This window comes from Bacillus sp. 95MFCvi2.1 (assembly GCF_000374965.1).
GTDB classification, from domain to species: Bacteria; Bacillota; Bacilli; order Bacillales; family Bacillaceae_G; genus Bacillus_A; species Bacillus_A pseudomycoides.
Genome location: NZ_KB895690.1, coordinates 519,043 through 560,141, shown reverse-complemented (window position 1 = coordinate 560,141; position 41,099 = coordinate 519,043). Strand labels below are relative to the sequence as shown.

Below are 41,099 nucleotides of genomic sequence, written 5' to 3'. Positions count from 1 at the left end.
TCCTATTGGAGTGCCCCCTGAGAAAGAGACAATAAAAAACACCTCTCTAAATCGTAAGTATCAGTTATGATTTTAATGGAGGTGTTTTTCGTATTATGGATACAATTTCGCTTTAGCTTGATTGGCATGGGGTACCGCCACACATCCATCAACTTAAGAATTTTATAACACACCCAAAACGAAAAAATGTACATTTTTTTGTTTTGGGACACTTGCTTTTCTTATCTTGATAGTGATGTGGTGAAACCCTTTAATTGTAATCATCATTTTGATAATCGTTATCTAAGCTGAGCGCTCTTCCATTTGGACGATATTCTATGTGAAAGGTATTATGTTATTACTTGTACTGAGGCTCTTCTTGTTCAATTTGCTGAAGACGAGGATTTAAAGATTCAATAATTTCTTGCGTTTGTTGTGCTGCACCTTTATATAATTGTTTTGCTTCCTGGTTATCAGTATCAAGAACAAATCCTTCTAGGCATGCTTGAGCACTCTTTAATCCAGCGATAGTTTGTTTAAGTTTAGTGCTTACTGTCATGTAGTATTTCTTCCTTGTAAATGTACTTCAAAATATAGAATGCCTATTTTGTTATCATAGTACGATTTCCAATTTTTGGTGTATAACGAATTACAGGAATTATTAATGGTTGCATAACCATTTAACGATACAACCCTAGATTCTCTATGTTTTGGGTAACTTTGCAACAGAACCGTTTATATGCTCCCATCCCAAGTGGTGAAATATGTTCTAGCAATTCCTCATTGAAATCATACTTACTCTTTAATACTTCTATAGTCTTACTCAAATAAACGATATTCCATAAAGTATTGATGGCGATGGGCGGGACCCCAATTAAAGTTTTTTAAATCTAATTGGACTTACCATTAAGAGAGCGAGGATTAATGTAATCCATGCATTGCTATATAAAAACAATCCCATACCAGCCAATGGTAATCCAGCAGCTGGAATAGGTAATCCCTTAAAATATCCAATGGTTGGTTTAACACTAAATTTAGCTAATCTTAAAGCACCCATCGTTGGGAAAAGGATAAATGCCAAAGAAGTTAAAATAGATGGTGTTGCTATCGAATGAAATAAAAGTGCAGGAGCAACTCCGAAACTAACAATATCAGCTAAGGAATCCAATTCTACGCCAAACTCACTGTTCACTTTTAATTTTCTCGCAATCCTTCCATCAAGAAGATCTAAAACAGCTGAAAAGAAAATGAAAATGGAGGCTACTTCCAAATAGTCACTCATATTCATGGTAATTGAAAAAACACCGCACAATAAATTTCCGATCGTAAATAAATTGGGTACAGCTTTTACTATCTGATTGAACAAGGTGGTCCCCCCTAAGTTGATCAAACTTCACATTTATGTAGCATTTTCTATATATTCTTCCGTTATTCTTAAAAATATATGACCACTGTACGCTAAGTAAATTCCGACAAGAGAAAGGCCGATTTCCTGTACGTTATGTTGGTTTATAAAAATGTTTGATCATGGGTAAGTCTATTACTGTTGATTTACCTAATATAAAAAGCCTGTTTTTGAAAAAAGATTGATCAAAACAGGCTCTAAAATAGAAAAGGGGAAAGGGGAGAGAGGTGAAAACTTGAAAAGTGTAATTTGATGTAAGGTTCTCAGTTTATGAATATAGAATGCAGTAATCCCCTTATTAAAAGTAATTTTGATTATATTGTAATTATGATGCATGAAATTATTTTAGTGTAAACAAAGAAAAGGTACCTCCTGCTGCAAGGTACCTTTTCCAATGGATATAACTCATTATCTAAACGATCGATGGTCATTTTATTGAGAAATAAATCAATTACTTAACAATAAAAGGAAAATGATTGTAACAAGCGAATGAGATTTAAGAAGAATTTACCGATATATGAACTTTCTTCTATTACATTAGTTTAAGGAGGACTATAAAAATGTCTGATCTCTATTCTCGTCTTTCCAAAAATGATGCCGCTGTTCTTCTAGTGGATCATCAAACTGGTCTTATTTCCAGCCTAGTGCGTGATTATGGTGTTGATGAATTTAAGAACAATGTTTTGGCTCTTGCTAATACCGCTAAGTTTTTTGATTTACCAGTTATTTTAACAACAAGCTTTGAAAGCGGACCGAACGGCCCACTAATGCATGAATTGGTTGAGCTCTTTCCTGATGCGCCAAAAATAGCTCGGCCTGGACAAATTAATGCATGGGACAATGAAGAATTTGTTAAAGCCATCGAAGCAACAGGTAAAAAGCAACTAATTATTGCAGGGGTTGTTACTGATGTTTGTGTTGCGTTCCCAGCACTATCTGCTGTAAACGCAGGATATGAGGTATTCGTTGTAACTGATGCATCAGGGACTTTTAGTAAACAAGTTGCAGATGCTGCCCTTATGCGTATGGCTCATGGAGGAATCCAATTAATGAACTGGTTTAGCGTTGCAGCAGAATTACATCGTGACTGGCGAAATGACGTTGAAGGTTTTGGAGCTTTACTTGCTAAACATCTTCCTAGTTATCAAAATATCATGGAAAGCTATATGAGAGCTCAAAGAGAGCTTAGCAAGTAAAATGACTTAATTAATAGTTGTACTGTTTCATTTTTTTCGTTTTGGGGAGCAACCAATTTCTTAACTTGATGGTGATGTATGGTGACCCCTATTAGGCTTGATAAAAATAAAGAATGCCCTTGCTTCAGTCAAGAAACAAGGGCATTCTTCATTTTTTAACTGATAATCCATATACAAGTGTTTCGCTAGGAGTCGTAATACTAAAACCTGTCATTTTATAATCAAGCTTTAATGTATTTCCTATATAGTCTTTTGTAAAATCATCCATTTGAATAATAAGTTGCTCATCTTCATAAGCGATTTCATTTGGATTATACTCATCGAAAATTAAATCAACATCAACAAATATACTACAAGAATTTGTCATTGTACCTCTAATACGTACGATGTTTTTGTTATTTGCGTTTAATTTATGTAATACGGCTTTTGCCTCATCAGTTACGCGAATGTTCATGGAATCCCAACCTTTGTTTATAGTTCTTATTCTATTATTGCAAAAACATTAGAAATAGGGAAGTAAAGGGTTTCAATGAATGATAAACGTATAGGGATTACGATTTGAAAAGTAAGGATGGAACCGTAAATGTTTGTGTTAAGCATAACTCGTCATCACTTATTTTCTCAACTTCTTGATACTTTATCTCATTCTTTTGGTAGAACTTTTTCCAAAAGTTCACCGCTGTTTTATTGTTTTTTAATTGCATTACATAATAGGCTCCTTTGTGCTGTTTTAAAAGTTCTAAAATTGCTTGATCTGCTATCCTTTTTCCGCGGTACGCTTTTAATATGAAAAGATCGTTAATGCAGCAGTCTGTTTCAGGTGCTGTGAATGGTGGTTTCGCGAATAGAAGAAACCCGATATATTTTTCTTCATATGTAATGAAATAAGGAGAAAGCTCATCTCGGTTACAAATAAGTTCAAAAGCATCAAATTCAAAAAATCCATTTTCATTTGGATGAAGGGTAGGGGAGAATTCGGATAAATCATGTAAATATAGAGCATAAAAATTCTTTAATATTTTAAGTTGTTCTGTGGAGACAATTTCTAACGCGACGTTCATTTTAATTCCACCCTTTTTTTAATAATTCCTCTATAGCAGTAAACCATTCGACATAAAGAAAACATATCCTTTGAATGTGAAGGATTCATTCCAATAAAAAAGGTCAGCAAACATGATTGATGTTTGCTGGCCTTTTATCACTTAAAGTTCACATTTATCAAGAGGAATTACTTTTGTTTTCTTTGTAAATTTATATCCTAACCACATCGCAAGGAAGAGAGGTAAGCCGATATAGGAAACAAGTACACCATTCCAATCGATAGACTCACCTATAAATGCTCCGTAATTTTGTCCTAAAATGACAATGACACAAAGTGCAAATGCGAAGATTGGACCAAATGGGAACCATTTGGCTTTATACGGTAAATCATTTAAATCTTTTCCTTGTGCAATATATGCTTTACGGAAACGATAATGACTAATAGCAATTCCGACCCATGCAATAAATCCGGACATTCCAGATGCATTTAATAACCAAATATATACAACACCGTCGCCAAATAAGGAAGCTAGGAAAGCGGCACAGCCAACTACTGAAGTTGCGATTAACGCGTTAACAGGTACGCCGCGGCTATTTAATTTACCTAAAAATTTTGGTGCTTTTCCTTGTCTTGCTAAATCCCAAAGCATACGAGCTGATGCGTACATACCTGAGTTACCAGCAGATAAAACTGCAGTTAAAATAACTGCGTTCATAACAGAAGCGGCAAATGCAACTCCTGCTTTTTCAAATACAAGTGTAAATGGACTTACTGTTACATCGCTAGCTGCAAGACTTTCAGTTGTATACGGAATTAATAAACCGATAACAAGTATTGCAAAGATGTAGAATAATAGAATACGCCAAAAGATTGAGCGAATTGCTTTTGGAATGCTACGCTCTGGATCGGCAGTTTCACCAGCAGCTACACCTAATAATTCAGTTCCTTGGAATGAAAAACCAGCAGCCATAAATACACCGATAATTGCCATAATACCACCGTTAAATGGTGCATCTGCAACAGTAAAGTTTTTAAATCCAACAGGTTCGCCACCCATAATACCAAAAATCATCATAAATCCAACGATTAAAAAGATAATAACAGTAGCTACTTTAATAAGTGCGAACCAATATTCCGCTTCACCAAACCCTTTAACAGATAAGTAATTTAAAAGAAACATAATGACTAAACAAAGGCCACTCCAAATAAGGGAAGGTGTATTTGGGAACCAAAACTTCATAATTAATGTTACGGCTGCAAGTTCAGCGGCAATGGTAATTGCCCAGTTATACCAATAATTCCAGCCGAGTGCAAATCCAAGTGATGGATCGACAAATTTTGTCGCGTATGTGCTAAAAGATCCAGTGACAGGCATGTAAGCTGCTAATTCAGCTAAACTTGTCATTAAGAAGTAAACCATAATTCCGATTGCCGCATATGCGATGAGAGCTCCGCCAGGCCCTGCTGTGTGAATGACACCACCACTTGCAAGAAATAGTCCGGTACCGATTGTACCGCCGAGAGAAATCATCGTAAGGTGACGAGATTTTAACCCGCGTCTTAATTCACCTTGTCCTTGTGTAGATTGTTTTGTAGAGGTAGCTTGATTCGTTGCGCTATTCATGTTCAACACTCCTTTTCTTGTAAGATTAGGAAGGAACGGGGAGAAAAATACAAAAAACCGCCAAAGGAATTTGGCGGAACGTTTCACAAATAACCACCCCATCATACCCTTCCGTTAAGATAGCACCCCACGTTTACACGGTACTTTGTAAACGTGACAGTTCTGTTCCTGTTTGGAGACAGCCCCAGCTCGTACTTCCAGAGAAGAAATACAAACTTCGGCAGCATTTCCTTTCAAACGGAGTCATTGACATTCTCTGTGTCTAATCCGTTCTACTAATAAAAGCCGCAACCTCTACCTCATCGGATTGATGAGGATTTATTTATTGCTGTGATTTTTAATATATGGCAATTGTAATTAGTTTCTGAAAATATTGCAAGGAATTTTTGTAGGAAAATATCAAAAAAAATCGGTTATTGTATAGGAAACGTTTCAAAATTCCACCCGAACCTACTTGATATGTAAAAAAATGAAGAAAAAATTGTTATACAAATGTTTCGCAAAAAGATATGGAAAATCCTCTAAAATTAAAAGAAAATTCAGAAAAAATAAATTCGACATTGATTATAAGCAAAATAAAGAGTGCTAAAGAGATTAAAAAAGGTAAGCAAACTTATCATTTGCTTACCATAGTATTTCACACCACTTTATAATTAGTTCTGTTTTAAGGCAAAACTCGTTTTTGTCCAGTCGTATATCCAACGTTTTGTTTTGTAAGCTGGGAGTGATTTCTAACCGAAATGAAAAGTGCAATGATAACGACAAGACCCACTGCAATATAGGAAAGGTTAATAATTGTTGGATCCACTTTAAATGATGTAAGCAGTGTCCGGATATTTGTAAAAATAATCAGTCCACCAACGAGTACACCAAGTAAATGTGAAGGTACAATTCGTACTAACCATGCAGCGATTGGTGCGGCGATAATGCCGCCGAGCATAAGAGCAAATACCCAAAACCAGCTTACTTGTTCCCAGCCTAATGAAATGAAAAATCCAATAGTTGCAGCTAATGAGACAGGAAACTCACTCGTATCAACGGAACCAATGACTTTTCTTGCTTCATTTCCACGTGCGAGAAGTACTGGTGTAGTGATAGGTCCCCAGCCACCTCCACCAGTTGAATCAACAAATCCCGCAAACAACCCGAGTGGTATAAGTTGCTTACCAGACATACGTTTATTTGATTGGACAATTTGTTTTTGAATAATAAATCGTAATAAAATATAGACACCTAAAGTAAATAAAAAGATAGAAATGTACGGTTTAATTAAATCACCCGGTAAATTGCTTAAAAAACAAGCACCAATAAAAGCACCAATTGCACCTGGTAATGTTAGTCTGGAAACAGTGTATTTATCAACGTTTCCAAATCGAATATGAGATAAGCCAGAAGCTGCAGTGGTAACAACTTCAGCTAAATGAACAGATGCGGAAGCGACAGCAGGTGCAATGCCAAACATTAATAATAATGAGGAAGACGTTACTCCGTAAGCCATTCCAAGTGCCCCATCAATCAGTTGAGCAAAAAAACCAATAATAGCAAAGACAATTAATTTTTGCATATAAAATCCCCCTGTAATAATAAATAAAAAGGCTCTTTTCTCGAGTGAGAAAAGAGCCTTTGGTTTTTCCAATCAGCTTAACGTTAATTTTTTATTATTATAATGCATATTAATCTCATAAAGCAACTAGGTTTTAAAAGTTTTTTGAATTGATTGAAATAACAGAACAGTTATATAATAAAAGGATGTAAATAAAGGGAGGGGAAAATTATGTTAGCATTTGATCATCTCGTTCATACCGTTAGGTGCACACCAAAGGAAGCAAAAAAGCGAATGGAGGAGCTTGGATTTCATACGGTACAGGGCGGAGAACATACAAACTGGGGGACATGGAATAGTTTATGTTATTTTGACTTATCTTATATTGAATTTTTAGCAGTGCAACATGAAGATACAGCGAAACAAGCGGATAATCCACTTGTTCAGGAAACTGTAGAGAAATTACGAGATAGAGAAGGAATGCTGCAAATTGCTCTTCGTACAGATCATATTGAAGAACTTGCGGTAAGGTTCATGGAAAAAGGGTTACAAGTTAAAGGGCCGTTTGAAGGAAAACGAATGAGAAATGACGGTCATCTTATCGAATGGAAAATGTTATTTGTGGAACAGGAAGATAGTGGACCGAAATTACCTTTCTTTATACAGTGGGAAGAATCTGATGAGAGTAGGAGATTCGATTTACAAGAAGTGGGCGTCATTGTCCCGCATAGCAACGAGGTAAAAGAAATTCAGACAATATATTATGCTGTGAAAAATGCACGTGCAACAGTAGAAAGATGGAAAGAGATACTCAAAGTACAAGTGACTTTACCTGAAATTCATCAAGAATGGAATGCGCTTTGTCAAAGTGTATTGCTTGAAAATGTAAATGTGCAGTTTTGTGAACCTATTGGTGAAGGGTTCGTGCAAGAATGTTTGTTAAAATATGGAGAACTTCCTTTTGCGGCTGAATTTCAAGGAGCAAATACACAGAAGAAAAAACAACAAATTTTAGGGAATGTATACATATATTAATTGGAGTGGTCTATGTGGAAGAGGTGCTAAGGGAGTTAGAACAACAATTGGATTGGCCTCGTATAGTAAAATGTACTTTGATTCCAAAAGGTTTTTCATTTGATAAAAAATATAAAATTGAATTAGAAAATGATGAACGCTATTTTATTAAAGTGTGTGATATGTCAACTAGTGAACGTAAGCGCGAAGAATATGAATATACGCGTCATTTTGAATCATTAGGTATACCGATACCAAAACCAGTTCATTTTATAAGGCTTGTTAGATTAAATCAATGTGTACAAGTATTTGAATGGGTTAACGGAGAAGATGGTGAAGATATACTTGGAAAGTTGACTGAGAAAGAGCAATATTTGGCTGGAAAAAGGGCGGGAGAAGTCTTAAAGACAATTCATACAGTGAAGAAAAAGTATGTAGAAGAATCTTGGGAAACAGCTCGATGGAATAAATACGAGAGATATTTGCAATTATTAGTGGAATACGAGGTGGATTTTATTGACTTGCAATCGGTGTTAACCTTTGTAGAAAATCATAAGAATTTATTGCGAAATCGTCCTACTGTGTTTCTGCATGATGATTTTCACCCAGCAAATATTATGATTCATCATAATGAATTTCGTTCAGTAATCGATTTTGCGAGGTTTGATTTTGGGGATCCCATTCATGATTTTTATAAAACGGCCTTGTTTACAATTGATATAAGTGAACCATTTGCTGTTGGACAAGTCCATGGGTATTGTGATGGGGAGCCGTCACTTCATTTTTGGAAACTATATTCACTGTATGCAGCGATGATTTTTCCAGCAGATATTGTTTGGGCACATAAAGTAACACCAAATTTATTAGATGGAATGAAGGGGAGGTTGAAGCGGATTGTAGACGATCAGAATGATTTTACTTCTTATATGCCAAATTGGTATAAATCTTTTAATAAAGATATAATAAATATAGAATAGTTGGGGGTGTTGATTTGGATAAAATAGCGGTTATTTCAGATATTCATGGTAATATTCCTGCTTTAGAAGCAGTTCTTAAAGACATCAAATTAAAAGGGATAGAACGTATTGTGTGCTTAGGTGATCTAGTAGGGAAAGGACCACATTCTAGTGAAGCAATTGAGATTATTCGGAAAGAATGTGAGCATGTTGTAATGGGAAATTGGGATGATTTTATTACAAAGCCTAGTGATTTCGAAACATTACAATGGCATCAAAAACAATTATCAGAACAGCAGCGGAATTATTTAAGGGAATTACCATTTTCAATTGAATTTATAATGAGTGGGAAACTAATTAGAATGTTCCATGCATCACCTAGAAGCCTATATGAAAGAGTTCAGCCCGGAGCTCCAATGGAACAACGTGTTAGTTTATTTGAAAATAGTAATCTTACAGAAAACATTGAAGGTGAAAGGAAACCGGATGTCGTTTGCTACGGAGATATTCATCAAGCTTATGTGCAAAATTTTCGTGGGAAAACTTTGTGTAATGCAGGAAGTGTGGGTAACCCACTTGAGATTACGCAAGCCTCTTATTTGATTTTTGAAGGTGTATATGGCCAAAAAGAGGCAGCAAGTTTCTCAATTCAACTTGTAAGAGTTCCTTATGATATAGAGCTTGCGATCCGATTGGCTAGAGAAGAAGAAATGCCTGAGATTGATGCGTACATACAAGAATTGACGACAGCTAAGTATCGGGGATTAAAGTAGAATTAGACAAAATATATTCGATAAATCAACATACAGTTCTGTATAAATACTTAAAAATATTAACTATAGGGGAGGGAATATTCTAAAATAATTATTTCGAATATTTAAAATAAAAAGTTAGATAAATGATTGGGAAAGTAATTATAACTTCTAAATAGAGAGAATTAGAAATAGCGAAATCATTAGATACAATGATTTTTCTCCAAATAGGCATGGTTAAAAATCCTTAGGTTGGCAGCTCATGTCTGTATTCAAAAGGTGTATAGTAACCTTAATAAATGATGAAATATGCTAAAAGTTAAAAACTAACGAGGGAATAGAGATGAAAATACAATTAAAGGCGGATTTAATGTTACTATTGGTTACATTTTTTTGGGGGGCATCCATCTTACTTACAAAAGTTGGCCTCAATTACATGCAAGAATATAATTTAATCTCATTACGTTTTATTATTGCTTTTCTTTTGTCAGGTATAGTGTTTTATAAGCATTTAATCAAAATTGATTTTAGAACTATTAAATATGCTTTTATATTAGCTGTTATCTTGTTTATAGTTTATATTTTTGCGACTTTTGGTACAAAGTATACATCGGTTTCTAATGCTGGTTTTTTAATGAGTCTTACAGTGATATTTATTCCAGTATTATCATCTATCTTTTTAAAACAAAGACCTGAAAAAAAAGTTATATTGGGAGTTGTTTTAACAATAGTAGGGATAGGGTTATTAACGTTAAATAGCCAATTAAAAATAGGTTATGGCGATATATTATGTATTTTATGTGCTCTATTTTATGCAGTCCATATCATTATTACTGGAACAATAACGAAGCAGGTTAATTCAATTAGCCTTGGAGTTTTACAACTTGGTTTTGTCGGTCTATTTAGTAGTATTTTCTCAATGTTTATGGAAAATCCTAAACTTCCTAGTACTGTTGAATCATGGTTTTCAATCTTAGTATTAAGCATATTTTGTACAGCAATGGCTTTCATTGTTCAAATCATTGCACAGCAATATACGAGTCCTACACATACAGGTCTTATTTTTTCATTAGAACCTGTTTTTTCAGCGGGTTTTGCTTTCGTTTTCACAGGTGAAACTCTCACAGCTAAAGGTTATTTAGGTGCAACTCTTATATTATTAAGTGTAGTAATCGCCGAACTAGATTTTAAAAGTTTATTAAAAACAAATTATAAAAAAATATAGGATAGATGTTTTTTATAATACGTTCAAGTTGAGAATATTCATTTATATCATTTTAGCTCATATAAATCAGATTTACTTTTGATAAGTAGTTTTATGCTAATAGTTAGTGTTTGTAGCAAATATGGTATAATTTTTATAGTAATAAAAATCAACGATAAAATTTCTTAATGTTTTGTAAATATCTAATTGAGGTGGACTATTTTTGAAAAAAATGTGCTTATGAATTTCTAAAAATAAAAACTTTAAGTAAATCACATTTGATTATAGTAACAAAAAGGTGTTTTCACGTCTAGAAAGCACCTTTTCAGTCCACAGTTATTTGTTATAGTTTCATACTTGTTTCCGTAGTCTAAAGCATTTTTCATGGAGCGTTAATGCTCCATGAAAAATGTTTTTTTATTTTTGACAAAATTCAATGGCGGTATGTAAACGAGAAATTCCGTCCTCTATTTGATTGATATGTACTTTCCCATACGATAACCGAATATAGCCATCTTTTGCTCCAAAAATACTGCCAGGCATAAAGGCTACTTGCTGTTTTAAACTTTGCATTATAAGCTGTTTTTCGTTAATAGGCTCCTTTAATTTTCCCCATATGTAAATCCCGCCATTAGGATTTGAAAAAGAAATCTTATCTTGAAGATAATAATTTAGGGCATCGACAATGACATCTCTTTTTTGTGCTAACTGATTGCGTAATTGCGTTATATGCGTATCAAATGGAACAGTTTCAAAAAATTGCTGCATGAGCCATTGAGGAAATATACTCAGTCCTAATTCCATTTGATGCCGTGCATCTGATAACCGTTCTACTACTGACTGTGGAGCAACAAGCCAACCAATGCGAAGGCCAGGTGCAATCATTTTGGATAGTGAATGCACATAGATGACGGTTCCATTTTCATCAATGGATTTTAAAGTAGGGCAAGGCTGTTTATTTTCTAATGTTAATAAACTAGATGGATCATCCTCAACGATTGGAATACGTAGGTCTGCGCATAACGATAAAAGTTTTTTTCTTCGATTTGGATGAAGCATCGTACCTGTTGGGTTTTGGAAATTTGGATTTAAAAAAATCATTTTAATTCGGTGCTTTCGATATAGTTCATGCACATCTTCAGGATTCACTCCATGTTCATCAACAGGTAACGGGAAAATACGAATCCCCGCTGATTGGAAGAGGGGTAATGAATAGCAATGTGAGGGGCTTTCAAAAGCAACTGCATCACCTGGGTTTAATAAGCATTGAACGATAAGATGAAGCGCTTGTTGTGCCCCAGAAGTAATCATAATCGATTGTTCTGTTGCTTCAATTTTTAGATAATCTCTCATATATTTCGCTGCCGCTTGTCTTAATGGTAGATAGCCTAGTGGATGATCATAGCTAAGTGATTGCGTTAAAGGTTGCTCACGTAAAATGCTTTGTAACTGTTCATGGGGAAACAGGTTACAACCAAGTTCTCCATTTGCGAAATCAATTATATTTTCATTTTGCTGGACTTGCTCTCGAATATGTCGAAGTAGTGGTAAATTCGGTAAAAAAGTACCACCTTCTACGAATCCTCTCCAGTTCGGTGTTAATGTTGGAGAAACGCCCCACATATGTGTACTTACACGTGTACCTCTTCCAGTTGTGCTGTCCACAATTCCCATAGCACGCAGTTCATTATAAGCAGTTGTAACGGTACTTCTGTTTACATTCAGTTGGATTGCTAATTTTCGTTCCGAAGGGAGAAAACTACCAGGAGGAAGCTCTCCGTACATAATACGTCTTTCAATAAAATCAACAACTTGTTGATAAATCGGAATCTTGCTGTCATTATCTAACTTCCATTCCATTTATAACGTCCCCTTATTCTTTATCTAGTTTCATTATAACAAATTGGCTGGGTAAAAAAACAGCCAATTGGACGGTGTGGTATCCAGCCAATTTTACTATGCTAAGGTAGTGGAAGGGGAGATTCGGATGAAACGATGGCAAATGGAATGGCTCCTAATATCAGTTGCTTTAGTATGGGGAGCGAATTATACAATTGGAAAATATGGAGTGGCGTATATGTCATCCATTCAATTTAATAGTTTACGATTTTTAGTTGCATCTCCGGTATTATTATTGATTACATTTTTTATGGAACGATCGCTACGAATTGAGAGAAAAGATTGGTTAAGATTATTAGTAGTTGGGATAGTTGGAACAACATTGTATCAAACATTATTTATGTTATCTGTAAAATATACATCAGCAACAAATGCGTCACTATTAATTGCGATGTCACCTATTTTTACAGGGATTTTAGCAGTGTTACACAAACAAGAACGTTTTTCGATGAAGATTCAAATCGGTTCTTTATTATCCTTTAGCGGCGCAGCACTTGTTTTATTAACAGGGCATACGAATCAATCTACATATGAGTATGCTTGGCTTGGAAATCTAATTGGATTAGTTGCTGCGATTGCTTGGGGTTGGTATCCAATTCTTGCACAGCCACTTATTACAAAATATTCGGCAATGCGAGTAACATCTTGGTCTACATTAATTGGCATTGTGCCACTTGTCGTATATTGTATATTCAACGTAAATACACTAACATGGCCGACAGATACGTTAAGCTGGGGTTCATTAGGTTATTCAATCCTCTTTGCAACAGTCTTTGGACTTGCGATGTGGTATGTTGGTATTAGCAAAATTGGCTCTACAAAAGTAATGGTCTATATGTATCTTGTCCCGTTGTTTGCTGTCATTTTTGCCGCAGTAACAATTGGAGAAAGAATAAATACGATGCAATTGCTTGGCGGACTTGTTATATTTATTGGTTTGTACGTTGTGAAAAAAGGAGCGGTAAAAAAGCCCGCTTTCAATTTGAAAAAAGTAAGTTAATGTAAAAATGACCTCTTTCTATGAAAGAGGTCATTTTTATTTTTGTAAAGATAGCGTTTGTTTCACTGCCCATTGTTTTATAATTTATATAGAAATATACGTATGGAATTGTAACATAGGGCTTTTTTCAAAGCCCTATGTTTATTCTAATTAGCTTCAATTCTAAGTGCTTGAATATCACGACAGTCCAAAACAATTACAGAGCCAGGTTCTGTTGTGTTATCCACAAAGGTTGCGCAAAAATTATCTGGATTAAAGTTAGTAAAAATAAGATCCTCTAGTGTTGTTCCTGTAAGAAAAACATCTACTTCTGTACCTAACTGTAATCTTTCTAATTGTTCGCAGGCACATTTTGTATGCTTAGTCATATAAAAAACCTCCTTTTCTCGATTTACTATTAATATATTAATCAATCAAATAGAATGTTTGGATTAATAACCCAGTAATACTAATTATTTTGCTAGTTTATATTTTTAAATGTACGGGGCGTGGAAATGAAGGAAGCTGAAGACGCAAAAAAGGTTACAGCATTTTATTATACAAATCAAAAAGTAGAATCGGTAGAGGGACGTATGTGGTTTGTAGAGTTGCTTTTATCTGATGAATTACGAGTAAAAAGAAGGTGATAATCTTTAACGATATGGAAATGTCTACTTATTACGGAGTGGGCGGTGGTATACGTATTATTTCGGATATGCGTGCTCTATTTCGCTGATAATTGTCTAGGGAAATCGGAATTGAAACGTAAAATAGAAAGGACAGATATTGCAGTTAAAGATGTATTATAGGGTTTTATGAGATGAAAAAGTTAGTTCCTCTGTAGATTTGGTTTTATTTTGTTAGTTTAATAAACTAATTATTATATTATAGAAAATTAATAATATATCATGGTAAAATATACTATATAAATATTGATTATTACATAGATTGGAGAATGGCAGAATGAAATTAAACTTACTAAAAGCGGGGGTACTGACTAGTTTTATGCTTTTATGTTGGTCTTATGAAGAGGTTCCCGCTTCTGCAGCATCTACGTGTGGGCCGTACGGTCAAATTAAGCCGAATCAAAATCCCTCTCGTCAGCACATGAATTGCTTACTAACGAACGCAGCATTAAAAGCAAATGTTCCTCCTGAAGTTGTAAAAGCTGTTGCTGCACAAGAAAGTGGCTGGAAACAATTTGATGGAAACGGCCGGCCAATCATAGCGCAAGACGGTGGGATTGGGATTATGCAAATTACAAATCAGTCCAAGTACGATCAACAAAAGTTAAAATACGATATTGAGTATAATATTCAAGCGGGTGTTGAAGTTCTTCGTGGTATGTATCAGCGAACGGATCTTCCTAAGATAAAGTCTGCTGGACCAGAAGGAATTGAAAACTGGTACTTCCCTGTTATGGCTTATAATGGAACAAAACCTGCAAATAGCCCTTTATATAAGGCTAATGGCCAGAAAAATTCAAACGCTTATCAAGAAAAAGTATTTGCTATTCTTGAACAATACAGTTTTTTAAATGATACGAAATTGGCACAGTTCCCTTTCCGTACAGCTGATTTCGAATATGACCCTAACACTAGCAAAAATATTGTATTTAAAAAGAAAGAGTACACACTAACAGGTTTACATCCCTCTACATACCATCTTAAAACAGGCGACCAAGTACTTGTAACAAGAGATGGAGTGAACTTAAGATCCAAACCCACTTCCGCATCAAGTGGGAAGCCGTTAAGTAAAAATACGAACTTGATTATTCAGGGGAACTTTGCATATGATGAATCTTTAAACAGTAATAATCAGTTTGTATGGTATCCAGTCAAAACGGCAGATCAAAAACTAGTAGGTTATATTTCTTCTGCGTACATTATGAAAAAAGGTGTACCTTTACCTCCAAAGGTGAATGCGGTCACAGATAAAGATAAGGTAGTGACAGGAACAGCTGAACCTAATTCTAGTATCTCTGTAAAATCTGGAACGACATTTATTGGTAAAGGAAAAGCGAATCCACAAGGAGTATTCTCAATTGTGATACCTTTACAAAAAGCAGGGACAAGAATAAGTGTAATAGTAAAGGATAGTGCAGGCAATAGCAGCCCATTTACAACAATAAGCGTACTAGATAAAACACCTCCAACTATCCCAAATGTAAATAAACTGACCAGTAAGGATACAGTGATAACAGGAACAACTGAGCCTAATACAGATGTGAATGTAAAAGTGGCTTCAACTCTTATTGGTAAAGGAAAGGCAAACTCAAAAGGACAGTTTTCAATTAAGATACCAGTACAAAAAATGGGAACGAGAGTAAGCGTAGTAGTAAGAGATAGTGCGGGGAATTATAGCCCATCCAAGGTAATAGAAGTAAGTAAGTAAGTAAGTAAGTAAGTAAGTAAGTAAGTAAGTAAGTGAAATATGTAAAGTATTTACAAGTAGGATCGAAATAGATCGGTCCTACTTGTATTGGCTCTGTTAAAGTAAAATGTTCATAAACGATATTTAAAACACCACCTGTTTGGGTGTAAGTAGTTCAGATAACATGGAGAAAAAGCCTAATCACAGTATAAATAGCGCATGATTTTGCAACACAATTTGCATATTAAATAATAGTATATTTAGCATATAAAAACGCTTGGGATTATCCAAACGTTTTTATATACTATGTTTAAGCTTTATTCAACTAAAGCACCTTTGTTCGTATTTCCTGTTGTACAGATAAGAAGCAGATTTTATGAATTGGCTTATAAGTTGAAGATAGGATAGATTTTTAACAGTACTCCAACAGAAGTCCCCTTCCTCAAGCGCGTGCAGGACATAGTCCAGTGGTAGGGAGGGGATGAATGTTGGTCGTGCACAGCACGAAGTTTTCATTTCCTCTTTCTGTAACTTCATGTATATTAGTAGTGAGGGGAACGTATATTCGTTTCTTTGTTTTTAGGGATCTGAAGCACTACAGTGAAAAAAGAGGAAGGTGATGACAATGTTGTTGAGCCAAAAATATGAAATTTTACCAACGAAAGAACAGAAAGAAATGTTAGAACGTTGGCTACAATATTGTCGTCAAACCTATAACTCTGCTCTTTTAGATAAACAGAGAAAATATAAAGAAAATAAGCAATTGTATACACGTTCTGACATGCAAAAGCAACAAGTAATCGATAAGAAGAGATATCCTTTTCTGAAAGAAGTGCCATCACAGCCCTTACAAGAAGTATTTTTACGACTCAAAAAGGCATATGATGGCTTTTTTCGTGGGGATACAAATTATCCCAAATTGAAAACGTATAAAGACTATAATAGTCTCACTTTCCCTCAATTTGGATTCAAATCGAATGGGAAACACCGCTTTGTGATGTCATTTTCAGATAACGGAAATTTATATAACAAACAGTTAGGAGAAATAGAGATTCATCTGCATCGGCCGATAGAAGGAACGATCAAACAGTTGATTCTGAAACGCCAATCGAAGAGGTGGTACGCTATTTTTAGTGTCGAAAGACAGGATGTATCTCCCTCTATTGATATGGAAAATGCAATTGGTATAGATGTAGGACTGAATCAATACGCTGTTCTTTCAAATAGAACGGTATTTGAAAATCCAAGATTTCTTCTGCAAAAAGAAAAACAACTGCGCAAAGCACAGCGTAACCTTTCGAAGAAAAGAAGGACTCTGCGAACTATAAGAAGCAAGTAGAACGAATTCAGATCCTTCATGAAAAGGTAGCGAATCAAAGAAAAGATTTCTTACACAAATTAAGTTATCATCTCACGCAAATGTATTCGGTGATTTGTATAGAAAATCTTGATATTCGAAAGATGGTTCGGAATCGAAAAGTTTCGAAGTCGATCTCTGATGCAGGCTGGGGCGCTTTTCGTAAGATGCTTTTGTATAAGTGTGAGAAATTTGGCGGTTTACTTGTGAGAGTAGACCCAGCGTACACATCACAAGATTGTTCTAGCTGTGGGAATCGTGTGAAAAAATCACTTTCGATTCGGACACATATTTGTACAAAGTGTGGAACGGTGTTAGACAGAGATTATAATGCAAGTCTAAACATTTTGCGGAAAGGATTAGAGCAATTACTTGTGAGAACGACCGAAGAATGAAACTGTAGGGCAAGGTTGTGTCCAAACAGTATAAACGACGTCTGTGGAGAGTATGTAAGACTGCCTGGGTTCCCAAGCAGCAACGCTCTATGAAACAGGAAGCCTCTTCTTCAAACGACTCGTAAGAGTGTTAAGGAGGGGTCATTCACTGAGTGAATAGATGTCTATGTTAATATGAAAATATAAATACTCATACATCAGATTTAAAAATGTAACTAGTTAAAAAAATCTCAATTTATTAGAGGTGAAAGATATGGTGGAAGAGAGAAGAAGTGTTACAGGATATGAAGAACAATACGATGTTACCTGATCTGGTAGAATTATAATAAAAAAAAATAACCAAGTTCGTCATAAAAAAGGAGATGAATATGGGTATAAGTATGTTCATCTACATAAGAAGGGTACTAGGGAACTCTGTAAAACATTTGATGTATGGCGAGAGGCGTTCCATGATGCGGACATAAGTGAATATAAAGGTATAAAATAGGATTCTAAAAAATAAAAAGAACCAAAATGGTTCTTTTTGTGTTTTTTGAAATAGAAATTATACTGCTTGTACATGAATATTTGAAAGGAGTGAATTTAGTTATGGAGCAGGTAATAGCAGAGTTTTTTTCTCCAAGTAAAAAATATAAAGTTCAAATAATAAAGCGAAAAGATGACTTATATACAACGGAAGTCTATCGGTGGATGGAGGATTGTGGATATGAGTTTTGGAGTTTTATGTCTCAAGGGCTGTCTTTGATAGATTGTGAAGAACATGCGCGAAAGATAGCCATTGAACAGTTGAAAGAGTGTTCTAGAGAAAATCTTAATACAGACGTGTTAAAAGATTGAATTAATTAGAATTGAAGTCTTTATCATGTCTGAGTGTGATGATTAAGATAGGAAAGTTAGAAGCTGCTAAAAAGGTTCGTAATATACACGTTGATTCCACTTAACCGTTTACTACGTTCCTTATAGGTAATCCCTTTCTTTTTTTCTCTTTTGGCTTGTTCAATCAACCTTTTCTCAATGGAATTCTCTAATTAAATAACAATAATAAACGCAGAGAAGGGATAGCTTAATCGCTATCCCTTCATCTTAATTTCACTATCTAATCCCATTGGTTGAAGAAAGTTGTTGTCTGTTTTTATTGAGTGTCTTCATCGCTTTTGTACTCCAAAATATCACCTGGTTGACAATCCAAAGTCTTACATATCGCTTCTAATGTTGAAAAACGAACCGCTTTTGCTTTCCCATTTTTCAGAATGGAAAGATTCGCCATCGTAATCCCAACCCTCTCCGAAAGCTCCGTTACGCTCATTTTTCGTTTTGCTAACATCACATCAATATTAATAATAATTGCCATATCCTCCACCTCAGACCGTTAAATCATTTTCTGATTTTATATTAATAGCTTCTTGTAAAAGTCTTTGGAGAACAGCAGCAAAAACGGCGATCACCATAGAGGCGAAAATAATGACCAATCCGATTGGTATGATACTTGGAGGGTCAACTCTTTCCGCTATGAGATAGTAGAGTGGCATGCCTAGCAAGTACAAGGTACTGATCGTGATGGCACAGTATTTTATATTCTTTAAAGCCTTTACCGATAATTCCGAGAACGCTTGGTTCTTATCAATATAGCTTAAAAGTTTAAAAGCTTGATACAGAGCAAAGTAAAAAGGTATCGCTGCCGCGTACATATCGATTAAAACGAGAGATTTCATATAAGCAATATCTGGATACAATTCTCCAGCAAAATTCCCGAACTTAGGCACCAAAAATATGCACAATGCAAGAACTGGGATTCCTATAAAAATAACAGCTAGCTTTAAAAAGAGTGTCGTAACTTGTTTCATAAAAAGCACCTCGCTTATTTAATGACAACATGATTTTATTATGTGATTTATCGTTTTACAATAAATTCATATTGTTTTTTATTATATTATTATTGTTATTGAAATATCCTTTTAATTTTGACAAAAATAAAAAGCATTTCTCATTACAAAGAAATGCTCTTACTTTAAAATGTTAAATTTACAACTTGTTCAACAAAACTTCCAAATAGTTTAATAAAGTAAATCAACAACGAAAGATAACAGAACCTTGAAATAAAAAATTTTCATGTGGTAAAAGAAATTAATAACTTATAAAACAAAAAAGTGAGATGAAATTTGTGTTTTGGGGTATTTGCTTTTCTTAGCTTGATGGTGATGTGGCGAGACCCCAATATGTAAAATAACTTAATAATCTATCAAAAGAATTGATCTCGGCATATGGTTTTATTTCGGTATCATTCTTGATCATATAAGGATTGAACCATATGCCCTTTATATTCGTATTTTGACAGCCACCAATATCTTTTTCTATGTCATCTCCAACGAATAATGCTGCTTCCGGTTGCACATTAAGCGTATTTAATGCTAATTCAAATATACGTTTGTCAGGTTTACTAAATCCCACTTCTTCAGAAATAATTATTATATCAAAACAACTATTTAAATTGGTGTTAATTATTTTAGCCTTTTGTCTCTGAGTTGAGCCATTTGTTATAATTGCAACTTTAACATGCATCTTTATAGTATTTATGATATTTATAGTATTTTGGTTTATAGAAAAACAATGAGGAAAATTATTATTCCAAAAATCTTGAATGTAATTCCGTGGCAATCTATATTTTGGTGGGAATTCATCAAAAAATGATTCCAAAACTTTTACTTTGTCACTGTAGCCATAGCTTCTTTTATCATATTCCTTGAATTTCTGCAACATTTCGTTTTTTACTGAATGTTGTTTAACATCCCCATAGCACTTCTCTAAAATAATTGAAAACAAGTTATCTACTGCCTTATCCCTATCAAGTAAGGTATCATCTAAATCAAATAGCATTGCTTTATAACCCCTCAAACAACTTCACAGCCTTTCTCACATTATATAAATAATCCCTAGTGTTATGGTGACGAATCACTTTAAGGATGATTTTTCTATATATTTTTGATAGATCGAACTAGCCACCACTGTATCTAAAAAAGCTACCCCAACTGATTTAAATAGAGTAATTTCATCAGAGTTTGAACGTCCTTGTTTATGTCCTAAAATAATATCCCCGAGCTCACTATGTACATTTGAAAAATCCCATTCATTTTTTTCGCTTGCAATCAAGAAATCACCAGCTTCATGCTGTACACCTTCTAATGTATCTACAATAATTTTATCGCTGCGCTGTAATGTAGTGAAATCGAGTTCTTGCATATGAGGTTGGTAAGAACCGATTCCATTAATATGAGTACCAGGTTTAATGTATTTTCCATCAAACACAGGAGTAGTGGAGGTGGTACTACAAATGACAATATCAGCCATTGCAACAGCTTTGTCAGCTGATTCCATAATTTCAATGGATCCTTTCCAATTTGGATATAAGGAGAGTAACTGATTTTTAAATTCAAATGCTTTTTGCATTGTACGGTTTACAAGGAGAATACGAGTTAGAGAACGAACTTCCATAACAGCTTGTATTTGCCCGAGTGCTTGAGCGCCGCATCCGATGACAACGCAGATGCCAGCATCTTGACGAGCGAAATGATTTGTCGCAATACCACTCATTGCTCCTGTGCGAAGTGTTGTTAAATAGGAAGCTTCAATTGTCGCGACATGATCTCCAGTATTTGTTTCTGTTAAAACGATTAAGCTTTGTAGTGCTTTTTTCCCTTTTTGCGTATTTTGAGGGAAGATACTAACGATTTTCGTAGATGCAAATTCAATTGGAGCTACATAAGAGGGCATATAAAGGGAGTTTGCCTCTTCTTGAGAGTGTTGTATATTTAGCCTTACAGGTGTTGTAATCTCATTGTTCATATAGTACTGGAATGCCTTTTCGACGTCTTGCAAGCAATCTTTCATTTTATAAGTTTCTTGTACCATTTCTTCTGTAATATGAATCATTTCAATTATCCTCCTTTTAATAGAAAAGGGGGAGTTGAAAATCCCCCAATTGACTAGGCTTGTATATCTTGCTTTTGTACATTTTCTGCAATTTGCTTTGTTGAAACGGCAGTGATAGCGATTAAAGAAATGCAGCAAGTAAGTACAATATATAAAGCTACCGGAACCCAAGAATTGTTATACACATTCATTAAATAAGCAGCAATCATCGGTGCTGTCCCACCAGCTAATGCAGCTCCTAATTGATAACCTAGCGTAACGCCAGTATAGCGTACTTGAGTGGAGAAAATTTCAGAGAATAATGTACCTAATACGGCGGTTACAGGTGCCCATAAAATACCTAAACCGATAACAGTTGCGAGAATGATAGAGAAAGTTGTTCCTTGGTTTAGTATTAAGAAATAGGGAAAAGCATATAAGAGAATTGCAATCGTGCCCCATATGTACATTTTCTTTCTTCCAATTGAATCTGAAAGTTTTCCCATAATCGGAATCATAATAGTAGTAATGAGCATAGCGATTGTAACTGCGTTTAAGACAGTTGTATTTGGTAGTTTTAGCTGCGATGTCCCATAAGAAACAATGAATGTCGAGAAAATATAGAAGGGACCTGTTTCCGCTACCTTTGCTCCTGTAGCGATAAGTACAGATTTCCAATGATGACGTAAAGTGTCAGCAATAGGTAGTTTTGAAATATTTCCGCTTTCTTTTGCTTTTTTGAAATCTGGTGTTTCATCTAATCCGTTTCGAATCCATAACCCTATGAATACCAATACGGCACTTAAAATAAATGGAACTCGCCATCCCCACGTTACAAAATTATCACCAGAAATCATTGTCATGAAAGAGATCGCAGCAGTTCCGAGTAACATTCCAATTGTTACACCTGTTTGAGGGATGCTACCAAAAAGTCCTTTTTTTTCCTTCGGTGCATATTCTACGGCTAATAGTAAAGCACCACCCCATTCGCCGCCAATTCCTAATCCTTGAATAATTCTTAGTAATATTAAAAGAATAGGAGCTAGTATACCGATAGTTTCGTATGAAGGAAGCAAACCAATGCATACTGTCGCCCCTCCCATCAGAGATAGGGTTAACACAAGTGTCTTTTTTCTTCCGATTTTGTCACCGATATGACTAAAGATAATCCCTCCAAGTGGACGGATAAAAAATGGAATACCAAAAGAAAGATAAGAAAGCATGAGTGCGACAAGGGGATCTTCGTTTACAAAAAACAATTTGTTAAATACAAGTGCGGCAGCAGTTCCATATAAGAAGAAATCAAACCATTCGATAGAACTACCAATTAAACTAGCTATGAGTGCTTTTTTCTGGACAGAGTTTTGTTGATTCATCAGTTCACCTCATTTGTTTTTAATATTCTAATTATTAAAAATATTTTATATAAAATGTTTTTATATGTCAAAGTTTTAGGACGTGGAGGAAGTATTGTTATAAATAGTAAATATTATAAAGTGATGTTTTTCATTAGAATGGAAGGGGTCTATGTAATAGTAGATATTTGTATTTACCTAGTAATCAGAAGTGTAGATAAAATGGGGAATAATAGGATGAGAGGAAGAGAGAAATGAAAGTAAGACACCTTCAAGACGAAGATTATGTAACGATTCATTCCGTGCTTAATGAGTGGTGGGGCGGGAGAAATATGGCTGATATGTTGCCGAAACTTTTTTTCGTTCATTTCCGAGAAACAAGTTTTATTATCGAGCAGGATGGGGAGATTACAGGATTTTTATGTGGATTTTTCTCACAAACATATACCGATGAAGCATATGTTCATTTTATTGGAGTAAATCCAAAACATCGAAGAAAGGGCATAGCTTCTACATTATACTCTTATTTTTTCGATGCAGCTCGCGCAAATAATCGTCATATTGTAAAAGCGGTAACTTCTCCGGTAAATAAAAAATCAATTCAATTCCATCAAGAAATTGGATTTGAAATTGAAATAGGTGATGGGGAAGTAGATGGAGTATCTGTACATACAAATTATGATGGGGATGGAGGGAGCAGGGTATTATTTGTGAAGAAGATGTAGAAAAGTATTATGAAAACTTTCATTTACATGGTGAGACATGGCGAATCACCAAAAACAGAAGAAAATGAAAGAACAAGAGGGTTAACTGAAAAAGGGAAATTAGATACTTATCGAATAACTGATATATTACAAGGGGAAGGTATTGAGGTTTTTGTTTCAAGCCCATACCACCGATCCATCCTAACTATTCAGGAGTTAGCTAAACGTTTAGGGCAAGAAGTTTTAGTATTTGAAGATCTAAAAGAGAGGGTTTTTTCTGCTGAAGACAAGCGAATATCTGATAAGGAATTATTACCTTTGTTAAAAAAATCATTTTCTGATCCAAACTTCGCTTTAAAGGGAGGAGAGTATAATGCAGTTTGTCAGAACCGAGCTATAAAAGTTTTAAAAGAATTATTAAAGACTTATCGGGGCCAGAAAGTAGTATTAGACACTCATGGAGCTGTTATGACTTTGATGATGGGGTATTATGACAATCAGTACGATTTGAACTTTTTACTACATACATCAAAACCGGATATATACAGAATGGAATTTCATGATCAGGAATTGGTGGGAGTTAATAGGTTGTGGAAATGTTAATAGAAGTGTTTATTTACCCTACTATCTAAAATCGTGGTTTGGAAAAAGGATATTTGTATAATGGAATTCTCTTGAAACTATTACTACACCTATTCGCAAACATAGTTACATTTATAAATTTTAGAGGTCAAAAATGTTAGCAATTTCATTAATTTTCATGGCTTTGGGAATTGAAGAAAAGCAACAACATTTTTTATAGAGCATAATAAGCAAGCACCTTTTTTTCATCACCCCCGTAACTTTTTAACTAGGAAAATCGTTATATAAAATGAATGTTAAATTTATAGGTTATGAAAATGAATGGGGGAAAATTATGAAGGTCCTTATATTAGGAGGTACTCGTTTTTTAGGAAGAGCTTTGGTTGAAGAAGCATTGAGTAGAGGGCATGAAGTTACCTTATTCAATCGTGGCACGAATAAAGATGTATTTCCTGAAGTAGAGCAGTTAATCGGCAATAGAGACAGTGATGTATCATGTTTAGCAAATCGAAAATGGGATGTTGTAATGGACACATGTGGATTTGCTCCCCATCAAATTAAAAAAATTGCTGCTGTACTTGGAGACAACATCGAACATTATACATTTATATCAAGTATCTCTACTTATAAAGATTGGATTCCATTTCATATTAAGGAAGACTATCATGTACAGTCTATGCCGCCTAGTGATAAGTTGAAAGCGATTGAGGCAGGAGAAATCTCACCTTACGAGTATTATGGAGCGTTGAAAGTTTTATGTGAGGAAGAAGCAGAAAAGTATTGGCCGGGGCGTGTTTTGCATATAAGAGCAGGGCTTCTTGTTGGAGCATTTGATTATTCAGATCGACTTCCATACTGGGTTCAGCGTGTAGCGCAAGGTGGAAAAGTATTGGTGCCGGGACGCTCGGACCGTCCTGTTCAATTGATTGACGTAAAAGATGTGGCAACTTGGGCGTTCGATATGGTGGAGAACAGAAAAGTAGGCAAGTTTAATGTAACAGGACCGAATGATGAGTTGACGATAGAAGAACTATTAAATACTTGTAAAGAGGTAACAAATAGCGATGCTGAATTTGTGTGGGTAGAAGAACAATTTTTACTAGAGAATAACGTACAGTCATGGACGGAGATGCCTTTATGGATTCCTGAAACTTTCCCATTAGAAGGGGAAACAGAACCATGGAAAGGTGGTTTTTTCATCAGTATAGAAAAAGCTGTTAACGCTGGTCTTTCATTCAGGTCTATTGAAGATACTATTTGTGATATATATCAATGGGAGAAATCGAGACAGGATACAGAACGAAAGGCAGGCATATCAAGAGAAAGAGAGGGAGAATTGCTAGAGGCGTGGTTTCAGAAGAAGAAATTTTGATGAGGGAATATATTTATCAAACAGAGGAGAATTTATTTAGGAAATCGGCTCTTCTAAATTAGGAGTTCTCAAAATCTAATATGCTTGTGTAATAAAAATAAGGTTTAAAAAATTCATTTTTGCCCCGGCCTAAAATTAGACGGGGTTTTACGTGTTTAGGGATTTAAAATCAAATGAATGTAATTTTGATTAAGAAAAGTAAAAAAATTCTAAATATATACTTGAATGAAGTATATATTTTTGTTAGATTTATCCTATGGATAGAACAAGTCTAATTAAAGGGCATTTAGAGATGTGTGTGTTATCTATTTTGTCAAAGGGTAAAAGTTATGGATATGAAATTATGAAGGAGTTAGAAAAACACAATTTAAAACTGAAAGGAGTAGGAAGCATTTATCCCATTTTGACTAAGCTCAAAGATCAAGAATGTGTTCACACTTACCGTGAAATGACAGAGAGTGGTAAGGTTAGAGTTTATTATGAAATGAATGAAAAAGGGGAAATGTATCTTCAGAAAAAAATCAACGAGTGGTTGGAGTTACAACAGGATATAAAATCCCTACTGCAAAGTGGTTTGAAAGGAGAACATTTCGAATGAACATGAGATTGAATATGGAAGAAACACAATTCTTAAATGAAGTTCTTGAAGAGTTAAAACAATACAAAGTAAGTTCAAAGAACAGAAAAGTTATTAAACAGCAACTTTTAGAACATATTCACGAATGTCGTGAACACGGCCAAAATAGTCTAAATGATTTAGGAGATACAACAACATTTATCAAAGATTTTTTAGAAATACATGAAATTGATCTTCATTCTGAAATAAAACAGATACGAAAATCAAAAAATAGAACAGGCATTTTATATGTGATTGGATTTTTCACTTCAATTGTTACCTACCTCATTTCACAACTTCTACTATCTATGTTTTTAACAGAATCATTCAACCTACTTCATACTAATAATTCATTTGACTATAATGTTTTGTACCAGATAGCAGATAATTCTTGGTGGAATTCTCTGTTAATGATTACTAGCATTTCTATTTCTATATTAATGGCCACGTTGGTAGTTTTTTATATACGAAAGGTAACGATAAGCAGGTGAAAGTTAATATGAAAATACTAAAATTCATGGTCGTTTTTATATGCTTATTATGGAATATGGTTATTTTATTTCTACCAGCCTCGAAAGTTTCCGCAGAAAAAGATATTAAGAATGCGATAGATAACTACGTAGAAACCTTTTTAAAAGAACATCGAATTCCAGGAGCCTCGATTGCTATCGTTCATGAAAATGATTTATTTTATTCTAAAGCTTGGGGTGTAACGGGGGAAACTGAAGAAAAAGTAACTGCTGAAACGCCCTTTACTATAGGATCGATAAGTAAATCATTAACAGGTTTAGCCATAATGAAATTAATTGAAGAAGGTACCGTTAACCTAGAAGATCCAGTCAAAAAATATATTCCGTGGTTTACACTGAAAGATAAAGAAGCAACATCCAAAATAACAATCAAACATTTGCTTACCCATTCAAGTGGAATTAGTACTTATTCGGGTTTAGCAATATCAGACAAAGAATCTGACGGGCTCAACGCTATAAAAGATAATGTGGAAAGTCTATCAAATGTTGCGCTTACCGCTCTATCTGGAGAAAAGCATCAATATAGTGATGCGAATTTCTTAATTCTTGGTTCTCTTATTGAAGAAGTTACCAATCAAACGTATTCTGACTACATGAAGCAGGAGATTTTTTTACCATTAGGTATGAAGAATGCAGCAGCTGATCATGATACTGCATATAAAAAAGGATATCTTGCTGGTTATCAATCATGGTTTGGGATTCCTAGAAAAAGTTCGGTAACATATGATAATGGGGGAACACCGTATGGGTACATAACGGCAAGTGCAGAAGATATGGTTCAATACATCAAATTCCTTAGTCGACAAGAGAATGACAATTTTTTAACTGAAAATACTATGAATCTTTATGTATCACCTCATATTCAAACTGGTGAAAACCGTTTCTATAGCCTAGGACTAAGAATTACAAATCCAGATTCTGAGGAGAAAATGATATGGCATTCAGGCTCAACCCCTGATTCGCATGCTGAAATGTTTTTTATACCGAAAACAGGTTGGGGTGGCGTGATTCTCACCAATAAAAATCATATTCTGGAAGAAGAGGCGCTTTTCTATTTGAAGCAAGGTATTATAAATATAATAAATGGAGATGAACCTGTTGATATTCCTTCAAATACTCCTATTGTTCAATTAATTACAATTGGGGTAATATGTTTACTTTTTCTAATGCTTGTTTATTTGTTGGTAAAGATGAGATCAAAAAAAGTTCGTAAAAGAAGCATATGGTACATTTACGGTATCATTTTCTTGGTGCTATCTATTGCGATAATCCCGGGATTAACCTATAGTACGGATTCTCCATGGCATGCGATTTATGTGTTTTCTCCAGATTTAGCTTATTTATCAATTGGAGTAGTTATCCTGTTTGCGCTTAATGGATTGTTTTCTATTAGCATCGCTTATAAGCAAAGTTTGCAAGTAAAATATTTTAGTAGTTAAATCTAATAATCATATAAAGGTGGTACATAACAATGGATCTTACATTCAAATTAGAGAAAACTTGTTTCAACTATCGAGTCGGCGCAATATGTAAACATAATAATAAAATGTTAATGATTCAAAATGAAGGGGAAGATTTCTGGTATATACCAGGTGGACGAGTGCAGATGCTAGAAAGCAGTGAATCGGCAGTGAGAAGAGAACTTAGGGAAGAACTAGGAGTAGATGTTGATGTGAAGAGACTGCTTTGGATGGCTGAAAATTTTTTCACATATGATGAACATCAATTTCATGAAATCAGCTTTTATTATGAAGTAAATTTACTGGAGTTGCCTGCAAAGGGAGAGGATTCTTTCTTTCTTGAAGAAGACGGCAAAAGGTATGTATTTCAATGGGTACCTTTAGAGCGTGTAAGTGAATATAACTTGAAACCAGATTTTCTAAAGGATAAAGTGAATGAGTTGCCTATTCATATGGAGCATATTGTTAGGAATGGATAAGAAGAGATAGGAAGATAAGAATTGGGACTCTACTTATAACTAATAGGATGATTATGGGGGAAATAACAAGAAAAGTATAAGCTTACAAAGTCTGTATGAAAAAACAATATTCCTAAATATGGAATTATAGTATAATAGAAGAGAAACACAAGGAAATGAGGGGAACAGCTATGATTACATTGCAACAAAAGTTGGAGCAATACACACATATATATGCACAGTTAAAAGGGGAACTAAAATGGAAAACTAGTGATTCTCGGACAGGGATGATGATTGCCGCTATGTATGCAGGCAGTGATAAGTCGTTTCATCTTGGGCGTTTTTTAGAAATCAGTAATTATATTAAGGATCAGGTAGGGATGTTTTCCTATTTAAAGTCCTATCATCGCTTTGTGGTTGCCGCAACATTAGATATTCACTTTACACATTACAAAGAAGCGTTTCAGAAGTTTCTAGACTTATATGAACGATTAGTCGCTGGTGGTTTTAGCCGGAGTATATTTACTTATTTGGCAGCAGCTGCGCTTTTACCAGAAGAAACTGGGCAGCATGACGTACGCATTCAGCGGTCAATGCAAGTATATAAGCGCATGAAAGAGGATCACTTCTTTCTTACAAGTACAGATGATTACCCGCTCGCTATTTTACTAGCAGGACAATCAGAGAAAGTAGAGACGCTTATGGATCGAGTGGAACGTCTCTATCAGAAGCTGGCGGCAGCTGGTATGTACAAAGGGAATAATCTTCAATTTTTAAGTCATATTCTTTCTCTAAAGAAGGATGTCAGTGAAGATATTTTAGTAGCACAGTGCACAAACATATGGAATCTGCTAAAGCGAGAAAAGGTAAAAGTAAAACAAATGCATTATCCAGCTATCGGGCTACTAGCGTTGCTTGAGGATGGAGAGAAAGAGGTTCATTCTATTCGAGCATTCATTGAAAAATTGCAGGGGGACAAATTATTCCGCAGGCATACGGATGCAAATATTCTTATTGCTATCCAATTGTTCGTAAGTCAGAAAGGTGCGGAAAGTCAGGCTGCCAACACAGGTTTACAAACAATGATAGAGGTTCTTATACAGGCACAGCAGGCTGCTATGATCGCAGCAATTACAGCTTCTACAGCAGCGGCATCAGCTAGCAGTGGATCATAACGTGCAATGCGCGGCATGAACTTTTTCAAAAAGGGTTACATAGACTAAGAAGTCGCTTGTCTGCTGACAAGCGACTTCTTAGTCTATGTTAAATTAATGAGGTAAGCGTCAAATATTCCCCACCTACTTTTTGTAAATAGCCCATGAGATAATCTCCTTACATACTATATGTTACATGTGGAGTTTTTTAATCCAAATTTGGCTTCTCCACCAATTTTATCCCGCTATTTTAGGACAGTAAGACTCCCACCTCAAAATTCGGCAAAACAAAGAAGTTAGGTGGGAGATCGACTGTCCGTAAAAGCCCGATTGGTGAGGGCTGATTAAAGTTTCACTTTATCGAAAGATGTTAAATCACTAAAAAATATTTGCATTTTTAGGAAGTTGTATATCGGTTTCATATAAGTGCAGTAAGTATAAGAAATGCTATTCAATAACTTTTTCTAGTATCATTCTATCATTTAAATCTCCTGTTAATGATAAAATCTTTTATTCTTAAAAAAACATAAACTTCAATAATATGAAAGAAAATAAATGAACATATATTTAGAAAATTACAATATATTATATGGTGTTTTTTTCTATACTGTATACAAGAAACATTACAATTATCAATTTTATCCCGCATTAACGGATAGTAACACTCCCACCTCAAAATTCAGCGAAAGCAAAGAAGTTAGGTGGGAGATGAACTGTCCGTAAAAGCCCGATTGGTGAGGGCTGATAATCAATGGGGGGGTGGAGAAAACCCCCACTGATTAAAGCTTCTCTTGATTACAAGCATCAGTTTTCGGTCGTTAGCACATTATAAAATGGAGGTTGTTACAATGAGTGTAAACGTAGAACAAGTTAGATTGGCAAATGATGATGAAACTTATAGAAAGTTAAATATTCATCCTACAGAACCGCAGCCAAAAGAGGATGGCATGCGCACAGACGGAAGGGAAGGTTCTTTTGAGTGGTGGTATACTGATGCCGAATTTGAGGACGGAACAACTGTAGTGACTACCTTTTACACCAAAAATCACTTTGATGTTCTTGGACCAGCATGGCCTACAGTCCAAATTGATATTACATATCCTGATGGCACCAAAACCCTTATGTCTTCTCAAGAGGCTAAAGGCAGCAGGATTAACGCTAAAAAAGATATTTGTGATGTCAATATCAACAAATCCTACCTCAAATACCAAGATGGACAATATGTCCTTCATTTTGAAGAAGGATATATTAAATATCATGCTGTAATGACGTCAAAATTACCGATGTGGCGTCCAAACACCGGTCATTGGTTCTACGGAGACCAAGATGAGCACTTCTTTGCATGGTTTATTGCTCAACCATCCGCGACAATCGAAGCTACTTTGACTATTGGTGATAAAATGATTCAATTAAATGGGACTGGTTACCATGATCATAACTGGGGCAATATCGGCATGGAGAAATTGATGAATCATTGGTATTGGGGAAGAGCTAAAGTTGATGGTTTTGACATCATTGCTTGCGATATTATTGCTGAGAAGAATTATAACTACAAAAGGTTGCCTGTGTTTATGTTAGCCAAAGATGGAAAAATAATATCGGACGATCAATCTCTTACTAAAATTCAGAGAGAAGATATTATAGAACATCCCGAAACGAAAAAGTTTATGGATAATCATTTAATATACCTTCAACCTATTTCAAGTTTTGAGTCTTATACAGTAGAATTTATTAGAAATAGGGATATTGTTTCAATAAGTTTATTAGACAATTTGGATTCTACTCAGGCTTTGGTAGCCAAAAAGTCAGGGGCTAACCCTACCTATACTCGTATCTTAGGGGATGTTCACCTGACTCATGAATTGAATGGTGTGAAAAAAAATTATAAAGCTGAGGGTTTATGGGATCAAATGTTCTTCGGGAATAATAAATATGCTATCATCAACAATTAGCTAAGAGAGAATGAATAGCTTCACTTTTCACTCATAATTTGTGAAAGATCAGACTGTTTACAAAACCTTGTTTTTCGAGTTTATCTGGATAGAGCGCTCTTTTTATTTTCTGTTTGTGAAGTTTCGGAATACGAGTTGAAAGCATATTGGTGTCTACTATTATGTCAGTCATACTATGGGGGAGTTCCCGAAGATGAAGTATCAAATGATTGGGGCATTATCGAAGAATGAGATGAACCCATTAAAATTGATGTGAATTCAACCTTGTGGTTTAAAAATAAGCCACCTAAGTACAATTTAAATTTCTGGAATGTTGTCGATGAATGGATAGTAATTGGTTTTTAAGTATAATTTGATAATAAATTCTCTATTTAGTTATGATGCTTTAAACGCCCCGATAAAAGTGTCATATCACTCGTGAAATATTATAGAAAAAGCGAATCTAAGGAATTAAACTTTCTTTAGATTCGCTTTTTTATTTTATCCCGCATTAAAGGACAGTAACACTCCCACCTCAAAATTCAGCGAAAGCGAAGAAGTTAGGTGGGAGATGAACTGTCCGTAAAAGCCCGATTGGTTCAACTAATAATCAGTGGGGGATGGAGACCCCCCACTGATTAAAGTTTTACTTTATATGCTCAAGTTGATAAATTTGTTTTCTTTTAACAAATTAGTATAAAAGGAGGTTGATTATGGGAACAACAGAGCATGCTAGTATCTTCACTTAATAAGCACGAAGCACATGTAGTAAATAATCTTTTCGATTCAGTGGATTATAATCTACTCGTTTTCGCGACGGGAAATTTGATTCGATTTTACTATATCCGCAAGGTCTAGCGATAAAAACACCTTCGCCTTCAGTGAAAGAATGTAGGCCGCGCTTAAAATTTTCCGTTTTGGCCATAGGCAGAGTTCCTGTTAAATAAAAGGAATTGTTATGCAGTACAGGGTCTTTAAAAGTAGCGTGTATTGCCGATAATTTATACATTGCTGTGCTAATTGAATTTGTTGGTACTGTTAATTCAAATTCATTTATTGGTTCGTATACATTTGTTCCAGCTTGCTTTAAAGCATCCATCAAGACAAGAGGTGTTAGTTTTCTAAAATCACCAGCTGTCGTTACGGGACTTGCATAACCGGTATGGGTTAATGTTACGGCAATGTCAGTGACTTCCCATCCATATAAGCCTTGTTTTAACGTTTGGAATACAGTGTCTTCAATGGCTTTATGAAATGCTAAAGGCAATGAGCCAAGCTCGACTTCTAAGTTATAAGTGATACCAGAACCTGGTGCACTAGGCTTCATGTGAAAACCAATTGTTGCATAGAAAGGGTTATTCTTTTCACCCATTATTTCTAGTGCATTTCCGATTCCAATTGGTTTTTCTATACATACAATTCTTGTGTCTGAGAAAGAAACATTTAAATTATATTTTTCCTGTAAAGTTGTTTCAATCACTTCTTTTTGAACTTCACCAAAAAGCCGAATATAGATTTCATTGTGAATATCATCTTTCACTACTTTTATAAGTGGATCTTCTTCTGAGAGTTCTACGAGTGCTTGATATAGGTTGTGATTTTCCCCTTTTGGCCGTACTTCAATTGCAGCTTCCATTTGAGGTTCTGCAAAGTGAATATCTTTCATTTTATCTGACCATTCACCGATCACGTCACCGATTCTAATGTCGCTAAGCCCCCATACTTTACAAAACTCTCCCGTTCCAGCAGTAGGGGATTGAATAGCACTTCCATTATGAAATATATGAAGCTTTTTGATTTTTTCTTTGTGTGAAAGGGTCTTTAAGTCACTTTGTTTTCGATTAATATCAACATATTTTCTTACGTGTAAACAGCCTGAGAATATTCGTACGTAAGCAATTTTTTCCCCGGTAAGTTCTCTTTCGATTTTAAAAATAATCCCAGATAAAGGTGTATTTATATCATTGTCACAATTATTTTTGGGAATCATTACTGAGATACCTTCGAGTAATTCAGTGATTCCTATTCCAGTCATTGCCGAACCGAAAAAGATTGGATATACAGTTGCATGCTGAATTTGATCCCATAATTCATTTCTTAAAGTGGCTGTAGTTAATACTTCGCCATTTACATAGGATTCAAGTAACGATTCATTATGTGTTGCTAGAAGTTCAATATATTCATCATATACATCAGCATGTACTTCATTTTGAATCATACATGCATCTTTTGTCCCTTCATTTTTCACTTTATATAATGGAAGTACTTGATTGGTAAGCATTTCCCGTATTTGTTGTATCACTTTAGTAGTTTGGGCACCACTCCGATCAATTTTATTGACGAATAGTATGGTCGGAATGCGCAGTTTCTGCAGAGTTCTCATTAAAATTTTGGTTTGTGCCTGAATGCCCTCAACTGCAGATATAACTAAAACGGCTCCATCTAGAACACGAAAAGATCGCTCCACTTCGGCAATAAAATCCGCATGGCCGGGTGTGTCAATTACATTTACCTTCAGATCATTTATAAAAAATGAAACGACAGATGCTTTAATTGTAATACCACGTTGCTTTTCTAACTCCATCGAATCTGTTTGTGTGCTTCCTTTATCTACTTGACCGATTTCCTGAATCACATTAGTTTCATAAAGAATACGCTCAGTCAAACTCGTCTTTCCAGCGTCTACATGCGCTACAATCCCTATATTTATTGTTTTCATGTATTAAAATCCTCATTTCGTTTTTCATGTTCATTTTCTCATTTCTTTTCGTAATAAATTGCCGCATTACAATCACTCTCCAGTCTTTCATGATATTTCTATTATAGGGAAATTTTCCTTATTTGTAATCTGGTGAAATACTTAATTTTGGAAAAATGGCAAGGTAAGATTACTAATGAGGTTGATATTAAAGTTTCACTTCTTATATACATGCGATTTATCATAATTACACATTTTTAAATGATTTGTGCACGAATACACGAATGAATGAAATGAACCATCACGTGTAATTGCAGAACAGGTGGGAATATTGTTAGAGAGAAATTTATAATTTAAGCGGAATGAATAAAACCTCTTTGTAAAAGGAAAGAGGTTTTATTTTTTTATGTAGGCAAAAAATAAATAAGTGAAAAACAAAATGGTTGCATTTAAAATTTTAATCGGGTATATTATTTGATGTATCAATTATTGATATGTCAAATAATTATGTGTTGCCTTCGCAAAGGAGGGGTAAATTGACAAATTCATGTTCAAAGGAAGCGATTATTTTATATAAATTACACTTTCTTAATAAAGAAGTGAGTTCAAAGTTTGAAGGTTGTACAGGTATGAGTCAATCTAGGCTTGAGCTTATACTTCAGTTATATGAAGTAGATGAAATTAGTCAAAAAGCACTTCAAAAAGAAGTGAATATTGATAATGCTGCGATTACAAGGCATTTAAAACAGCTTGAAGCAAATGGGATGATTACACGACGTAAAAATCCAGATGATAACAGGATTACTTTAGTCTCTCTTACGAAAGATGGACGAAATAAAATTCATGCCTTTCAAGAAGAGAAAGAGCGTTTTGCAGCTTCAGCGCTAAAAGGTTTAAGTGAAGAAGAGCGAGATAACCTTTTAAATATGTTAAATCGCATTGAAGCAAATATTCAGGAAATCTAAATATAAAATTGAAAAAGGGAGATTACATCTATGAATAACGTAACGAAAATCAATGATTTTACAGAAATTTTAACAGGACGTCGTTCAATTCGTAAATACGACCCAGCTGTGAAAATTAGTAAAGAAGAAATGACAGAAATTCTGACTGAAGCAACACTTGCACCATCTTCAGTAAATATGCAGCCTTGGCGTTTTCTTGTAATCGATAGTGAAGAAGGAAAAGCAACGCTTGCACCTCTTGCGAAATTCAATCAACTTCAAGTAGAAACATCTTCAGCAATGATCGCTGTATTTGGTGATTTACAAAACTTTGATAATGCAGAAGAGATTTATGGCACAGCGGTTGAACGTGGGCTTATGCCAGCTGAAGTGAAAGAAGCTCAAATGCAAAAGCTTTCTGCGTATTTCTCTTCAGTTTCACCAGAAGTAATGAAGGATACAGTATTAATTGATGGTGGCCTTGCATCAATGCAATTTATGCTGGCAGCTCGCGCTCATGGATATGACACATGTCCAATTGGTGGTTTTGAGAAGGACAAAATTGCAGAAGCTTTCGGATTAGATAAAGACCGTTATGTACCAGTTATGTTGATTTCAATTGGAAAAGCAGCTGATAGTGGATACAAATCAGTTCGTCTGCCGATTGATAAAATTGCTCAGTGGAAGTAATTTTATAAAGATACGTAGAATATGAGAGGGGAAGCACTATGATTATCATTCACGCAGTATTTCAAGTGGATCCAGCAAAACAACAAGCATTTTTAGAAGAAATTCAACCGTTGATTCATGGTTCAAGAGAAGAAAGTGGAAACGTATCATATGATTTATATAAAGATACTGAAAAAGAAAATGTATATACAATGGTAGAAGTTTGGCAAGATGCAGAAGCGGTTGCTAGCCACAATACGAGTGAACATTTTACTTCTTTTGTTAGTAAAGCAAATCAATTTTTGACAGCACCATTAGATGTTAAAGTTTACGATGGACAACAAGTGAATAATAAATAAGGATTTTAGCACGATAGGTAAAACCTCGATTACTCTAAAAGGGAGTTATCGAGGTTTTATTTTATTTTTTCTTCTTTTTTAACATCTTTTGATAGGTGTAAAGTTTATTTATCTCTTCTTTAAATTGCTGAAAGAGTGCAGTATTCTCTTGATCAGCATATCGTACGGCATTGTACGTTTCTATAATTGTATCGAATTGAATAGAGACATCTTCTTCTCTTTGAATCCGTTCCATCCATGCGTCAACTGTTTCACCACGAGTTCTGTTTAAAGGTGGTTTTAATTTCTTTTCTAGTTTGAAAATCTCTTTGCGAATGGCATTAGTAGGTGGACGTGTAATTCGTCTTTGTTTTTGTAAAATCCCCGCCTCTGTAATAGTTATGTTAGGGTTATAGAAGGAGATGTTTCCTAAATGAAATGATTTTCTTTTTTTGTAAAGCTTCCAAATTACAAATACGGCAAATAGACCGATCAAGGTAGCTGTAATGGATTGAGCAACAAAAGGGTTATAATTTTCACTTGGTGGTATGTCTGTACTGGAACCGCCTAGCTTTTCTATCGCGTCTGTAGCATCATTCGGATTTGTGATAGATAATAAAGCTTCAATGCCATATCCGAAACCAAGTGATACCCAGTATAAAAGATATGAGAGAACAATACGTATATAAGGGATCAACGGCAAGAATAAAAGGCTAGCTGTGCCTATTACTGCGATTGATATAAAACGAACTAATTTTTGATTTTTGTTATAGCTTGTAATCCAAAGCGACAGCAAAATAAACAGAGCGAATAGTCCGAGTTCCCATATAGAAGGTAGTTTCATCGCATGAAGAATAAAGGAGACAATGAACCATAAAAAGGCACCTAGCATTTTATGATATGGTGTAATATCTTCTCTTGCATGTACGATAAAAAAGAAAAACGGAAGTAAGATGGAACTGACAATAGAGAAAATAGAAAATGCGTAACAAAGTATAATTTGTACGAAAAAGAGTACAAGCAAGGCGGTTCGTTTATTAACCCTTATTTTATTGATGAAAATAATGCAAATAAAACTAATAGTCAGGAAGAGTACAATGTGAACAATTGCTCCTCGTTCTGTTAGCATACAAAGAAGGAGTAACAGGATAAAATCATTAATATAATGGAGCCAAGTTTTCAAGTTCTTCCACCGTCCCTTCATCAGTGATGAGATACGTTTGCTGCATCATATTTGGTAAATTAGCTTTTCTTATTCCGACAAAAAATAGTATTGAGGAACGCTCTTTTTTCCTATTCAAATAGTGCAGGAAACTTTCACGAGGGAGTAAAGTACTATCCTCTGAAATTCGGGCAAGTTCTTCTAATGCTTTCGCATATTGTACATGACCTTCATTTAATGCGAGATGTAAAGGGCCTTCTTCAGTGAATATGCTAACAAATAATTCAAAAGGAATATTTTTCTCTGTTGCAAATTGACATAAATACGTCGTGTAAGAAATAAGATCCTCGATATTTTCTTTCCAACCAAACCCACGATCTGCTCCTAAGCAAAGAGAAATTGTCCAGCTGTAATTTTTTATCGCTTCATATTGTTTCGCTTGTAAACTTTGCATTTTAGCAGATGCTTTCCAATGAATGGAGCGGAATGATTCTCTTTCATATTGTTTTATGCCAACAATAGAGGATTCATCATGAAAATAGGAAAAGTTTGTTTTATAAGTACCGATTGCCAATTGATGTATCTCCTGTAAACCTGCAACACGTTTTAACGTAGGGTAAACAATAATTTCAGTCTTCAATTTGTCTACAGTAGGTAGATGAACTTGAATGATATGAAATGGGTCACCTATAATGCATTCAAACTGCTCAATTTTAAAAACACCACGTTTTGTAGCGGTAAACGATAATTCCCATTTTTGTTCTGACTTTGCAGGTTGTGAAAATCGAAAGGAAAATAAAGTTTTAGATATTTGCTCAACGCCAGTAGTCGTATGTGGAACTAAGGTTGGGTTAATATGTAAAAAACAACTTCCATTTACTAAAGGAAGTTTTGCTTTATTTTGCAAATGAATCGATAAATTACCTGTTTCATCGGGAAATAAACGTGATGTTTGTTTTTTATCGATAATTTGAAAGTGTCGATCTATATAAGCGGTATATCGATAAATAAAATAAGCAAACAAATAGTAAAACAAAAATGGAAAAACTAAAAATGAACTAGGTACATAGAAGGCTAGAAATAGAGCTACTGGAATTGTTAATTTAATAATATGATGCTGGAAAAATAATGGAACAGTTACGATGCGTGTATAATTCATGATTGCTCAATCTCCACTGGAACGTCTACGTCAGTTAAAATACTTTCAATTAACTTCTGTTTTGTTGTTCGCAGCGCACCCTCCATTGATAAAATGAGACGATGTTTCCATACGTAAGGAAGTAAGAATTGTATATCTTCAGGCGTACAGTATTCACGACCATGTAAAAAGGCCAATGCTTGTATCGCCCTGACTAAGGCAAGTGTTGCACGCGGGCTGACACCGTTGGCGATATAATCATGATTTCGTGTAGCGTTGGCTAGTTGAATGATATAGTGCTCTAACGATTCAGATACGTATATTTCTTTTGCTTTTTGTTGTACTTGTAAAATTTCTTCTAAATTTATAACGGGGCGAATGGCATCTAAAGGCTTGTTATTTCGAAAACGGCGCATCATTTTTAGTTCATCTTCTGGAGAAGGATAGCCAATTGAAATGGTCATTAAAAAACGATCTAGCTGTGCATCCGGAAGAGGAAAAGTCCCTTGTGATTCAATTGGATTTTGCGTTGCAATAACAAAGAAAGGTTTAGGAAGAGGCGTGGACTGTTTTTCGAGAGTTACTTGGCGCTCTTCCATTGCTTCTAATAAACTAGATTGTGTTCTAGGCATAGCCCGATTTATTTCATCTGCTAACAATATATTTGTCATGACTGGTCCAAATCTTAATTCAAATTCACTCGTTTTAGGATTGAAATATTCAATGCCTGTCACGTCACTCGGAAGTACATCGGGAGTGAATTGAACACGAGAAAATCCGCCGCCAATACTTTTTGCAATTGTTTTAGCGAGTAATGTCTTTCCAGTACCAGGTACATCCTCAAGCAATACATGACCATCCGCAAGTAATGAAACAAGGAGTAAATCAACCACGTTTTCTTTTCCGACAAAAACAGAACTTATATTTTCTTTTAATTTATTTATCATATGTATCATCCTTTCAAAAAGTAGACAAGTGTATTTGTTATATTTTAACAAATTTTTCTGAAAATTAATATAATAATATTTTTATATAGAATAAATATAAAATTTCAAAAAACAGCTTCGTTTTTAGTTGTATTTATTTGGAATACGATATACAATATCGATATACGATGTATCGTGAGTCGATATATCATATATCGATGTATCGGAGGTAGTTATAATGAGTGTGAAAGCGCAGAAATATATTCCATTAACAGAGGCGACGTATTACATTTTGTTGTCATTAGTAAAGCCTCTGCATGGTTATGGGATTATGCAAATGGTGGAAGAAATGACGAATGGAGAAGTAAAACTCGGACCTGGTACGTTATATGGGAACACGACAAAGTTATTGAAAGAAAAACTAATTGTTGAAGTAGCATCTACAGATAGAAAGAAATGTTATGTGTTAACCCCATTTGGTAGAGAAGTGTTAGAACTTGAATTTAAAAGGTTACAACGTTCTGTTCAAAATGGGGAAAATATTCTAGGGGAGTGAAGACAGTATGGAGATTAAGAAGACATTCAAATTTTTTGCGGCGTGGAACCTAGAAAAAGAAGAGGCGTATTTAAGAAAAATGCACCAAAAGGGCTGGGCATTCCAAAACTACAATTTTATGTATACATTTAAGAAAACAGAGCCGAAGGATGTTGTTTATAAAGCCGATTTCAAACTAGATAATCGAAACTCACAAATGAATCAAAAAGAATACATTGAAATATATGAGATGTCTGGCTGGAAGCATGTAACAAGTTTTAAGAAATGGCACTATTTTTCTAAAGAAGTGACAGATGATGATGAATTACCGGATATTTATTCTGAGAAAGAAACAAAGATTGAAAAACTTATGGATTTAACGAGATTTTTTGCACTTATCTTTGTCATTATGATACCGGGGATGTATTTGAATCTCTTAGGATCTTCAGAATCTAATAGTCCTATTTGGATGAAAATTATGATGGGGTTTTTCGGATGCATGTATGTGTATATATTTGTAAGGCTATTTTGGAAGATAAGAAAATTAAAAAAAGAGGTTTTGTGAAGGACTCGGTTCTAAAACAATAGTACAGTTGCATCTCACTGAGCGTTACTTTGAACAGTTCCTGACGATTGTATATGACCATAGGATCCATTTATCCATCCATGCTACTACATATAATAATTGATTTGCTTGTACTCGTTCGATTAGTTGTATTAAAAGGGGAAGTAATTTTACAGTGAGTTGAAAGAATAGATGAAGAATAAAATTAAAAACGTTACTTGGAAAACAAGTGGCGTTTTTTATTGGTTTCAGAAAGAGTTGTAAGGAAATTTTATAGGAGTATATGTAATTTTTTTTGTTTATTTTTCAGAAAGATAAGATTATTCCGTTATAATAAT

40 protein-coding genes, 3 pseudogenes and 1 riboswitch are annotated in these 41,099 nt (G+C 34.8%); of the genes and pseudogenes, 25 read left to right on the top strand and 18 right to left on the bottom strand.

All coding sequences use genetic code 11. From position 1 onward, the window contains the following. Positions 1–337 precede the first annotated feature (337 nt). The 3 genes and pseudogenes from C568_RS0103000 to pssA all read right to left on the bottom strand — a co-directional run bounded on the left by C568_RS0103000 (position 338) and on the right by pssA (position 1,345). Positions 338–538, bottom strand: coding sequence for a DUF1657 domain-containing protein (locus C568_RS0103000; RefSeq protein ID WP_006095189.1), 201 nt, complete (start codon positions 536–538; stop codon positions 338–340). A gap of 174 nt (positions 539–712) precedes the next feature. Then, positions 713–827, bottom strand: a pseudogene (locus tag C568_RS36375) (Tn3 family transposase); the annotation flags it as partial. Between the two features lie 26 nt (positions 828–853). Further along, positions 854–1,345 (bottom strand): CDP-diacylglycerol--serine O-phosphatidyltransferase, encoded by a 492-nt coding sequence (gene pssA, locus C568_RS0102995; RefSeq protein ID WP_018767515.1) that lies wholly within the window; start codon positions 1,343–1,345, stop codon positions 854–856. 599 nt (positions 1,346–1,944) lie between these two features. Here pssA and ycaC point away from each other — a divergent pair. After that, complete coding sequence (ycaC, locus tag C568_RS0102990) at positions 1,945–2,580, top strand: isochorismate family cysteine hydrolase YcaC (RefSeq protein ID WP_018780762.1); 636 nt, start codon at positions 1,945–1,947, stop codon at positions 2,578–2,580. Between the two features lie 148 nt (positions 2,581–2,728). On the opposite strand, the gene C568_RS0102985 is transcribed toward ycaC, so the two are convergent. The 4 genes from C568_RS0102985 to C568_RS0102970 all read right to left on the bottom strand — a co-directional run bounded on the left by C568_RS0102985 (position 2,729) and on the right by C568_RS0102970 (position 6,810). Then, positions 2,729–3,034 carry an iron-sulfur cluster biosynthesis family protein gene (locus C568_RS0102985; RefSeq protein ID WP_018780761.1) on the bottom strand — a complete coding sequence of 102 codons (306 nt, stop codon included), beginning with the start codon at positions 3,032–3,034 and terminating at the stop codon, positions 2,729–2,731. A 97-nt stretch (positions 3,035–3,131) separates the two neighbouring features. Then, positions 3,132–3,641: a GNAT family N-acetyltransferase gene (locus C568_RS0102980; protein ID WP_018780760.1), complete on the bottom strand. Its 510-nt coding sequence runs from the start codon at positions 3,639–3,641 to the stop codon at positions 3,132–3,134. A gap of 141 nt (positions 3,642–3,782) precedes the next feature. Then, entirely contained in the window at positions 3,783–5,246 is a 1,464-nt protein-coding gene (locus C568_RS0102975) for an amino acid permease (RefSeq protein WP_018767512.1), read from the bottom strand. 112 nt (positions 5,247–5,358) lie between these two features. Continuing rightward, a riboswitch (Lysine riboswitch) is annotated at positions 5,359–5,551 on the bottom strand. Between the two features lie 359 nt (positions 5,552–5,910). Then, positions 5,911–6,810: a sulfite exporter TauE/SafE family protein gene (locus C568_RS0102970; RefSeq protein WP_018780759.1), complete on the bottom strand. Its 900-nt coding sequence runs from the start codon at positions 6,808–6,810 to the stop codon at positions 5,911–5,913. A gap of 210 nt (positions 6,811–7,020) precedes the next feature. On the opposite strand from C568_RS0102970, the gene C568_RS0102965 reads away from it, so the two are divergent. The 4 genes from C568_RS0102965 to C568_RS0102950 all read left to right on the top strand — a co-directional run bounded on the left by C568_RS0102965 (position 7,021) and on the right by C568_RS0102950 (position 10,736). Then, positions 7,021–7,824 (top strand): VOC family protein, encoded by an 804-nt coding sequence (locus tag C568_RS0102965; protein WP_018780758.1) that lies wholly within the window; start codon positions 7,021–7,023, stop codon positions 7,822–7,824. A 14-nt stretch (positions 7,825–7,838) separates the two neighbouring features. Then, positions 7,839–8,780 (top strand): aminoglycoside phosphotransferase family protein, encoded by a 942-nt coding sequence (locus tag C568_RS0102960; protein WP_018780757.1) that lies wholly within the window; start codon positions 7,839–7,841, stop codon positions 8,778–8,780. Between the two features lie 14 nt (positions 8,781–8,794). Further along, positions 8,795–9,532 carry a metallophosphoesterase family protein gene (locus tag C568_RS0102955; RefSeq protein ID WP_003198232.1) on the top strand — a complete coding sequence of 246 codons (738 nt, stop codon included), beginning with the start codon at positions 8,795–8,797 and terminating at the stop codon, positions 9,530–9,532. Positions 9,533–9,854: 322 nt separating this feature from the next. After that, a complete protein-coding gene (locus C568_RS0102950) occupies positions 9,855–10,736 on the top strand; it encodes a DMT family transporter (RefSeq protein WP_018780756.1) in 882 nt (293 codons plus the stop codon). Positions 10,737–11,132: 396 nt separating this feature from the next. Here C568_RS0102950 and pdxR read toward each other — a convergent pair whose 3' ends face one another. Continuing rightward, positions 11,133–12,575, bottom strand: coding sequence for a MocR-like pyridoxine biosynthesis transcription factor PdxR (gene pdxR / locus C568_RS0102945; protein WP_018780755.1), 1,443 nt, complete (start codon positions 12,573–12,575; stop codon positions 11,133–11,135). Between the two features lie 127 nt (positions 12,576–12,702). Between pdxR and C568_RS0102940 the strand changes: the two genes are divergently transcribed. Further along, complete coding sequence (locus C568_RS0102940) at positions 12,703–13,614, top strand: DMT family transporter (RefSeq protein ID WP_018780754.1); 912 nt, start codon at positions 12,703–12,705, stop codon at positions 13,612–13,614. A 146-nt stretch (positions 13,615–13,760) separates the two neighbouring features. On the opposite strand, the gene C568_RS0102935 is transcribed toward C568_RS0102940, so the two are convergent. Next, the gene (locus C568_RS0102935; protein WP_003198239.1) at positions 13,761–13,982 is read right to left on the bottom strand and encodes a hypothetical protein; all 222 of its coding nucleotides are present in this window, start codon (positions 13,980–13,982) and stop codon (positions 13,761–13,763) included. 126 nt (positions 13,983–14,108) lie between these two features. On the opposite strand from C568_RS0102935, the gene C568_RS36055 reads away from it, so the two are divergent. From C568_RS36055 to C568_RS0102915, 4 genes and pseudogenes are all read left to right on the top strand, one after another. After that, on the top strand, positions 14,109–14,240 hold the full coding sequence (locus tag C568_RS36055; RefSeq protein ID WP_018780753.1) for a hypothetical protein: 132 nt from the start codon (positions 14,109–14,111) through the stop codon (positions 14,238–14,240). A 316-nt stretch (positions 14,241–14,556) separates the two neighbouring features. Continuing rightward, a complete protein-coding gene (locus C568_RS0102925) occupies positions 14,557–15,987 on the top strand; it encodes an Ig-like domain-containing protein (RefSeq protein WP_018780752.1) in 1,431 nt (476 codons plus the stop codon). 598 nt (positions 15,988–16,585) lie between these two features. Beyond that, positions 16,586–17,718, top strand: a pseudogene (locus C568_RS32535) (RNA-guided endonuclease InsQ/TnpB family protein). A gap of 588 nt (positions 17,719–18,306) precedes the next feature. Continuing rightward, positions 18,307–18,555, top strand: a complete 249-nt coding sequence (locus tag C568_RS0102915) for a hypothetical protein (RefSeq protein WP_029426850.1) — start codon at positions 18,307–18,309, stop codon at positions 18,553–18,555. Between the two features lie 295 nt (positions 18,556–18,850). Here the strand turns inward: C568_RS0102915 and C568_RS0102910 are convergent, their stop codons facing one another. The 5 genes from C568_RS0102910 to C568_RS0102890 form a co-directional block, all read right to left on the bottom strand. Then, positions 18,851–19,069, bottom strand: a complete 219-nt coding sequence (locus C568_RS0102910) for a helix-turn-helix domain-containing protein (protein WP_004434885.1) — start codon at positions 19,067–19,069, stop codon at positions 18,851–18,853. Between the two features lie 10 nt (positions 19,070–19,079). Further along, positions 19,080–19,562, bottom strand: a complete 483-nt coding sequence (locus tag C568_RS0102905; RefSeq protein ID WP_003198256.1) for a DUF2975 domain-containing protein — start codon at positions 19,560–19,562, stop codon at positions 19,080–19,082. Positions 19,563–19,902: 340 nt separating this feature from the next. Then, positions 19,903–20,592: an HAD family hydrolase gene (locus C568_RS0102900; RefSeq protein WP_018780751.1), complete on the bottom strand. Its 690-nt coding sequence runs from the start codon at positions 20,590–20,592 to the stop codon at positions 19,903–19,905. Positions 20,593–20,667: 75 nt separating this feature from the next. Next, entirely contained in the window at positions 20,668–21,645 is a 978-nt protein-coding gene (locus tag C568_RS0102895; protein ID WP_018780750.1) for an ornithine cyclodeaminase family protein, read from the bottom strand. Between the two features lie 53 nt (positions 21,646–21,698). After that, positions 21,699–23,000 (bottom strand): MFS transporter, encoded by a 1,302-nt coding sequence (locus C568_RS0102890; protein WP_003207525.1) that lies wholly within the window; start codon positions 22,998–23,000, stop codon positions 21,699–21,701. Positions 23,001–23,233: 233 nt separating this feature from the next. Here C568_RS0102890 and C568_RS0102880 point away from each other — a divergent pair, with 233 nt between their 5' ends. From C568_RS0102880 to C568_RS35145, 10 genes and pseudogenes are all read left to right on the top strand, one after another. Continuing rightward, entirely contained in the window at positions 23,234–23,704 is a 471-nt protein-coding gene (locus C568_RS0102880) for a GNAT family N-acetyltransferase (RefSeq protein WP_003198267.1), read from the top strand. 9 nt (positions 23,705–23,713) lie between these two features. Beyond that, the gene (locus C568_RS0102875) at positions 23,714–24,286 is read left to right on the top strand and encodes a histidine phosphatase family protein (protein ID WP_018780748.1); all 573 of its coding nucleotides are present in this window, start codon (positions 23,714–23,716) and stop codon (positions 24,284–24,286) included. Between the two features lie 313 nt (positions 24,287–24,599). Then, the gene (locus C568_RS0102870; protein WP_018780747.1) at positions 24,600–25,637 is read left to right on the top strand and encodes an SDR family oxidoreductase; all 1,038 of its coding nucleotides are present in this window, start codon (positions 24,600–24,602) and stop codon (positions 25,635–25,637) included. A 256-nt stretch (positions 25,638–25,893) separates the two neighbouring features. After that, complete coding sequence (locus C568_RS0102865; protein ID WP_029426849.1) at positions 25,894–26,235, top strand: PadR family transcriptional regulator; 342 nt, start codon at positions 25,894–25,896, stop codon at positions 26,233–26,235. After that, entirely contained in the window at positions 26,232–26,744 is a 513-nt protein-coding gene (locus C568_RS0102860; RefSeq protein ID WP_018780745.1) for a hypothetical protein, read from the top strand. Before C568_RS0102865 ends, C568_RS0102860 begins: the two co-directional genes overlap by 4 nt. Positions 26,745–26,752: 8 nt before the next feature. Next, positions 26,753–28,222: a serine hydrolase domain-containing protein gene (locus C568_RS0102855; RefSeq protein ID WP_018780744.1), complete on the top strand. Its 1,470-nt coding sequence runs from the start codon at positions 26,753–26,755 to the stop codon at positions 28,220–28,222. Between the two features lie 32 nt (positions 28,223–28,254). Continuing rightward, the gene (locus C568_RS0102850) at positions 28,255–28,722 is read left to right on the top strand and encodes an NUDIX hydrolase (protein ID WP_018780743.1); all 468 of its coding nucleotides are present in this window, start codon (positions 28,255–28,257) and stop codon (positions 28,720–28,722) included. Positions 28,723–28,892: 170 nt separating this feature from the next. Next, on the top strand, positions 28,893–29,876 hold the full coding sequence (locus tag C568_RS0102845; protein WP_018780742.1) for a DUF4003 domain-containing protein: 984 nt from the start codon (positions 28,893–28,895) through the stop codon (positions 29,874–29,876). An 827-nt stretch (positions 29,877–30,703) separates the two neighbouring features. Further along, the gene (locus tag C568_RS0102840; RefSeq protein ID WP_018780741.1) at positions 30,704–31,807 is read left to right on the top strand and encodes a lipocalin-like domain-containing protein; all 1,104 of its coding nucleotides are present in this window, start codon (positions 30,704–30,706) and stop codon (positions 31,805–31,807) included. Between the two features lie 142 nt (positions 31,808–31,949). Continuing rightward, positions 31,950–32,152, top strand: a pseudogene (locus C568_RS35145) (SMI1/KNR4 family protein); the annotation flags it as partial. Between the two features lie 379 nt (positions 32,153–32,531). Here C568_RS35145 and tet read toward each other — a convergent pair. Next, complete coding sequence (gene tet, locus C568_RS0102835; RefSeq protein ID WP_018780740.1) at positions 32,532–34,505, bottom strand: tetracycline resistance ribosomal protection protein; 1,974 nt, start codon at positions 34,503–34,505, stop codon at positions 32,532–32,534. A gap of 515 nt (positions 34,506–35,020) precedes the next feature. Here tet and C568_RS0102830 point away from each other — a divergent pair. Genes C568_RS0102830 through C568_RS0102820 form a run of 3 tightly spaced genes read left to right on the top strand, consistent with a single transcriptional unit; the run spans position 35,021 to position 36,456 of the window. After that, positions 35,021–35,449, top strand: a complete 429-nt coding sequence (locus C568_RS0102830) for a MarR family winged helix-turn-helix transcriptional regulator (protein ID WP_003198290.1) — start codon at positions 35,021–35,023, stop codon at positions 35,447–35,449. 30 nt (positions 35,450–35,479) lie between these two features. Then, entirely contained in the window at positions 35,480–36,118 is a 639-nt protein-coding gene (locus C568_RS0102825; protein ID WP_018780739.1) for a nitroreductase family protein, read from the top strand. 38 nt (positions 36,119–36,156) lie between these two features. Then, positions 36,157–36,456 (top strand): putative quinol monooxygenase, encoded by a 300-nt coding sequence (locus C568_RS0102820; RefSeq protein ID WP_006095185.1) that lies wholly within the window; start codon positions 36,157–36,159, stop codon positions 36,454–36,456. Between the two features lie 61 nt (positions 36,457–36,517). Here C568_RS0102820 and C568_RS0102815 read toward each other — a convergent pair whose 3' ends face one another. From C568_RS0102815 to C568_RS0102805, 3 genes are read right to left on the bottom strand one after another with little or no spacing between them, the layout of a single operon-like run. Next, positions 36,518–37,618, bottom strand: coding sequence for a DUF4018 domain-containing protein (locus C568_RS0102815; protein ID WP_018780738.1), 1,101 nt, complete (start codon positions 37,616–37,618; stop codon positions 36,518–36,520). After that, positions 37,593–38,756, bottom strand: a complete 1,164-nt coding sequence (locus C568_RS0102810) for a DUF58 domain-containing protein (RefSeq protein WP_018780737.1) — start codon at positions 38,754–38,756, stop codon at positions 37,593–37,595. The genes C568_RS0102815 and C568_RS0102810 overlap by 26 nt, the downstream gene beginning before the upstream one ends. Further along, positions 38,753–39,682, bottom strand: coding sequence for an AAA family ATPase (locus tag C568_RS0102805; RefSeq protein ID WP_018780736.1), 930 nt, complete (start codon positions 39,680–39,682; stop codon positions 38,753–38,755). Before C568_RS0102805 ends, C568_RS0102810 begins: the two co-directional genes overlap by 4 nt. 217 nt (positions 39,683–39,899) lie before the next feature. On the opposite strand from C568_RS0102805, the gene C568_RS0102800 reads away from it, so the two are divergent. Continuing rightward, positions 39,900–40,217, top strand: coding sequence for a PadR family transcriptional regulator (locus C568_RS0102800; RefSeq protein WP_018780735.1), 318 nt, complete (start codon positions 39,900–39,902; stop codon positions 40,215–40,217). 7 nt (positions 40,218–40,224) lie between these two features. Continuing rightward, complete coding sequence (locus C568_RS0102795; protein ID WP_018780734.1) at positions 40,225–40,761, top strand: DUF2812 domain-containing protein; 537 nt, start codon at positions 40,225–40,227, stop codon at positions 40,759–40,761. Positions 40,762–41,099 lie beyond the last annotated feature (338 nt).

Coding starts and splice junctions, on each gene's coding strand:
- C568_RS0102965 (WP_018780758.1), top strand. CDS start 7,021: ATGTTAGCATTTGATCATCTCGTTCATACCGTTAGGTGCACACCAAAG.
- C568_RS0102875 (WP_018780748.1), top strand. CDS start 23,714: ATGAAAACTTTCATTTACATGGTGAGACATGGCGAATCACCAAAAACA.
- C568_RS0102890 (WP_003207525.1), bottom strand. CDS start 23,000: ATGAATCAACAAAACTCTGTCCAGAAAAAAGCACTCATAGCTAGTTTA.
- C568_RS0102915 (WP_029426850.1), top strand. CDS start 18,307: ATGGAGCAGGTAATAGCAGAGTTTTTTTCTCCAAGTAAAAAATATAAA.
- C568_RS0102985 (WP_018780761.1), bottom strand. CDS start 3,034: ATGAACATTCGCGTAACTGATGAGGCAAAAGCCGTATTACATAAATTA.
- C568_RS0102880 (WP_003198267.1), top strand. CDS start 23,234: ATGAAAGTAAGACACCTTCAAGACGAAGATTATGTAACGATTCATTCC.
- C568_RS0102910 (WP_004434885.1), bottom strand. CDS start 19,069: ATGGCAATTATTATTAATATTGATGTGATGTTAGCAAAACGAAAAATG.
- C568_RS0102855 (WP_018780744.1), top strand. CDS start 26,753: ATGAAAATACTAAAATTCATGGTCGTTTTTATATGCTTATTATGGAAT.
- C568_RS0103000 (WP_006095189.1), bottom strand. CDS start 538: ATGACAGTAAGCACTAAACTTAAACAAACTATCGCTGGATTAAAGAGT.
- C568_RS0102840 (WP_018780741.1), top strand. CDS start 30,704: ATGAGTGTAAACGTAGAACAAGTTAGATTGGCAAATGATGATGAAACT.
- ycaC (WP_018780762.1), top strand. CDS start 1,945: ATGTCTGATCTCTATTCTCGTCTTTCCAAAAATGATGCCGCTGTTCTT.
- C568_RS0102845 (WP_018780742.1), top strand. CDS start 28,893: ATGATTACATTGCAACAAAAGTTGGAGCAATACACACATATATATGCA.
- C568_RS0102925 (WP_018780752.1), top strand. CDS start 14,557: ATGAAATTAAACTTACTAAAAGCGGGGGTACTGACTAGTTTTATGCTT.
- C568_RS0102825 (WP_018780739.1), top strand. CDS start 35,480: ATGAATAACGTAACGAAAATCAATGATTTTACAGAAATTTTAACAGGA.
- C568_RS0102935 (WP_003198239.1), bottom strand. CDS start 13,982: ATGACTAAGCATACAAAATGTGCCTGCGAACAATTAGAAAGATTACAG.
- C568_RS0102795 (WP_018780734.1), top strand. CDS start 40,225: ATGGAGATTAAGAAGACATTCAAATTTTTTGCGGCGTGGAACCTAGAA.
- pdxR (WP_018780755.1), bottom strand. CDS start 12,575: ATGGAATGGAAGTTAGATAATGACAGCAAGATTCCGATTTATCAACAA.
- C568_RS0102900 (WP_018780751.1), bottom strand. CDS start 20,592: ATGCTATTTGATTTAGATGATACCTTACTTGATAGGGATAAGGCAGTA.
- C568_RS0102895 (WP_018780750.1), bottom strand. CDS start 21,645: ATGATTCATATTACAGAAGAAATGGTACAAGAAACTTATAAAATGAAA.
- C568_RS0102975 (WP_018767512.1), bottom strand. CDS start 5,246: ATGAATAGCGCAACGAATCAAGCTACCTCTACAAAACAATCTACACAA.
- C568_RS0102820 (WP_006095185.1), top strand. CDS start 36,157: ATGATTATCATTCACGCAGTATTTCAAGTGGATCCAGCAAAACAACAA.
- tet (WP_018780740.1), bottom strand. CDS start 34,505: ATGAAAACAATAAATATAGGGATTGTAGCGCATGTAGACGCTGGAAAG.
- C568_RS0102865 (WP_029426849.1), top strand. CDS start 25,894: ATGGATAGAACAAGTCTAATTAAAGGGCATTTAGAGATGTGTGTGTTA.
- C568_RS0102940 (WP_018780754.1), top strand. CDS start 12,703: ATGAAACGATGGCAAATGGAATGGCTCCTAATATCAGTTGCTTTAGTA.
- C568_RS0102980 (WP_018780760.1), bottom strand. CDS start 3,641: ATGAACGTCGCGTTAGAAATTGTCTCCACAGAACAACTTAAAATATTA.
- C568_RS0102905 (WP_003198256.1), bottom strand. CDS start 19,562: ATGAAACAAGTTACGACACTCTTTTTAAAGCTAGCTGTTATTTTTATA.
- C568_RS0102810 (WP_018780737.1), bottom strand. CDS start 38,756: ATGAATTATACACGCATCGTAACTGTTCCATTATTTTTCCAGCATCAT.
- C568_RS0102950 (WP_018780756.1), top strand. CDS start 9,855: ATGAAAATACAATTAAAGGCGGATTTAATGTTACTATTGGTTACATTT.
- C568_RS0102860 (WP_018780745.1), top strand. CDS start 26,232: ATGAACATGAGATTGAATATGGAAGAAACACAATTCTTAAATGAAGTT.
- C568_RS0102870 (WP_018780747.1), top strand. CDS start 24,600: ATGAAGGTCCTTATATTAGGAGGTACTCGTTTTTTAGGAAGAGCTTTG.
- C568_RS0102805 (WP_018780736.1), bottom strand. CDS start 39,682: ATGATAAATAAATTAAAAGAAAATATAAGTTCTGTTTTTGTCGGAAAA.
- C568_RS0102970 (WP_018780759.1), bottom strand. CDS start 6,810: ATGCAAAAATTAATTGTCTTTGCTATTATTGGTTTTTTTGCTCAACTG.
- C568_RS0102800 (WP_018780735.1), top strand. CDS start 39,900: ATGAGTGTGAAAGCGCAGAAATATATTCCATTAACAGAGGCGACGTAT.
- C568_RS36055 (WP_018780753.1), top strand. CDS start 14,109: ATGAAGGAAGCTGAAGACGCAAAAAAGGTTACAGCATTTTATTATACA.
- C568_RS0102850 (WP_018780743.1), top strand. CDS start 28,255: ATGGATCTTACATTCAAATTAGAGAAAACTTGTTTCAACTATCGAGTC.